Annotated in this window: 40 protein-coding genes; 2 read left to right on the forward strand and 38 right to left on the reverse strand. The window is 46.9% G+C overall.

All coding sequences use genetic code 11. The features are described 5' to 3' along the window. The 9 genes from AAV90_RS15745 to AAV90_RS11780 all read right to left on the reverse strand — a co-directional run. The coding region (locus tag AAV90_RS15745; protein WP_423229776.1) for a 3-hydroxyacyl-CoA dehydrogenase NAD-binding domain-containing protein at positions 1–191 on the reverse strand (191 nt) is incomplete at its 3' end. A 406-nt stretch (positions 192–597) separates the two neighbouring features. Continuing rightward, positions 598–1,944 carry an acetyl-CoA hydrolase/transferase family protein gene (locus AAV90_RS11745; RefSeq protein ID WP_046499353.1) on the reverse strand — a complete coding sequence of 449 codons (1,347 nt, stop codon included), beginning with the start codon at positions 1,942–1,944 and terminating at the stop codon, positions 598–600. A 157-nt stretch (positions 1,945–2,101) separates the two neighbouring features. Continuing rightward, positions 2,102–2,902 (reverse strand): enoyl-CoA hydratase/isomerase family protein, encoded by an 801-nt coding sequence (locus AAV90_RS11750; protein ID WP_046499356.1) that lies wholly within the window; start codon positions 2,900–2,902, stop codon positions 2,102–2,104. Between the two features lie 90 nt (positions 2,903–2,992). After that, complete coding sequence (locus tag AAV90_RS11755; RefSeq protein ID WP_046499358.1) at positions 2,993–4,324, reverse strand: acetyl-CoA hydrolase/transferase family protein; 1,332 nt, start codon at positions 4,322–4,324, stop codon at positions 2,993–2,995. 203 nt (positions 4,325–4,527) lie between these two features. Further along, positions 4,528–6,360: an acyl-CoA dehydrogenase family protein gene (locus AAV90_RS11760; RefSeq protein WP_046499360.1), complete on the reverse strand. Its 1,833-nt coding sequence runs from the start codon at positions 6,358–6,360 to the stop codon at positions 4,528–4,530. 1,187 nt (positions 6,361–7,547) lie between these two features. Continuing rightward, entirely contained in the window at positions 7,548–8,354 is an 807-nt protein-coding gene (locus AAV90_RS11765; RefSeq protein ID WP_242847558.1) for an enoyl-CoA hydratase/isomerase family protein, read from the reverse strand. 104 nt (positions 8,355–8,458) lie between these two features. Continuing rightward, positions 8,459–9,982 (reverse strand): methyl-accepting chemotaxis protein, encoded by a 1,524-nt coding sequence (locus tag AAV90_RS11770; RefSeq protein ID WP_046499364.1) that lies wholly within the window; start codon positions 9,980–9,982, stop codon positions 8,459–8,461. A 228-nt stretch (positions 9,983–10,210) separates the two neighbouring features. Then, positions 10,211–10,993 (reverse strand): enoyl-CoA hydratase/isomerase family protein, encoded by a 783-nt coding sequence (locus AAV90_RS11775; protein ID WP_046499375.1) that lies wholly within the window; start codon positions 10,991–10,993, stop codon positions 10,211–10,213. Between the two features lie 421 nt (positions 10,994–11,414). Next, positions 11,415–12,848: a 4-hydroxyphenylacetate 3-hydroxylase family protein gene (locus AAV90_RS11780; protein WP_046499383.1), complete on the reverse strand. Its 1,434-nt coding sequence runs from the start codon at positions 12,846–12,848 to the stop codon at positions 11,415–11,417. Between the two features lie 1,212 nt (positions 12,849–14,060). Here AAV90_RS11780 and AAV90_RS11785 point away from each other — a divergent pair. Next, on the forward strand, positions 14,061–15,992 hold the full coding sequence (locus AAV90_RS11785) for a sigma-54-dependent Fis family transcriptional regulator (RefSeq protein ID WP_046499390.1): 1,932 nt from the start codon (positions 14,061–14,063) through the stop codon (positions 15,990–15,992). An 88-nt stretch (positions 15,993–16,080) separates the two neighbouring features. On the opposite strand, the gene AAV90_RS11790 is transcribed toward AAV90_RS11785, so the two are convergent. From AAV90_RS11790 to prfB, 29 genes are all read right to left on the reverse strand, one after another. Beyond that, on the reverse strand, positions 16,081–18,516 hold the full coding sequence (locus AAV90_RS11790) for a sodium-translocating pyrophosphatase (protein ID WP_157609564.1): 2,436 nt from the start codon (positions 18,514–18,516) through the stop codon (positions 16,081–16,083). 131 nt (positions 18,517–18,647) lie between these two features. Continuing rightward, complete coding sequence (gene secG, locus AAV90_RS11795) at positions 18,648–18,878, reverse strand: preprotein translocase subunit SecG (protein ID WP_046499403.1); 231 nt, start codon at positions 18,876–18,878, stop codon at positions 18,648–18,650. An 82-nt stretch (positions 18,879–18,960) separates the two neighbouring features. Next, positions 18,961–20,241 (reverse strand): phosphopyruvate hydratase, encoded by a 1,281-nt coding sequence (gene eno, locus AAV90_RS11800; protein ID WP_046499489.1) that lies wholly within the window; start codon positions 20,239–20,241, stop codon positions 18,961–18,963. Positions 20,242–20,529: 288 nt separating this feature from the next. After that, entirely contained in the window at positions 20,530–22,068 is a 1,539-nt protein-coding gene (gene gpmI / locus AAV90_RS11805) for a 2,3-bisphosphoglycerate-independent phosphoglycerate mutase (protein ID WP_046499409.1), read from the reverse strand. Continuing rightward, a complete protein-coding gene (gene tpiA / locus AAV90_RS11810) occupies positions 22,061–22,819 on the reverse strand; it encodes a triose-phosphate isomerase (RefSeq protein ID WP_076982653.1) in 759 nt (252 codons plus the stop codon). The genes gpmI and tpiA overlap by 8 nt, the downstream gene beginning before the upstream one ends. Positions 22,820–22,837: 18 nt before the next feature. After that, the gene (locus tag AAV90_RS11815) at positions 22,838–24,013 is read right to left on the reverse strand and encodes a phosphoglycerate kinase (RefSeq protein ID WP_278279308.1); all 1,176 of its coding nucleotides are present in this window, start codon (positions 24,011–24,013) and stop codon (positions 22,838–22,840) included. 45 nt (positions 24,014–24,058) lie between these two features. Next, positions 24,059–25,066, reverse strand: coding sequence for a type I glyceraldehyde-3-phosphate dehydrogenase (gene gap, locus AAV90_RS11820; protein WP_046499414.1), 1,008 nt, complete (start codon positions 25,064–25,066; stop codon positions 24,059–24,061). A 2-nt stretch (positions 25,067–25,068) separates the two neighbouring features. Then, on the reverse strand, positions 25,069–26,100 hold the full coding sequence (locus AAV90_RS11825) for a sugar-binding transcriptional regulator (protein ID WP_046499417.1): 1,032 nt from the start codon (positions 26,098–26,100) through the stop codon (positions 25,069–25,071). Between the two features lie 454 nt (positions 26,101–26,554). Continuing rightward, a complete protein-coding gene (rpoN, locus tag AAV90_RS11830) occupies positions 26,555–27,946 on the reverse strand; it encodes an RNA polymerase factor sigma-54 (protein WP_046499420.1) in 1,392 nt (463 codons plus the stop codon). An 83-nt stretch (positions 27,947–28,029) separates the two neighbouring features. Further along, a complete protein-coding gene (gene whiA, locus AAV90_RS11835; RefSeq protein WP_046499423.1) occupies positions 28,030–28,974 on the reverse strand; it encodes a DNA-binding protein WhiA in 945 nt (314 codons plus the stop codon). Beyond that, positions 28,971–29,951: a gluconeogenesis factor YvcK family protein gene (locus tag AAV90_RS11840; protein WP_046499426.1), complete on the reverse strand. Its 981-nt coding sequence runs from the start codon at positions 29,949–29,951 to the stop codon at positions 28,971–28,973. The genes whiA and AAV90_RS11840 overlap by 4 nt, the downstream gene beginning before the upstream one ends. Further along, entirely contained in the window at positions 29,952–30,839 is an 888-nt protein-coding gene (gene rapZ, locus AAV90_RS11845) for an RNase adapter RapZ (RefSeq protein ID WP_046499428.1), read from the reverse strand. A 1-nt stretch (position 30,840) separates the two neighbouring features. Further along, entirely contained in the window at positions 30,841–31,593 is a 753-nt protein-coding gene (locus AAV90_RS11850; protein ID WP_046499430.1) for a PHP domain-containing protein, read from the reverse strand. Between the two features lie 317 nt (positions 31,594–31,910). Continuing rightward, complete coding sequence (locus tag AAV90_RS11855; RefSeq protein ID WP_242847559.1) at positions 31,911–32,918, reverse strand: bifunctional phosphoglucose/phosphomannose isomerase; 1,008 nt, start codon at positions 32,916–32,918, stop codon at positions 31,911–31,913. A gap of 735 nt (positions 32,919–33,653) precedes the next feature. Continuing rightward, a complete protein-coding gene (locus tag AAV90_RS11860; protein WP_052729764.1) occupies positions 33,654–34,628 on the reverse strand; it encodes an ROK family protein in 975 nt (324 codons plus the stop codon). Between the two features lie 428 nt (positions 34,629–35,056). Continuing rightward, positions 35,057–35,857: a Cof-type HAD-IIB family hydrolase gene (locus AAV90_RS11865; protein ID WP_046499434.1), complete on the reverse strand. Its 801-nt coding sequence runs from the start codon at positions 35,855–35,857 to the stop codon at positions 35,057–35,059. A 71-nt stretch (positions 35,858–35,928) separates the two neighbouring features. Continuing rightward, entirely contained in the window at positions 35,929–36,285 is a 357-nt protein-coding gene (locus AAV90_RS11870; protein WP_046499437.1) for a phage holin family protein, read from the reverse strand. A gap of 403 nt (positions 36,286–36,688) precedes the next feature. Beyond that, the gene (uvrC, locus tag AAV90_RS11875) at positions 36,689–38,482 is read right to left on the reverse strand and encodes an excinuclease ABC subunit UvrC (RefSeq protein ID WP_242847560.1); all 1,794 of its coding nucleotides are present in this window, start codon (positions 38,480–38,482) and stop codon (positions 36,689–36,691) included. Positions 38,483–39,088: 606 nt separating this feature from the next. Then, on the reverse strand, positions 39,089–41,917 hold the full coding sequence (uvrA, locus tag AAV90_RS11880) for an excinuclease ABC subunit UvrA (RefSeq protein WP_046499441.1): 2,829 nt from the start codon (positions 41,915–41,917) through the stop codon (positions 39,089–39,091). An 89-nt stretch (positions 41,918–42,006) separates the two neighbouring features. After that, positions 42,007–43,992 carry an excinuclease ABC subunit UvrB gene (gene uvrB, locus AAV90_RS11885; RefSeq protein WP_046499444.1) on the reverse strand — a complete coding sequence of 662 codons (1,986 nt, stop codon included), beginning with the start codon at positions 43,990–43,992 and terminating at the stop codon, positions 42,007–42,009. Between the two features lie 168 nt (positions 43,993–44,160). Beyond that, a complete protein-coding gene (locus tag AAV90_RS11890) occupies positions 44,161–45,234 on the reverse strand; it encodes a hypothetical protein (protein ID WP_046499450.1) in 1,074 nt (357 codons plus the stop codon). Between the two features lie 171 nt (positions 45,235–45,405). Beyond that, positions 45,406–46,650, reverse strand: a complete 1,245-nt coding sequence (locus AAV90_RS11895) for a PDZ domain-containing protein (protein ID WP_052729765.1) — start codon at positions 46,648–46,650, stop codon at positions 45,406–45,408. A gap of 44 nt (positions 46,651–46,694) precedes the next feature. Beyond that, positions 46,695–47,843 (reverse strand): S41 family peptidase, encoded by a 1,149-nt coding sequence (locus AAV90_RS11900; RefSeq protein ID WP_242847561.1) that lies wholly within the window; start codon positions 47,841–47,843, stop codon positions 46,695–46,697. 284 nt (positions 47,844–48,127) lie between these two features. After that, a complete protein-coding gene (locus AAV90_RS15630) occupies positions 48,128–49,264 on the reverse strand; it encodes a murein hydrolase activator EnvC family protein (protein ID WP_046499455.1) in 1,137 nt (378 codons plus the stop codon). 144 nt (positions 49,265–49,408) lie between these two features. After that, positions 49,409–50,299: a permease-like cell division protein FtsX gene (ftsX, locus tag AAV90_RS11910; protein ID WP_046499457.1), complete on the reverse strand. Its 891-nt coding sequence runs from the start codon at positions 50,297–50,299 to the stop codon at positions 49,409–49,411. After that, entirely contained in the window at positions 50,296–50,976 is a 681-nt protein-coding gene (gene ftsE, locus AAV90_RS11915; protein WP_046499504.1) for a cell division ATP-binding protein FtsE, read from the reverse strand. Before ftsE ends, ftsX begins: the two co-directional genes overlap by 4 nt. 138 nt (positions 50,977–51,114) lie before the next feature. Continuing rightward, the gene (locus tag AAV90_RS11920; RefSeq protein WP_046499460.1) at positions 51,115–52,050 is read right to left on the reverse strand and encodes a transketolase family protein; all 936 of its coding nucleotides are present in this window, start codon (positions 52,048–52,050) and stop codon (positions 51,115–51,117) included. A gap of 212 nt (positions 52,051–52,262) precedes the next feature. After that, complete coding sequence (locus tag AAV90_RS11925; protein WP_084691585.1) at positions 52,263–53,090, reverse strand: transketolase; 828 nt, start codon at positions 53,088–53,090, stop codon at positions 52,263–52,265. Positions 53,091–53,181: 91 nt separating this feature from the next. Further along, positions 53,182–54,295, reverse strand: a protein-coding gene (gene prfB / locus AAV90_RS11930; RefSeq protein ID WP_423229777.1) for a peptide chain release factor 2 whose coding sequence is annotated in 2 segments (ribosomal slippage) — positions 53,182–54,225 and positions 54,227–54,295 — 1,113 coding nt in all. Because the reading frame shifts where the segments join, the coding sequence is not laid out codon by codon here. Between the two features lie 208 nt (positions 54,296–54,503). Between prfB and AAV90_RS11935 the strand changes: the two genes are divergently transcribed. Then, positions 54,504–54,728: a hypothetical protein gene (locus tag AAV90_RS11935; protein ID WP_046499464.1), complete on the forward strand. Its 225-nt coding sequence runs from the start codon at positions 54,504–54,506 to the stop codon at positions 54,726–54,728. The last annotated feature ends 96 nt before the right edge of the window (positions 54,729–54,824 follow it).

Genomic DNA, 54,824 nt, shown 5'->3' on the forward strand with positions numbered 1-54,824 from the left:
TTTCTGAAAGCAGGGCTGTCTGTCGTTAAGCCCGCAGCTTTTTCTTTATCGGTAAGCTCTTTGGGAACGATATCAAGCAGGTAGCTGCGAATACCGGCTGCAGCCAAAAGCGCAGCGATTCCACCGCCCATGGTTCCTGAACCAATTATTGCGACTTTCCGAATTCTCTTTTTCAAAAATATTACCTCCAATCTTGCTATCCATTAATGGTTAGCCTGTTTAGCTAAAATAAGGGTAAGGTACTATGATCAACCACCCAATAATACAACATTCTCTCGTAAATCTACCTGGCTAGTTAACCCTCCTTTCCGTTTATGTATGGGTTGCCTGATCACTTACGGTTGCAATATCCATGCCAACTATGTGAATTAAATTACTAACTATCCAGTCCTGGGTATAAACGCCTTGTAATCCTGGTATAAGACGATTCGGTTGAAAACTGCAAACCAGATTACAAACTACCCCAAGATAGAAGTGTGCCGCCCATAGTTGTCAATTTGTGTCATAATGTACCACGTTGTAAATATTATTCAACCCTTAAATGGTGATTATACTTTTATGGTTGAAATTCCTGCTTGCGAATATTTAAATTATTTACTATTCAATCCGGTTGCTACGCACCCAGATCCTCATTTCCTGGGCTTCTTTTATTAATTCATCCTGAAACTGGGGATGAGCAATTTCTATCAATGCCTCCGCCCGTTTCCAGGTTGACTTGCCTTTAAGTAAAGCAATTCCGTTTTCAGTTACGATATATTGCACAACGGAGCGTGGGGTCGTTACTATTGATCCCCGGCTGAGAGCAGGCACAATGCGGGAATGCAATTTGCCATCTTTTCCTATGTAAGCAGAAGGCAAACATATCATACCTTTGCCGCCATGCGAACCGAAGGCTCCCATGGTGAAATCAAGCTGTCCGCCGGTTCCGGATATCTGCCGGATGCCGGATGATTCAGAGCTGACCTGACTGAATAAGTCAACTTCCACAGCGCCGTTAATGGATATAACTTTATCATTGAGTGCAATCATTTTGGGATCATTGGTGTAATGGCAAGGGTATGAAGCACAGACCGGGTTGTTGTCCAGGAAATTATATAATTTGTCGGTTCCCATGGCAAAGGTGTAGACCATTTTATAGCGGTCAATATTTTTGCGAGCCCCGGTTATGCGCCCGGTTTCATACATATCCACAAAAGAATCCACCAGCATCTCGGTATGGATGCCCAGATCTTTTAAGTCGCTTTCGGCTATTTTAGTACCGACAACGTTGGGAATGCCGCCGATACCTAATTGCAAGCAACAACCGTCTTCGATTTCAGGCATGATATGTTCGGCGATCTTACAATTAACAGGATCGGATTCGATAATCGGCAGCTGTATCAGAGGATTGTTATTGCCCTCTACGATATAGTCAACATTCGATATATGTATATTTTCGGAATTACCGCCCAGGCATTGAGGTACCGAGCTGTTCACTTCAACGATAATGGTAGAGGCTTTATGAAGATTAGCAGCGGTAAACGAATTGCTCGTTCCCAAGTTGAAAAATCCCTTGTTATCCATAGGGGCAACACAGATCATGGCGACATCATTTTCCACATACTTATGAACCGATCTTGAACCGTGGGAATAGCATAGGGGGACATAATAACACAGTCCCTGATCAGACAGCTTGCGTGATAGACCGCCAAAATGCCAATCATGCATGATGATATGTTCCTGTTTCGGATCAGCTTCTACAACTTTGGGCACATTGGTGAAAGACACGCTGTATAACTCCAAGTCATAAAGCTGGTCTATGCGCTTGGCGAGTGCCTCATCCAGGGCATGGGGGAACATGGCAAATTCGCTATAAAATATTTTGTCCCCGGATTTAACTACTTCCGCGGCTTTATCTGCACTAAGGAGTTTTTCTTCATATAATCTTTTGTTAGCATTTGTCATTTGCAAACTCTCCTATTATATATGTATTTTTTTATTTATAAAATATCGAACGGCTTATCCTTTAAAGCCCGCTATAATTATTTTTAATAAAAGTATATAGCGGGCTTTTAGTGCAGGGGTTGTTTTCGGCTCTCCTATTGCTTCGGCAAAATTAAGCTTATTTGCCTTTAAATACTGCTGGTCTGGATTCCAGGAATGCTCCCATGCCTTCCTTCTGATCTTCTGAGGCAAAGAGCATCGACCAGGCTATTTGCTCGGCTTTTAAGCCGGACTTGATATCCAGGTTCATGGAGTTGTTTATGCACATCTTTGCTTCGCGTAGGGCCAGGGCAGATTTTTTGGATATTTTCTTGGCGATTTTCTTGGCTGTAGCCATTACTTCAGCATTTGGCACGACCATATTAATCAAATCCATCTGCAGAGCCTGCTGGGCATTAAAGAAATCTCCGGTAAATATATAATACTTGGCAGTACATATGGAACCAGAGCGCAGCCATCTTTGGGTTCCCCCGCCGCCTGGCATAATACCCAGATTAATTTCCGGCATGCCGAAAGTAGCATCGTCACTGGCAATACGGATATCACTGGAGAGGGTAAATTCAAAGCCGCCGCCTAATGCGAGTCCTTGAACTGCAGCGATGGAAGGTTTATGGTTGTCTTCCAGAGCAGCCTGTACCCGGTGCACCCCATCCAGATAATTGCGGGCTTCAAAAGCAGTCATCTTGGCAACTTCCGCCAGGTCAGCCCCGGCACAAAATACCTTTTCATTACCACATATTATAATTACCCTTACTTCCGGGTCATAGCTGTAAGCGTTCAGAACATCGGTTGCTTCCTCCAAGATTTTTGGATTTACGGCGTTCATGGCTTTGGGACGGTTAAATTGAAGATAACCGATACCTTCTTCAACCCAAGCGTTAACAGTTTCATACTTTAATCCACGATAGCTCTCTGACATTTTTTATAATACCTCCTTAAATATTGTATGCAGCTTTTGGTTTTTTATTCCTTAACCTGCCGGGCAGGTTGGACAACGTTAAATTTGATTTTAGGGGATATATCTTAATCTTTTGGCCTCTGAACGCAGCCAATCCCTGAAGTCAGGATGGGCAATCCTGATTAGATCTTTAACCCGCGTTCTCATATCATTGCCTTTTATGTGAGCCACACCATATTCGGTAACAATGTTTTCAACGTCCTGACGGGTAGTGCTTACAAAAGCACCCGGGGTCAGCATCGGTTTAATGTTCGAGTGTCTTTCGCCGTTTTTATCGACATAGGTGGAATGTAGGGTTAGGAATGATTGTCCACCGCGAGAGCGCCAGGCTCCCTGGACAAAGTCAGATTGTCCGCCGGCTCCGGAATATTGAATCGGGCCGTGTGATTCTGAGGCTGCTTGTCCGGAAAGATCAACTTCGATCGTCCCGTTTACTGCGATCATGTTGTCGTGCTGCCCGATGATATAGGGATCGTTTACATATGAAGTGCAATGCATTTCTACCATGGGGTTGTTGTCAATAAATTTATACAGCTTTTGGGTACCAAAGGCGAAACAGCCGACCATTTTAAATCTGTTAATATTTTTTCTGGCACACGTTACCGCTCCGCATTCATAAAGATCCACCATGGAATCGGTCAGCATTTCTGAATGTATGCCCAGATCTTTTTTGTCCTTCAGACAATTGGCAATCGCATTGGGCATGCCGCCAATTCCAATCTGCAGACAGGCTCCATCCGGTATCAGTTCGGCCACATATTCGCCAATCATCTCGTCTTCCTTGGAAATAGGAACCGGAGGCATTTCCACCAGGGGCGCTGTATTCTCGCAAACAGCCGTTACCTCACTGATGTGGATATGATTGTTGCCAAAGGCGCGGGGCATGTTTTCATTTACTTCCAATAATAGTTCCCGGAAAACTCCCGCCTTGGCTGATCCCCAGCCTATATCGACATTGACTCCGGTACTGAAAAAACCGTGTTCGTCCATGGGCGAGACGACACAGACTACAGCGCCTTTGTTTAAATGGGCACGATGCTGAGTGACAACATCGATTACGTGCCCCAACCGGTTGGGGCTATAAGTATACAAGCCTTTTTGCACACCCAAGCGCACCGCCTCGGCCACAAATCCGCTATCAATCGTTATCCGATCCTGGAGTTCAGGGCTTAGGATATCCATCCATTTAACATCCAATCCCCCCACCCAGGTTACACCTTTTAAGTTGCCCTCGCGAATCCGTTTTCCGATGGCATTGCCAAGTGCTGCCGGGGCTCCGTTGCCCAGTGGGATCAGTATCCCGTCATCATCTTTAAGGTGTTTAACGCAGTCATCCGCACTGCCAAGTTTTTCTCTATACATTTCCTCCCATTTTTGATTCATTGTTTTCCCCCCCAATGATGCCACTTTTTCTAATCTTATTTAGGCATTTGTCTAAATATGGGCTGTGGCTGTTTGTTTCTCTGTTTAACAAGCTTGCGCCCGAGCTGATGATTTTCCTCATCAGCTCCAGCGCAATGAATAAACAAACTGTAATCTTTTCTATCTATGATGCTATGATGCTTTATTTTTTTAGTAGCCAGGATTTAATATTCAAATATCTCTACAGGTGCTTCCATACATGATGTATCGCCTATCTGGACTAATTCCAGGGTATGCCATACATTCGGAACGGCGTTATTTAAGTAGTAACGAGTGGAGAAGATTTTGCCCAGATAGAAGTTGTAGTCGTAGTGGTCAGATCCCAGTTCTTCCATACGGGCCAGGGCGATCTTGGCCTGATCCAAAAGCAGATAACCGCAATAAAGTTGGGCAGTAGCGGTCAGAATGCGGCGGGCATAGGTTGCCATTAAGCCAACTTTACCGCTTTGAACATATTTGCCAATCGCCATTTGGGTCTGGCGGTATGCTCCCAGAGCCTTTTCCAGGTGAGCCATTTCTTGTTCCAGTCCAGGTAATTTACCTTTATTCTCAGCCAGGAACTCATCGATTTCACCTAGTATACCTGCAAATAGGGTGCCTTTTTTCTGCATCCATTTACGGCCAATCAGATCCAGTGCCTGGATATAGTTGGTGCCTTCCCAAATAGACCAGATTTTACAGTCGCGGGCTGAATTAGCAGCGGGATAGTCTTCACAGTAACCATATCCGCCGTAGGATTGTAATGACTCAGCGATCAGACCCCAGGCTTCGTCACTGGGATAAGCTTTACACAGAGGGGTCAGCATGTCTAGTTTATCTTGGGCCCATTTTCTCTTTTCAGGGGTAGGGGCAAATTCACGCGCGTCTTCATAGTAGTAGCACTTAGCCAAAAGGGCTCTGCAAGCCTCGGTAGTAGCTTTATTTAAAAGATACATACGTTTTACGTCTTCATGCTGGTTTATCGAAACCTTGCCGGCTTTAGGATTGGACAAAAGGTTGCCTTGCACGCGATCCTTGCCGTAGTCCTTGGCATTCCAGTAAGCGTTGGCGGTAACCGCCAGAGCTAGACGGCCGGTATCCAGGCGGGCTTCATTCATCATATTGAACATCTGGACAATGCCCATGCCGACACCGTTTTCATCGGGAGCAGGCCCCATCAGCCAGCCGCGGCAGTTGTTTTCTTCACCAAATACCAGTTGGCAGGTTGCCGAGCCTTTTAAACCCAACTTGTGCTCGATACCAGCCGTTTGCACATCGTTAGGTGTTAAGGAGCCATCTTCGTTTACCCACAGTTTGGGGGTAATAAACAATGATAATCCCTTAGTTCCGGGAGCAGCACCTTCTACTCTGGCCAAAACGAGATGGACAACCTGATCAATATCATCGCGGTCGCCAACGGTTATAAATATTTTCTGACCTTTAATCTTATAAATTCTGGGATCATCGGTAGGAATAGCTTTGGTCAGGAGGCCGCCAACGTCTGAACCTACGCTGGGTTCAGTCAAGCACATGGAGCCGCCCCAGGTACCAGCATAGAGGTCAGGCAGAAACATCTCTTTCAAATAATCCTGCGCATAATGGTAAATAACATTAGCAACGGCGCCGCCGTTCGATACATATGACATCATCCCCGGGTTGGCAGCCGATAACATTTCCCATAGCAAGAAATAGATCGTTAAGGGAATTCCGCCCTCAGCTTCGAAATCAAAGGTGCTGGCACCCCAGCCTTGCTCCTGGAGGAATTTTATGGCTCCGTGGAATGAGGGAGGCAGATATACTTTGCCGTCTTCCCAGCGCGCCCCGATCTTGTCTGCGTCATCTGCGGTAGGCGCAACGATCTCTTCGGCAACTTTTCTAACCTGATCTACCAGAACATCGACATCATCTTTGGAATAATAGTCTTTGTAACGATCCCAGCTTAAAACATCATCAAGTGGTAACCATTCCTTAAGAATGAACTTAATATCCCTGGTGTTGTATGCATATTTGTATGACATTTCTCTACTCCCTTTCATGTTGCATTATTGTGTTATTAGAACCAAAGCCGCTGTTCGCAGAAGCCCAAACAGCCCCGTTCGGCAGTGGTAAAAACCAGCCTAATTCCTCAAAAATCAAATTTGGAAATTACAGAAAAATGGAGTCTTTAAATAGTTTATCCAAAGTCAATAAAACCTATAAAACTTCAGATTATCCCCCCTTTATTTTTTGGTAAGATACTTCTTAGTAAAATATATTTCTATAGTAGTATATTTAATTGCAATATTAATGCCAATTCTACAATTATTATATTTTTTCTACGGTATTTGCAAATCTGCGCAATTTCTCGGTAATTGAAATATTCCATCTGTGAGGTATGTAGTAGCATTTTACGTAATTTTAAGGCAAATTAGATCGCTAGGTCAAGGCAAACCTACCTGAGCCACTTCGCTTGCCATATTGTCCCGTAGTGTGCCAATATGGCAAGCGAAGTCTCTTCTATAGATCGATTCCGTGGTGTTAATAGGCGCGGATAGCGCAGATTTACACAGCTACCTTAACCGCAACCGTTAGGGGGCATCCTTAACCGCGACCTTCAGGAAACCCGTAGCGGAGGCTTTAGCCTCCGCGGGGAATACCAGGTAACTCCGCGTTGATTCTTCGATTAAATGGCGGGAATTGGGATCAGTTGTCCCCGCAGGGGGCGTCCTTAGCCGCAACCTTCAGGAAACCCGTAGCGGAGGCTTTAGCCTCCGCGGGGAATACCAGGTAACTCCGCGTTGATTCTTCGATTAAATGGCGGGAATTGGGATCAGTTGTCCCCGCAGGGGGCATCCTTAACCGCGACCTTCAGGGAGCATCAGTTGTCCCCGCAGGGGGCGCCCTTAACCGCAACCGTTAGGAAACCCGTAGCGGAGGCTTTAGCCTCCGCAGGGAATACCAGGTAATTCCGCATTGATTCTTCGATTAAATGGCGGGAATTGGGATCAGTTGTCCCCGCAGGGGGCATCCTTAGCCGCGACCTTCAGGGAGCATCAGTTGTCCCCGCAGGGGGCGCCCTTAACCGCAACCGTTAGGAAACCCGTAGCGGAGGCTTTAGCCTCCGCGGGGAATACCAGGTAATTCCGCATTGATTCTTCGATTAAATGGCGGGGATTTAGAAAGGAAATAATTCGACAGGGGATCATCCCCTGTCGAAGAGAAATTATCAGACGGTGGATTTCATTCCTGAAGCCAGCATCAGCATGGTCTGATTGCGATCCTCCATGCATATAGCCTGTTCCAGACCTCCGGCGTCCAGGTTCATGTTGATTGCTTCCTTGGTTAGATAGAGTCCCATGGGGTTCTTAGTCATCAGCTTGCGGGCATAGGCCAAACCGGTCTCATAAAGTTCCTCGCGCGGTACCATCTTGCTGACCAAACCCAGGTTCATGGCTTCTTCGGACGACATGAAATCTCCGGTATACATAAACTCATAGGCTCGGCCCGCACCGATTAAACGAGGCAGGAAATAACTGCAGGACATATCAGCCCCACCTAGCCCGATATTGATGTAGGCCGCACAAAAACGCGCATCTGGCGAGATCACCCGGATATCCGAAGCCAGTACAAAGCTGAATCCTTCTCCGGCCGCAGCGCCATGCACCATGGTGATAATCGGCTGGGGCGCTCGCCGCATGGCCAGGTTAAGACGAGCCAGGCGAGCCTGAAAACGGAAGTATTTGCGGACATCACCGGCATTTTCCTGGGCGCTTTTAATCGACCACTTCATGTCCAAACCAGAACAAAAACCCTTTTCCCCCGCTCCCTGAAGAAGAATGACAATCGTTTCTGAGTCGTCCATTCTTTTCGCCCAGAATTTCTCCAACTCGACCATCATTTCTCCATCGACAGCATTGTAATTCTGGGGTCGGTTCAAAGTCAACAAGCCTATACCGGGTTCAACCTTTTCCCACTTTAGTGTATTATACTGTTCCATCGCGTATTCCCCTTTCAGATATTCCTTAACAGACAACGTAACCACATACTACTGCTACTATATATAATACACCTTGTTAACTAAATAATCTGCCATGCCAAAACCCGAACGGGCGAAGGATTAAACCGCTTACGCATTTTTTATTTGGTATCGATTAAGCCATCTACCAAGTCCCGTAGCTGGTCAGCAGTTTGGGTCAATCTCTGGGTCATTTCCACAATCGTTCGCACTGATTGGGTCTGATTGATTGACAGGTTCTTCATACTCTCCATACTGATTGAAGATTTTTGGGTAGCGGCCGCTATGCTCTCCACCTGATGGACAACTTCATCTGTAATCGCCAGGTTTTCTTCATTTATAGCCGATAGCTCCTGCACCGCTGTATCAATATTAAGAGAACCCTGCACAATCTGCCCAAAAGTAGTCTCAGTTTTCTTGAGGGCAGCAGCCTGGCGTTGGTAAGCCTGATTCGATGAGGCAATCTCATTGACCGTTTGCTCCATGCCTCTTTTCATTTCCGCAATCAAGGCGGATATTTCCAGGGCGGCCTGACCTGATTCTTCAGCCAGCTGGCGCACCTCCTCTGCTACCACCGCAAATCCCCGGCCAGCCTCACCGGCCCGCGCGGCTTCAATCGCAGCATTCAAGGCTAATAGATTCGTCTGATCGGCAATTCCGGTAATTAGGGTTACGATATTTTGAATCTGCTGGGATTGATCATTTAAACCATTTACAGCCAGACTGACCGCCTGCTGAGCCCGTTCGCTATCCTGCATAGAATTTTCCTGTTCCCGCATGGCTTCGCGCCCTTCATCAACAACCGATCTAAAACGGGCCGATTGTTCGGTTACCAGTTGCACGTTGTGAACCGCAGCATTCAGGGCCTCGAGCATTTGCCGGGCAGATTCCACCGTCTGCCGGGCAAAATCCACCCCTTCTACGGACGCTTTAGAAAGAGCCTGCATACCGGTATTGACTTGCTCGGCAGCATTTCCGGTATCGGAAGCTGATGCTAGTACCTGTTGTGAGGCCGAGGAAATCATATTGGCTTTTTGTACCACTCCCTGAGACACTTCAATAAGGCTATCCGTTTTGCTGATCGCTTCTTCCTGCCCCTGCAGGGCTTTTCTGACCAACATACTGCCGGCATAGGCAGCTACGATAATAATTACTCCCACCAGTACAAAATCAGTATAGCGGGTCGTCAAGATCGAAACAGCGTTAGCGGTCGGCATCATACCCGGCTCAAAAAAAAGCAGCAGGGTATGAACAAGCAGGGTTAATATTGTGCCATAGACGGCCACCCACACATCAAAATAGAAAATACCCAGTGCTACGATAAAATAGAGATTTTGCCAAACTTCATCGGCATTGCTGACATAGCAGTTATATAAGAATAAAATTACGGCCACGGAAGTCATCGCCAGGTATTTACTAAATTTTTGACTGGGATATTTTCGGGTATAAAAATACACAACCACCATTATCAGTATTGAAATAAGCAACATAATGGTGGTACTGGTAAAGTTAATACTATGCGACTTTCCCGAAAAATAGATTCCGTATGTTACCAGGTAGCCTAATGCGAGTATAACGGCGGTAGCTCGAGAGATAAGCAGATGACTGTTACGCAAATGCTTAATAAGCAGCCGACTTTCCTTCATGGTTTATCCGCCCTTTCGATTGCTTGTTATTTAAACATTATTCTACTTAATAACCGGGAATCCTTCTATAACATGGAAAAAAAATGTTGCAACTTTATTTTTTGTCAAAAATATCATCTTTCGAAACTTCATTGTCCTGATTATATAAATTTTAAGAAAATTCCGCCTTCTTTATATCGTCAGGCAACCCTTATTGTTCATTAAAGGCACGCCGGTTCAAGGTATACGTTATTCCCCGCTAAAAACCGGCGGCCGCTTTTCGAAATATGCGGCCACACCTTCCAGGTGATCCTGCGTCTTCATTAGTTCTGTCTGCAGTTGATTGACCAGTTTAAGTCCTTTATCCATATCCATATGAGCACTTTGATATATTGCTTTTTTGGCCATTCCCATCGCCAGGGTAGGCCCCAGGGCGAAACTGCGGGCTAGTTTATACGTGCTTTCAACCAGTAAGCCTGCTACCACGACTGAATTAACAATCCCTAACTGATAAGCCTCCTCGGCACTGATTATCTTTCCTGTCCAGATAAGTTCAAGTGCCTTGCGCGGACCTACCAAACGCGGCAATAAATAACAATTGCCGATTAAACCGATATTAATGTATAATTGCCCGAAGCTGGCTTTGTTGGAGGCCAGGATATAATCACAGGCCATGGCAATCTCCCCGCCGGCTCCATGACAGGCACCGTTTACGCAGGCAATAACCGGTTTTGGCATAGTCATGAGTTTTTTCATTAACCTGGCACAGCCCTGTTCGGCAATCATCTCGGCTGCTTCGACCGGGGGCATCTCTCGGGCCATGTTCACTATTTCCAGATCATAACCATACGAAAATACCTCGTTCGCACCTGTCAGCACAACTACCCGGACTTGGGGACTGTTGGCACAGATTTCAATGGCTTGAACCATTTCCTCCAACATTGCAAAGTTAAGATTGTTTTCCTGGGATCTATCCATGGTTAGAGTAGCTATCCCCTGTTCTATGTCTAGTCTGATATACTTGAAATCCATGCAGGAACCTCCTTTATTATGTAGGATTTTTTCAGGATCTATATATGATAATATGAATGTTGCAATTCCCATGCCAAAATAATGTCTAAACCTGTTTTGTCGGCACAGTGCAAGGCAGTTCGTAATTGTTCCAGCTGGCAAACGTCATATTTTGCTTTTTTCTCCCCATTTCAGCAAAGATCCCGGGCTTAATCTGTGCCAGCCTGGTTATCAATATGTTTCATTATGTCGCATCTTAGGATAAGAGACCTGCACATTTTGAATGTCCAAAGTAAACTGCTAGAGTCCCGGCATCAGCGATTGAAATTAACAAATCTCTTTTAGGGGTAATCTGGCAGAAAAAGATTCGGGCAGCATCGCTGCCCGAATCCATCGTACGTCAATTTAGTTATAAAGACTTCATACTCTATTAAGATATAGCTTAATCTTCTTCTATGCCAGCCAAATATTTAGCCAATTTCTTCTTGCCTTTAATATCATAGCTGCCCATGATAGCGATATCTTCCATAATCGGAGAGCCGCCGCCGTGTACACCTGCTACCAGCAAGGCTGCGCCAACTTCGCCGGTGAGGATATCACTGGCCAGATGGTAGGCCCGATAATGATTTTCCTCGGAAATGCCGGTGCGCCGTTTGGTGTATTTGCGTACAAAGTCACCAATCTCGGGGTTGTTGTATTCGCTTGACAGGGGCAAGGTTGCCGGCAGTCCGCCTGCGATATCACACAGGGTTTCGTATTCACTATACATGTGATGGCCGGCATGACGTCTGCCAACGTTAGCATAGATAACGTTTGGAACCATAGTTCCGGAAGGTGCCTTGGTAGATTTAATACTAGCAGCAATACCAGCCGCAAATACCAATTCGGCCACACTGATCAGTTCAGCCAATTGGGCCCGGGTATGTCCGGTTTTTTCCACTCCATTATAATCAGCGAGCAGAGCCGTGGTTCCCAGGATTACATCGCCAATACCGGGCTTGCAGCCACAGTAGCTATGACGATGATACAGAGCAAAGAGCAGGGCTAGTTGTCCGCCGATATCTGTTTCTCCGTTAAGGAAGATCCTTTCATTCGGGACAAATACATTGTCAAATACCGTCATGCTCTCCAGATCACCCAGTTTGGTGTACGGGGCAGACAGGTTGTCAGCTCTTTCCAGTGAAAAAGCCTCCCGGACAATCAGGTGAACGCCTTCGGTATCAGCCGGAATAGCAAATGCGATGGCATAATCCTTTTCATCTTTGCCCAGTGCCCGGGTCGGGAATGCTAATATTTCATCGGCATACGGTGCCATGGTGTTGTGCAACTTGGCTCCTCTTACTACTACACCGTCTTCTCTTCTCTCTACTACATGCAGGTACATATCGGGATCATCTTGTTCACCCGGTCTCTTGCTGCGGTCGCCTTTGGCGTCAGTCTGGGCAGCTGCTCCCACCAGGTCATTTTCCTGGAAATACTCCAGATACTTCAGCCAACGTTCATGATAGTTGGTACCATATTTTAAATCAGCGTTTTTAGTAGCTACTGACAAACCATTCATGGAGTCAGCACCCATACAGCGCTGAATGCATCCACCGATGCGGTTACAGAGAACGCGGGTCATCTCCTGCTTCATGAGCAGATCCTCAGGAGTCTGGTGGATATGACAGAATCTGTTGATAGGTTTCCCGCTGATGTGGGAGGTAGTTTTTAGCCATTTTTCGTAATGAGGATCATTGGCCAGATCAAAGGTTAACTGAATAGCCTGGCTGGCGTGTAATACCTTGGGATGATCGCGTCCGACACATTTACCTTCAAGATAGACGTTGGGTCTCATACTGGCAAGTTTCTCTAAATATTCTTGGGATGTTCTCATTGTTTCGCCCTCCTTAAATATTTCTACCTAAATTCCAAGGCCCCTCGCAGTTAAAGTCTAACACAATTTGTGTCATTTTGCTATAGCATTTAATATAAACAATATTAATTAAAGCCAGTTCCAATCCAAAGGATGCTACGTGTTGCGCCTTGTAGCCGCGCCCTCAGGTCGTTTTGTGCTTCAATATTATTGGCATTAACTTCGCCAAATATCGGAGGTTACAGCGGTAAAGGGCACCACTCCTTATACATGCTAAGGCTCTAATAAAACAGGTATTATTTATATGATGCCAATTTGGCACATTATCTAGAACCCGGATGTGTCAGTATGTGCCACACTGCTGCTATGCCGGACAATGCTCCGTCTTAAACTATTTGGGTTTGACCGCCATCTGCCATCAGTATATAGCCGTTAACCAGTAATATAATCGGAAGCTGCCGTACAAAAACTATGACACCATAAAGATCAACGTAAATACCCCAACTAAAATAAGGCCCTCTTCTCACGATATTGTTTTTTTAAGTGTCCGCCATTCATGTGTGTTGAGAATGCCTGACGCCGCTCCATTTAAGATATTTTATAGCAAGCCCACTTGACGGTCCGATCCTTTATGCGGGTTAGCACTGTACCTTTATTGATGTTCAAGCAATGGGATTTGGGGTTGCAAGGGTGCCCCACCCAAGCCAGCTGCTGACGTAATATTTATGATCTTCCCCCACCCTGTACTCATTTCCTTGGATGCCATTACCGACAGTTGATAAATTCCGGTAAGGTTAGATCCATAATCTGCTGCTATCTTTTCAAGGGGTAGTCCACAGTATCAACGTCCAGGTATATCCGGCATTATTGCCGGAATAATCGGTGTGCCAAATGTAATTTAAATCAAGTTTTTACTTTACGCTCAAGGTTTTCCCTCGCCCCATCAATTATCAGCAATCAGGTAGCTTTACCGTTGTGGACTGTTTCTAAGGTATCACCTCCGATTATTACTACAGGCTGGCAATCAGCAATCAACTGCTCTCGATACGGTATAGCAAATTGCGTGCCAACCTATTTTAACTGCCATATCCCCGCAGTTACGGGTTTTTTTCCTTTCTGCCAGCTTTTAAATTAGCCCACTCAAGTAACATTCTGTGTCATATTGTGCCGAAGTGCATCAAATGTTATAGTATAGATAAGCTCAATATTTATTTTTTCGGAGGAGATGTTGGGATGACAAACTGGGAGCTTCGCCAAAAATGGAAGGAACTTCATCAAAATCCAGACCATAGAAACTCCTTGCGCCCGGAAATAGCTGATTCTTGGGAACGCAGCTATGACTACCAGATAAACCCCTACCTGCGTGAAAATCCCTATATCTGCACCCGGGCAGAGTTAGCCCAATACCAGGATAATTCTGCTTATCTAATTGCAACCAGTGACCGCATTATGAACAGCTTATTTGAATTCGTAGCCGGCACTGGTTTCGTTGTGACTCTGGCAGACCCTAATATGTGCATATTAAAGGTAGTCGGGGATCCTGAGTCGCTGGCCTGGGCTAATAATGCTTATCTGGTAGAAGGTTCTATGTGGTCTGAGGATCTGGTTGGCACAAATGCCGGTGCCCTTGCGTTAGCCTTAGCTAAACCGATTTCAGTCTATGGCTATGAACATTTTTGTTTATTTTCGCACGTTGCCGCCTGCTCATGTGCCCCCATAATTGATCAGGGCAAAATTATTGGCGCTCTGGGAATGGTGGCCCCCTATGACAAGGTCAGCAACCATACCCTGGGAATGGTAGTAGCCGCAACCAAGCATATCAAATCCAGGATTGCTATGGAAAAAGCCAAAAGATACCATGAGGTTATCATGGAATCAATGGCCGAAGGTTTATTTACACTGGACTTAAACGGCAACATTAATTACATGAATGAAAACTGCGCCCGCATTTTTAAATTTCAAAAGGATGCAGTGATTGGTCGTAATATCTTTGATTTACTAGGGCATAAAACGGAAAATCATTATTTTATAAATAAAATTACCCAGGGACGCACTATTACTGATGAAAATTTCACCTTGGCTATCGGTCGGGAAACGATTCACTGCAATGTGACCTGCAATCCCATGCGGGATTTGGATTCGGCAGACGGCGGCGCGGTTGTAATCGTTCGGGAAAGCCACCGTATTAATCGCCTTGTCAGAAACTACATAGGCGGGGGTGCCAAAGTTACTTTTGACGATATCATCGGCAAGGACCAGCGCTTTGCCCAAGTTATAAAAACTGCCCGGGCGGCAGCATCATCTTCGTCAAACGTTTTGCTGCTGGGAGAAAGCGGCACCGGTAAGGATATCATTGCCCAAGCTATGCACAACGCCGGTCCCCGCAAGAACAACTCTTACCTGGCTATTAACTGCGCGGCCCTACCCCGGGATTTAATCGCCAGTGAACTCTTCGGCTATGAAGACGGGGCATTTACCGGAGCGAGAAAAGGCGGCAACGTCGGCAAGTTTGAACTTGCCGACCAGGGCACAATATTCCTTGATGAAATCGGCGATATGCCTTTGGACTTGCAAGCTTCGCTCTTACGGGTGCTGGAAGAAAAGAAGGTTATGCGCCTGGGCGGGGTCAAACTGGTACCGGTTAATGTGCGGGTCATTGCGGCTACCAACAAAGATTTGGAGCAGGAAATTGAACGCAACCGCTTCAGACGCGATCTTTTCTATCGTCTGGGCGTTATTAAGATAACCATTCCCCCTCTGCGGGAGAGGCCGGATGATATCCTGCCCCTGGCTGAAGCCTTTATCGAGAGAACCTGTAAACGGTTTAACAAACCCCATATGACCCTGGCGCCTGATGTAGTAGACGCTTTTTTGTCCTACGAATGGCCCGGGAATGTACGGGAAATGCAAAATGTCATTGAAGGCTCCATACAACTGGCCCCGGATAATGTTATCTGCTATGAGCTGGTGAGTGAATACTTCGTGAACAAAAATGTTGCCAAGCCGGCTGACCAGGAGATTACTAATGTAGCGGCTATTGAAAAACAAATGATTATTGACTGCCTGGTGAAATACAAATATAACAAGACTGAGGCTGCCAAAGCTCTGGGCATGTCCCGCCGGACTTTGTACCGCCGCCTGGCGGAGTACAATATAATGGACTGACTTCGTCCTCCCGGATTCCTTTGCTACTCACAAAAAAAGCTCACAACCTTTGGGTTGTGAGCTTTTTGTTGTTGTGATTGGTTCGCTGTTATTCTGCGTCGGGTATTCTCATTTTGTAGAATGAACGCCATACGAAGTAAACGGCTATTGCCAGGAAGATGACTCCAAATACCGGAGCAACATCTCTGAAGGTTTCGGAAATAGCAATTTCCATAGCCAGCAAACCGAACAGGGTGGTAAATTTGATAATCGGGTTCAGGGCAACGGAAGAGGTGTCCTTGAAGGGGTCACCAACGGTATCACCAACAACGGAAGCTTCGTGCAGCGCAGTACCTTTTTCCTGCAGGTCGACTTCAACTACCTTCTTGGCGTTATCCCAGCATCCGCCGGCATTAGCCATAAAGACGGCTTGGAACAGACCGATTACCGCGATGGAAATCAGGTAAGCTACGAAGAAAGCTACCGGAGCAGTTGCGCCGCCGCTGGGAGCTGACAGGCATGCAAGTGCCAGAGCAAAGGAGAAGATACCGATAAATATGTTAAACATACCGGATTGTGCATATTGAGTACAGATTTTAACAACTTCCTTGGATTTTTCGGTATTAGCTTTTACGTCAGCATCTTCTTCCAGGTTAATATTGCGCTTGATATATTCTACCGCTCTATACGCACCGGTTGTAACCGCCTGGGTTGACGCGCCGGTAAACCAGTAGATAACCGCACCACCACAGAGGAAACCCAAAATGGTATAAGGATTTAACATAGTCAGGATCGTAGCGGGATCGACTTCCAGGACGTTCTGGATAACCAGGATCAAGGAGAATATCATGGTTGTCGCACCTACAACGGCCGTTCCAATCAGAACCGGTTTGGCAGTTGCCTTAAAGGTATTGCCAGCACCATCATTGGCTTCCAGGTAGTATTTACTCATTTCGAAATCAGGTTTGAAACCAAAGTTTTTCTCGATATCTTTTTCAATATTGGGAACAGCTTCGATCAGGGACAGTTCATAAATGGACTGAGCATTGTCGGTAACCGGGCCATAGCTATCAACGGCAATAGTAACCGGACCCATGCCCAACATTCCGAAAGCCACTAGACCAAAGGCAAATATGGAAGCATAGCTCATAATCGCAACGGGTATCGACATGCTGGCAACATAGGCGCCAAACATAATGCCTACAAACACCAAGCCAATCCAAAACGCGCTGAAATTACCTGCTACCATACCGGACAGAATGTTCAGTGAAGGTCCACCTTCGCGGGAAGCCTTAACAACTTCGGCAACGTGGGTGGAATTTGGGCTGGTAAATATCTTGGTAACTTCAGGAATAACAGCTGCTGCCAAAGTTCCCAGACTGATGATCAACGCCATAATAGCCCATAGATCTGTCAGCACTGTAACTTGTCCGGAGCCAGGTCCTAAAATGTAGTAAGAGGCAAGGAAAGTAACTGCAATAGAGATCAAAGAAGTCAACCAAACCAAGCTGGTAAGGGGTGCTTCAAAGTCAAACTTATCTGCGCTACCGAATCTAGACTGACTGACAGCGTGGTTGATGTAGAAAGAAACTATAGAGGTAATAACCATTAGAATACGGATAACAAAGATCCAGGTCAGCAATATGGTCTGTAATTCGGGAGCCACTGCCAGGACAATAAAGGTTACCAGGGCTACCCCGGTAACACCGTAGGTTTCAAATCCATCAGCGGTGGGCCCAATGCTGTCACCGGCATTGTCACCGGTACAGTCGGCTATAACACCTGGATTACGCGGGTCGTCTTCTTCGATGCCGAAGACGATTTTCATCAGGTCAGCACCAATGTCAGCGATTTTGGTAAATATACCACCGGCAATACGTAGGGCACTGGCACCTAAAGATTCACCAATGGCAAAGCCTATGAAGCTGGCACCGGCTAATTCACGGGGAACAAACAACAGAATTATAAGCATCATGACCAGCTCAACGCAGACCAGGAGCACCCCGATGCTCATTCCAGCGTCCAAGGCTGTATTTAATACTTTAAGCGGCTTTCTTTCCAGAGAGGAAAAGGCCACGCGGCTGTTTGCCAGAGTGTTCATGCGGATACCGTACCAGGCCACACTGTAGGAGCCTAAAATACCGATAACCGTCCACATCAGAATGAATAGCACTCCACCTATTGGCATATTCTGCAGGAAACCAAAGTAGAAAGCTATACATACACCTATAAAGGCAAACAGGATAATCAGCAGTTTCCCCTGTTGGATCAGATATGTCTTACAGGTCTCGTAAATAGTATTGGCTACATCCAACATTGTTTGATGTGCCTGAAGTTTTTGTACCTTTTTGAATTGATAGAAACCAAAGAGCATACCCAGGATACATACCCCTATGCCTATAAACAGGAGCGTATGCTGTGACTGACTCAGTTGGGGCAACACCAGATTTGCCTCGCCTGCATATGCAGTGGCTGGCGCAACCAGGAGTACAGCTAAGCCGAATATACTGCTTAAGATAGCACGAGCCACCTTGTTATCAAGCATTAGCTTCATTTTTTAGATCACTTCCTCAAATTAATTTAGTCCATTGTTGTATACTGAAAAGTAGGGTACAAACCAGTTCTCCAAATAATCTTCTCTGTGGCGATGAGCAGTTCTAAATTCTGCCCGGCGCTCTAGCCTTGTAAAATAGCCAGCATCAGAGTAAGAACCATAAAAATTGCGGCCAGATAAGCTGTTATCTTGGCAAACAGTTCATCCACGCCTTTTTTCTTGCCAAATATGGCTTCGCTACCACCCGCAATACTTCCAGATAGACCCGCACTCTTGCCGGACTGCAGCAAAACTGTCGCAATCAAACCCAGCGCGCAAATCGTCTGAAGTATAAGAATAATTATTTTAAGCACCTTTGAACCTCCTTTCACATATCTTCCCGAAAGCCGCAGTATATTTTACCACAACTTTCTCGTTTATTACAAGGCTGGTACCCTATTTACCTAAGTTGTAAAAAGCTCCCCGACCGCGGTACTGCGCGAAAATGTCCAGTTCCTCTTCAATACGCAGTAGCTGGTTGTATTTGGCAATTCGGTCGGTACGAGCCGGTGCTCCGGTTTTTATCTGACCGGCATTTACAGCTACGGCTACATCGGCCATGGTAGTATCCTCGGTTTCCCCGGAACGATGGGATATAACCGCCGTGTAACCATTACGCTTGGCCATTTCAATCGTATCTAAGGTCTCGGTCAGAGTGCCGATTTGATTAAGCTTTATCAGGATGCTGTTGCATACCCCCAGTTTTATCCCCTGAGCCAGTCTTTCCGTATTGGTTACAAACAGATCATCACCCACCAGTTGGATACGCTTGCCCAGCTGGTCGGTAAGTTTTTTCCAACCTTCCCAATCGTCTTCGGCCAAGCCATCTTCAATGGATATAATCGGATATTTCCGGGTCAAATCGTTATAGAATTCCACCATCTGATCGGTGGCAAACTGCTTTTGATTCAAGTGGTAGTAACCATCCTGGTATAGTTCAGTAGCCGCCACGTCCAGGGCCAGAACTATTTGCTGACCGGGTGCGTAACCGGCTTTTTCTATCGCTTCCAGGATTACCTCAATAGCCGCTTCATTTGAAGGCAGGTTGGGAGCAAAACCTCCCTCATCCCCCACGGACGTTACCAGGCCTTTGCCCGCTAAAACTTTTTTCAGGGTATGGTAGACCTCCACCCCCATCTGCAATCCTTCTCGGAAACTGCCTGCACCGACCGGTACAATCATAAATTCCTGAATGTCCACGTTATTGTCCGCATGTTTGCCGCCATTTAAGATATTCATCATCGGCACGGGAATCTCTTTGGCGTTTAACCCTCCTATGTACTGGTATAAAGGCAGGGCCAAGTATTCAGCCGCAGCCCGGGCACAGGCCAGAGACACTCCCAGTATGGCATTGGCTCCTAATTTGCTTTTATTGGGTGTGCCGTCCAGATCAATCATCACGGCATCAATATCAACCTGGTGGGTAACGTTCATTCCCAGGAGTTCAGGGGCAATAATGTCGTTTACATTGTTTACCGCCTGGAGCACTCCTTTGCCTTGATAGCGGTCATTATCCCCGTCACGCAGTTCCACTGCCTCGTGAGCGCCGGTAGAAGCGCCGGATGGAACGATAGCTCTTCCCATGGTTCCATCTTCTAAGATGACTTCTACTTCTACGGTAGGATTACCCCTGGAATCTAATACTTCCCGAGCAAATACATCCACGATTATACTCATCATGTTCATCCTTTCTGCACTCCATTTAAAAATAGTTTATATTGAGAATGTTCCCCTGTGGCCGAAGCCACAACCACCAGTTTAAATTCCGGTGTCCTGCGTCTGGGACATTCTAAGCGCGACGAAGTATGTAACGCCGTTTCAGGGGTATATCCTTCACCTCGTTTAGGACAACCCAGACGGGGAAAAATTATTTTCTAAAAAAACCTGCTGCTTTCCATAATTTTCAGCGCCCTTCTGCTTGCAAAAAACTGTGTAAATCCATTAAATCAGCGTTATCCGTATATGTTAATCGCTTAATAGGCTTTTTCCGGTCATTTCCGGCGGTATCTCCAAGCCCATCAATCCTAATAATGTAGGGGCCACATCCTGCAGCGAACCATCTTTCAACCGGCGGCCTTTATACCTGTCATCCACCAGAATAAAAGGAACCTTATTGGTGGTGTGGGCTGTAAAAGGACAGCCTTTTTCAGGATCCAACATCATTTCGCAGTTGCCGTGGTCAGCCGTTATCAAAACCGTTCCTGCTTTCTCCTGTACCTGGTTGACAATCTTTAGCAAACATTGGTCGACCGTCTCAACAGCTCGCACCGCAGCTTCCAAAACCCCGGTATGACCAACCATGTCAGGATTGGCATAGTTCATGATAATGACATCGTAGTAGTCGCGGTCAATTTCCTGAATCACCCGTTCGGTCACCTCAGCGGCACTCATCTCGGGCTTTAAATTATAGGTAGCTACTTTAGCAGAGGGAATTAAAATTCTATCCTCGCCGGGATTTGCTTCCTCCACCCCTCCGTTAAAGAAAAAGGTTACATGAGCATATTTTTCTGTTTCGGCAATGCGCAATTGTTTTAAGCCATGGGCGGCCAGGACTTGCCCCAGGGTATTATCAAGATTCTGAGCCGGGAAGGCTACCGGGGCCTGCAAATGGGCGTCATACTGAGTCATACATACGTAATAGGTAGCAGGCAGCACCTTACGTTTAAACCTGTCCAGATGCTGATCAACGAAGGCATGACTTATTTGCCGGGCTCGATCAGCCCTAAAATTAAAGAAAATCACACTGTCTCCGTCCTTAATTTTACCGATGGGCTGCCCTTGTTTATCCACAATGACGGTCGGCTCCATAAATTCATCGGTAATACGGGCTTCATAGCTGTTTTCTAAAGCGGCCTGGGCATTGGCAGCCTGAAGGCCTTCACCCAGAACCATGGCGTTATATGCTTTTTCGATCCGTTCCCAGCGGTTATCTCGATCCATGCCATAAAATCGTCCACCCAGACTGGCTATCCGGCCAACACCTATTTCCCGCATCCGTTTTTCCACGGCATTAACATAATCCATGCCGCTTTGCGGTGCCACATCCCGACCATCCATAAAAGCATGGACATATACCTCCGGGCAGTTATTGTTTTTACACAATTTAAGCAGGGCATATAGGTGGGTCAGCTCACTATGTACTCCGCCGTTGGAGAGCAATCCCAGCAAATGAACGGCTCCGTTATGATAACGGGTATTTTCCAGGGCTTTTAACAGTTCTTCATTGCGGAAGAAGGAACCATCCTCAATCGTCTGGCTGATACGGGTAATCTCCTGAAAAACGACCCGACCGGCCCCCATATTCAGGTGTCCCACCTCGGAATTTCCCATTTGCCCGCGGGGAAGTCCCACATCATTTCCACAACATTCTAATTCAGTATAAGGATAGACATCTTTTAACTTATTAAAATTGACCGGATTGGCCAGGGTGACAGCATTATCCGCACAGGCGGCCCTTAGACCCCAGCCATCCAAAATCATTAATACCAGGGGTTTTTTAGACATCTTTTCCCAACCTCACTATTCGGGCAAAATCATGCACATTTAGACTGGCACCACCCACCAGGGCTCCGTCAATGTCTTTTTTGTCCATAAAATCTGCAATGTTATCAGTTTTTACGCTTCCTCCGTAAAGGATGGAAATGGACTGCGCCAATTCCATATTGTATAAACCGGCCAGGGTCTCCCTTATAAAGGCAATCATTTCCTGAGCGTCATCTGGATTGGCGTTAATACCTGTGCCAATCGCCCAGACCGGTTCATAGGCAATGACTATCTTGCCTTCCGTCAGGCTGACTTCATCAAGGCCCCGGCTAAGCTGTTCCTTTATTACCTGGCGGGCCATATTATTCTGGCGTTCCGGCAGGGTTTCCCCTACACAAAAAATCGGTATCAGGGAATTATTCAAAGCGGCTTTTAATTTACGGTTGATGCTGGCATCAGACTCATTCATTAGATGACGACGTTCCGAGTGACCCACGATGACATATCTGCAGCCACAGTCAAGCAGCAGGGGAGCCGAAATCTCCCCTGTATAAGCCCCGCTGTTCTCCCAGAAGAGATTCTGGGCACCTATTTTTACCGGGCTTTTCTCCAGGGTCTTACTCAGTACCTGCAAACTGGTAAATGCCGGACATATGACCACCTCAGCGTCTAACGGAGAAGCTAGCAGAGTCATTAGTTTTTGCCCATACTCCTCAGTCTCGCTTAAGTTCTTATGCATTTTCCAGTTGGCCGCAATAACCGTTTTCCTCAAATACGTAACCTCCCTAGTTTACCATTCACAGGATTTAACTCCCGGCAGCTGGATACCTTCCAATAATTCCAGGGTGGCTCCACCGCCGGTAGAAATATGGGTAATCTTTTCATCAAGCCCCAGTTTGTGTACCGCCGCCGACGAATCTCCTCCGCCAACCACGCTTACGGCTGACGAGTCGGCAATAGCGCGTACCAGGGCTTCGGTTCCATGCACAAACTGATCGTTTTCGTAAACCCCAACCGGCCCATTCCAGATTATCGTACGGGCCTGGGAAATAGCTTCAGAAAAAAGCGCTACGGTCTTAGGACCTATATCTACAATCATCTTGTCGGCAGGTATATGGTCAATATCGGCTACAATTCCCGCAGAATTGCTGGTTAAATCGTCTGCCAGCACCACATCCACCGGCAACAGAATCTTTTTATTCTTCGCGTTCGCCAGCTCCAGCAGTTCCCGGGCTTCAGCCAACAGTTTTTCTTCACAGATGGATTTGCCTATGGATATTCCCTGTGCTTTCAAGAAGGTGTTAGCCATCCCGCCGCCTATTAAGAGTATATCCATTTTATCCAGTAGATTACGGATCAGACCCAGCTTATCTTTAATTTTGGCTCCGCCCAATATTGCCATACGAGGGCTTTCGGGATGCTCTATAACACTCCTGAGCATATCCACTTCATTTTCCAGCAGAAACCCGGCATAAGCAGGCAGATAATCAGCTACCCCGCACGTAGAAGCATGGGCGCGATGGGCAGTCCCAAAGGCATCGTTTACAAACACATCTCCCAGGTTGGCTAATGTTTGGGAAAAAGCCGGGTCATTCTTCTCTTCCTCAGCGTGGAAACGAACGTTTTCCAGTAATATAATCTCCCCGGGAGCCATTTTATCGACCTGCTCCTGAACGGTCGGGCCTACACAATCATCAGCCATATAAACCTTCCGGCCCAGCAACTGCTCTAAGTGTTTTCCCACCACCTGCAAGCTGTATTTTTCTTTTCTTTGCCCATCGGGGCGTCCCAGGTGGCTCATTAGGATTAAACGAGCTCCTTGCCCGGAAATATATTTAATCGTTGGTATAGCGGATACTATACGGGCATCGTCCAGAATATGACCGTTGTTGTCCATCGGTACGTTAAAATCTACCCGCATTAATACGCGCTTGTCTTTCATATCTATTTCTTTTACACTTCTCAATTGACTGCCTCCCTGCAGATTCTGCCAGATTTTATTCTATTATTCTTATATGCCTTGTTTGGCTATATAGGTTACCAAGTCTACTACCCGCAGTGAATAAGCCCATTCATTATCATACCAGGCAATGACCTTGGCCATGTTTCCACCCATGGTCATAGTCAGCGGTCCATCCACTACAGCCGAACAACTCTCTCCGTTATAATCCCTGGAAACCAGAGGTTCCTCAGTATATCTTAAAATACCTTTTAGATATGATTCGCTGGCTGTTTTGAAGGCAGCATTAATCTCCTCTGTAGAAGCTGCTTTACCAAGCTCCACGGTTAAATCCACCAGGGAAACGTTTGGGGTCGGTACCCTTACAGCCAGGCCGTCCAGTTTACCCTTTAGCTCAGGTATAACCAGGCCTACCGCACTGGCCGCTCCGGTAGTAGTAGGGATAATAGACAGGGAGGCGGCTCTGGCCCGGCGCATATCATTATGCTCCAGATCCAATACCCGCTGGTCATTGGTGTAGGAGTGAATCGTATTCATCATACCTCTTTCAATGCCAAATTCCTGTAGTAATACTTTGGCGACTGGAGCCAGGCAGTTGGTTGTACAGGAAGCATTGGATAAAATATGATGTTCGGCAGGTTTGTACATATCATTATTCACGCCCATAACAACGGTTAAATCAACGCCTTTGGCAGGTGCGCAGATAACAGCTTTTTTGGCTCCAGCCTGCAAATGACGGGAAACAGTCTCTTTGGTTTTGAAAACACCGGTGGCCTCTACTATAATGTCGGCCCCCAGCTCATTCCAGGGCAATTTTTCCGGATCCCGCTCGGAAAGATATTGAAAACTCTTGCTGCCAGCGATAATGCGGTTGCCATCCAATTTTACTTCCTGCGGGAATTGTCCATGAATGGAATCATACTTAAACAGCAAGACTCCGCCTTTAGGATCCCCCAGGTCATTAACGGCGACTAATTCCACGTCATCCCTTAACAAACTGGCTCGGGCTACCAAACGCCCGATTCTGCCAAAACCATTAATGGCAATTTTTACAGCCATACTCAATCATCCTTTCCATATATTATTTTTTGGGCAGCCCCCTCATCCGTTATAAGGACATTTTCCTGACCGGATCTTAATACGGCTTCAATAGCGGCAGCTTTACTACTTCCTCCTGCCACAGCTACTTTAGTTCCAATATGGGTAAAATCATCTATTTCTATACCAATTCCGGGGATTTCAAAAATTATTTTTCCGTCTTTATCAAAATAGTACCGTAAGGCTTCGCCGCGGGCATCATTTTTTTGCAAAAAATCAACTTCAGCAGGTGACAATCCTCGGCGGTAGGCCATCTCCTCAGCGGGGCCAATCCCATGAATCAGAATGTCTGCTGATCTGATGGTTTTAACAACTTCACTGATATGAATATCCTTCTTTAAGGCTTCGGCTGTGCTAGCCTCCAGGCTGTCAGGAATATGCAGGAGTCGATATTGCGCTCCGATCGCCCGCGCAATCTTGGCAGCTATATTACCCGCTTGAGTTTCAACTTCCTCGCCTAAGCCGCCGCGGGCCGGGACAACGAAAATATCTCGCGCATCTACGCCTTCCCGTATCATCTTGGCTACACCCGCTAGGGTAGTTCCCCCGGTCACGGCTACGATACAGCCCGGATATAAGATCTTGCGCAGATACTCGGCCCCGGCTCTACTCAAGTCCTCCTGGGCGAATAAATCCTGATCCGTATTCCCGGGAACGACTATTACATCACTCAAACCAAAACGCTCTTTTAGTTTTTCCCCTAATAGCTGGGTATTAAACAACCACGGAACCAACCCGGCGAAATCCCTAAGCATTTCTTCCCCATAAGCAGTCAGATATATACCGGCAGAGGTTGTTTGCAAGACCCCCCGGCTTTTTAGAATGTCTACCTCTGATCTGACTACCCTTTCGGTGCAGCCGATATTGCGGGTAAGTTGGCGTCTGCCTATAGGCTGATTATAAAAAACCTGCTTTAAAACCTGATAGCGGTTGTTCATAATCTCCAATGCCTCTGGGGCTAGACGCTCTATGAGGTTGAATATTTTTTCATCCATAATATCAAAACCAATTCTGCTCTTGGGACTAATTATACACTACAGGGACAGATTTGTCCCATTGACTTTAAAAAAATTCGATTAAACTTATGTTTTTAAATATTATAGCACAATTAAGTTAATGTGCTAGACATTATTTCTAAAATTTCTGCCGTCCACCCCGTCCAACTATGAAAATAGGGGCGTTATTTAGGGCTTAGGATATGATTTGAGTTTACAATTAAGACAGCCGTTTTATCCGTCCATTAACTCGGCGGAGTCGATTGAAAGATTAACCCCGCTCCGGCAAATACTTAAACAAGAAAAATCACCCTGCGGGTACTACTGATGCTCTTTAAACGATCGCTATGAAGCTGTGTAAATCTGTTAAATCTGTGTTATCTGTGTCTATTTAAACCGCGTCCCTTCGAAAAACTCCCCGAAGGATAAAGCCTCTGCTGCGAGGGTGTGTCCATTAATAACGTTTGCGCGTCACTGTGGAAGGTATGCCTAATTCCTGCCGGTATTTGGCGACCGTGCGGCGCGATATTCTGATCCCGTTTTCTTTCAACATCTCCACTAGCTGCTGATCACTCCAGGGATTAGAGTTGTCCTCTTTTTCAATTATCTCCTGGATCTGTTTTTTTATGCTTTTGGATGAGACCTTTTCATTGCTGTTGGCATAACTGCTAACACCACTGCTGAAAAAGAATTTTAATTCAAATAAGCCCTGGGGGGTTTGAATGTATTTATTGGAAGTCGCCCGGCTTACCGTTGACTCATGTACTTCTATAATGTCAGCCACCTGTTTTAGGTTAAGCGGTTTGATATATTTTATGCCATTATCCAGGAAATCCTTCTGTATATCCACAATGCAACGGGCAACTTTATACAGGGTCATACGCCTTTGTTCTATGCTTTTGATCAGCCAGACAGCCGAATTCATTTTGTCTTCCAGATATTTGCGGACTTCAGGCGACAGGGATTCCGGACGGCGCAACATATTTTCATACATCCGGCTAATAATCAAACGAGGATAGTTGCTGTCATTGACCAGCACGATATATTCTCCATCCACTTTTTCCACGATGATATCAGCCACGATGTATTTAATCTCATCGCCACTGCTATATTGCAGCCCGGGCTTGGGATCGAGGGTACGAATAAAATCGCAAACTTCCTGGGCCTCTTGCACGCTTATGTCCAAATCCTGCGCTATTTTATTTAGTCTGCCCCGGGCCAGATCCTGTAAATGTTCTTCAATGATGGCTATGGCAACCGGGTCTTCTTTGCCGTTGTGCTCCAGCTGAATCAGCAGGCATTCGGCCAGATCACGTGCCCCCACCCCATGGGGATGGAAAGCCTGAATCGTCTGCAATACAGCCTGAACCTGATCAATATCAGTACCAGTAGCGCCCGCCACTTCCTCCAGATCTACCGTCAAGTATCCGTTGGCATCGATGTTGCCAATAATATAGTTGCCTATTTCCAGATTTAGATCGCCGGTTACCAACATGCGCAGCTGGAATTGAAGGTGCTCATAGAGGCTGGGAGTCTTGCTGATATAATTATCAAAAGATTTATCTTCACGGTCAGATACACTCAGATCATTATCACGTTCATAGTAAGACTCCAACCAGTCTTCGGTCTTGTTTTCCTCAATCTCGTTGGTTTCCTTGGTCGTAGTTTCGCCTTCAAGGCTGCCTTCTTCCCTTTCTTCCAGAAAAGGATTCTCTTCTAACTCTTTTTGTATATACTCACCCAGCTCCAGAGTTGACATTTGCAGCATAGCAATGGCTTGACGTAACTCAGGAGTCATTAGTAGTTTTTGTTGTTGCTCCAAGTATATATCATGGGTAAGCTTCATAAAGTACCTCACTTGGTTTATTCGGGATAGTTTCTCTCCCGTTGGGTCATCGTTTTACAATCCTGCGAGTTAGATGTTAAAAATCATTCTGTCTCATACAGAGTTTCTTCAGCAAATTCCTCCAGCTTCCTCATGCGATAGGCAACCCCTGATTTCGTCAGGGGCGGGTTCATCATAAGCCCCAATTCCCTTAAGGTACTGTGCGGATGATCGATACGCAACATAGCCAACTCTTTTAACTGCGGGGGTATCATGGCGATACCCTGGCTGGCAAGCAGACTCTCAATCAGTTCCACCTGACGCACGGAGGCATCAATAGTTTTACCCAGATTGGCAGTTTCGCAGTTTACCTGGCGGTTCACCTGGTTGCGCATGGATTTTATGATACGCACATTCTCATAATTCAGTAAAGAATTACTGGCTTCTACTACCCGTAAAAAATCCCCGATCTTTTCACTGTCCTTGATATAGACAATCAGGTTGTTTTTACGTTCCCCGAGGCGCGCTTCAACATCTAGCCGGGCCAGCATTTTTTTTATATCCTGAGCCATGCGGGTATCATTTAACACGATTTCCAAATGATAATTGCCTTCCGGACGGTTGATAAAACCCTTGCACATAAAGACCCCCCGCAAATAGGATCTTTTGCAACAGTTTTTGCTCACCAGGCTCCAATCAACATCCCGCTTGATATCCCCGTTGTCGTTCAGCAAACCCAGGTTTTGCAAGGATTGCATTTCCCGTTCATTCAGCAGGGCTTCTGCTATGTAAAAGCGGGTTTGCCGAAAACGTTTGCGCTCCTTTATTGCCACCGCGGGCTGAAGGCGACAGCAATCTTTAAGCAGACGGTAAACCTTGCGAGCCGCACTTGCATTGTCGGCCTCCACCTGCAAAACCCGTTTGCCATTATCCTGGACAACAATATCTCCCCGCAGAGCCAGCAAAGCAGCCAATTCAGATATCTGACAACAGGATTTCTCAGGTATGATATGAGCCAATTCACTTCTGACCTCATTGGCAAAACTCATTTTAGCCCCTCCGGCTGATTGTCGTAAATAACCTGCATTATAATATTGGCCAGTTTGTCAGGATCATGCCAGGCGACTTCAGTATTGGAAACCAGATCCGCCGCCATTACCTTAATGCCCAGATCCGTTATCTGCTGGTAAGAATCAGCTACGGGCACGGCCTTTTCCTCCTGATATCTTTTCAACCTTAATTCATCAATGGAACCCGTATTAAGAATGATATAGTCAATAATCGGTTCGGCCACATAATCCATAATAACCCGCAGATGATCCAGGGCGGTAAAATCATCGGTTTCCCCTTGCTCGGTCATTATGTTGCTGATATATATCTTTACTGCTTTCGATCTGGCGATAGCCGAAGTGACACCTTCCACCAGGAGATTGGGAATAATGCTGGTATAAAGGCTTCCTGGCCCCATTATTATAGCATCCGCTTCCAAAAGCGCATTCAGAGTATCCGGAACCGGCCTGCAAGCCTCAGGAACCAGATAAATCTTCTCGATTTTATGATTATAATTTCGAATCGCGGTCTCCCCGGTAACTATAGCCCCATCTTTCATCCTGGCTTCCAGCACTACCTGATCCAAGGTAGCCGGGATAACTTTACCCCTAACGGCCAAGACCTCGCTGACTTCTTTTATGGCACTTACAAAATCACCGGTTATTTCCGTCATCGCCAGCAACAATAGATTACCCAGATTATGTCCGGCAATACCTGATCCCTGGGCAAAACGATGCTGAAAAACTTTATCCATTAGGGTCTCGGTTTCGGCCAAAGCCACCAGGCAGTTGCGAATATCCCCGGGAGGCAGTATCCCGAGTTCCGCCCTTAACCGGCCGGAACTGCCGCCATCATCACTTACAGTAACGACTGCGGTCAGTTGGGAAGTATGTTTTTTTAATCCTTTTAAAAGGACGGACAGTCCTGTTCCTCCGCCTATTACTACAATCTTCGGTTCGTCTGTATAAAAAGACATCTAAACCTCCTCTTTGTATCTGGCTATATCTCGATGTCTTACTATAACATTATACCCCATTTTTTTAAGCTGTCCGCCGCAGTAATCTGCCAAAACCACCGAACGATGCTGTCCGCCCGTGCAGCCTATGGATAGGACTAGATTGGTTTTACCCTCTTCAATATAGTAAGGCACCAGGAATTTTAACAGATTCAAAAAACGGCGGGTGAAAGATTTAGTTACGGGGTTTTCCAGGACATATCGTATAACATCGTCATCCTCACCGGTCATGGTTCTCATCAAAGGATCATAAAAGGGATTGGGCAGGAATCTGACATCCATCATAATATCACAGTCTAAAGGTATACCTGCTTTATAGCCGAATGATACAATATTGATGGTAAAATCACCCTTGTTACCCTCGCTGTAGTAACTAAGCAGTTTGTTCTTTAATTCCCGGGGCGTTAGGTTGGAAGTGTCGATGATAATATTGGCTCGGCCCCTAAGCTCTTCCAGGATGTTTCGCTCCATACGGATTGCCTCTAGCAGCCGACTGCTGATGGCCAGAGGATGCCGACGTCTTGATTCTTTAAAACGGCGCACCAGAACTTCCTCAGATGCCTCTAAAAATAGTATCTCAAAGGCAATCTGGTTTTCTTCCAGTTCATTTAGAGATTGGGAAAGATCATGGAAAAACTCCCCTCCCCGGACATCAATGACCAGGGCCACTTTTTCAATTCTGGCTTCAGATTGCATGCTTAACTCAATGAATTTGATCATAAGGGCAGGGGGCAGATTATCAACACAATAATAGCCTAGGTCTTCAAGGCAGTTCATGGTTTGTGTTTTGCCAGCCCCGGATAAACCGGTGATGATTAAAACGTTGGGTTGGTTGTTCGGTTCCATCATCCTAGCACTCCCCTTCATCCCAAGAGTTGGCTACACGCTGCGGATCTAAATGCAGTCTTTTAATAATGTATTCACCATAGGATAGTTGGCCGACACTGGCAGGATAATGCGCATCGCTGTTTACAATAAAATCAACTCCAGTTTGTTCTGCTTCTATTATATCAGAAATCAGCGGGTATTTATGAGCACAATTTATTTCAAACCAGACATCATTTTTAACGCAAGCGTGAGCCACTTCCTTAATATCTACCGCAAAAACAAGTCCGGGATGGGACAGGATATTAATCTCCGGGTTATTATAGAGAGCTTCACAACTGGCCTTGGTATTGGCGTTTTTCGCCTTTTCTTTTTGCCTTTTGCCCATATGACGCAGGCTGTTCTGTACCCAGATTTTTAATCCATCATCCAGAGAAGCAGGCCGGGTATAAGGATGCAATCCGGCAATTAAGATATCCATCTGTCGGGCAATATTGTCAGGAATATCAAGCGTGCCCTTAAGGTCTAAAATGTTGGCCTCCGCGCCCAGCAAGACCTTAACACCATACTGCCCGGAATCATTTAGCACCTTAAGCTCCTCCTTCAGCTTTAGGTATCGGTCTGCGTTTTTGATCCCAATTAACAGCATATCCGGTCCGTGATCAGTCACAGCCACTTCCTTGAGTCCGCGCCGTTGAGCAGCCCGGACGATATCTTCCACCGACTGAAGTCCGTCACTGTAACGCGAATGAGTGTGATAATCCCCGAAAAAATTCATGACCATCTTCCCTCTCGAAGAGTTAATAGACGCGGATTAATTAGGCACATATTTACACTGTTTTTTAATAAAGGGTTTTGCATAACAAGCTCTTTTGCTGCGGGGATCACGGATTCACTTTGTTCTCCTCACCCCTAACGCCTCACCCCTGACAAACATTTTAAAAGGATAATCTGTGTAAATCCGTCTGATCTGTGTTATCTGTGTCTATTAAAGCACCCTATCGGGTACTACTGGTGCTCCCTAACGGTCGCAATTAAGGTTGCCGCGTAAATCCGCGTCATCCGCGTCTATTTACTTGCGGTGCTTGGCTGGTCTTATTTATTTAGTTCGGCTTTGAGGTAGTCGATTACTTCTACCGGGGTGGGGTTGATGCCATACTCCAAGGCTAGATAGTAACTGGTATAATCACCTATATACACCAGGGAATAGAAGCGGGCCAGGAAAGAATTGCCGCGGGCCTCTACTTCCATTACTTTAGCCACCCGGCTTTCAATTACTTGTCGGCTTATGTCGATGCGCTTTTTGACCCTTTCGTGATCACCTGGATCACGCAGGATAACGATTAGTATTTGCGATATTAAATCACCCGGAGCCTCAAAACCCACCAGCTCATTGTGGTTTAATTCAGGAAATACATTGTAGTAAGCCGGAGATTTGGCATTCTCATTAATCTGGGCTTTCCACCGCCAAGCCGCCACCTCGGAATGGGCTGAACTTCCCCAGATCACCGGGATACGGCCTTTCATTTCACCGGCTAGCTGTCGGGCAATATTTTGGTCGTAATCAACCGCCGGGTTGATTTCCTCCTTTAAGTCCGCCAAAACCCGGCTGGTTTCGGCGAGGTCTTTACTTACTCCCGACAGCAGACCTAATTCTTCCAGAATTAATGCTAACGGACAGAAAAGGTAGCCGGTAGCTGCCCGCGGAGATAGTCCTGCAGGTATCTCCACCACCATGTTGCCATCTTCCCGGGCCAGGGAGGATAGTTTTCCTCCGCCGCTGACCACAATAATATTGGCCCCGGCTCTCTCGGCCTGCCGATATGCACTGAGGGTTTCTTCGGTATTTCCGGAATAGCTAACGGCCAGCACCAGACTCTGAGGCCCCACGAAAGCTGGGATATCATAGTCCCGATTGACTATAACCGGGATAGCAGCCTGAGAGAATGCATAACTGCGTAGTATATCGCCCCCAATCGCCGAACCGCCCAAACCGCTCACCAGAATATTTTGATATTCTTTTTTGTATCGGCTGGGCAGATTAAGCTTCATCTGCAACATCTCATTAAACTGCTCCGGCAATCCCTGGAGATAATCTCTCATTTTTTCAGCCGTCATAGATCACATTCCCTTCCTGTTTTATAGATGCGGATAACGTAGATTTGCACGTATTTCCGCGACCGCTAGAGCCCGTAGCGGAGGCTTTAGCCTCCGCAGGAACACGTGGTTCTTCGATGCCCCCGTAGCGGAGGCTTTAGCCTCCGCGGGAACACGTGGTTCTTCGATGCCTTCGTAGCGGAGGCTTCAGCCTCCGCCCGGAATTCGAGGTTTTTCTAACAGACGTGGTTTTAATAGACACAGATAACACAGATCAAACAGATTTACACAGCAACCTTAATTATGAACGAAGTTCATATCAGTAGTACCCGTAGGGTGCAACCTTAATTGCAACCGCAAGGGTGCATCAGTGGTACCGCAGGGTAATTATTCTTATTATAGTATTTGCCAGATTGGGGTTATTCTTATATATAGACCGATTCCGCAGGGCTAATAGTCGCGGTTAGCGCGGTTTTTACAACCAGCAGCCAAGGCTTTCACCGCTAGATTTCCAACACCCTCGCCCCCCTCGTAGCGGAGGCTTCAGGCTCCGCAGGAAAACGTAGTTCTTCGATGCCCCCGTAGCGGAGGCTTTAGCCTCCGCAGGAACACGTGGTTCTTTGATGCCTTCGTAGCGGAGGCTTCAGCCTCCGCAGGATACGTGGTTCTTCGATGCCCCCGTAGCGGAGGCTTCAGCCTCCGCCCGGAATACAGGGTTTTTCTAATCCTCTTTATTCTAGTTTACTTCCTAAACATTTGTTTATTCTCTAAAACCATCGTAGCGCACCCCAGCAGGACAATATCTTCCCCTAGCTGGGTGGCAGCGATTTCCAGATCCTGACGATGCAGCCGAAAAACATGGTTAAAAACGTATTCTTTAATACGGGGGAGCAGCAAATCCTGCAGCCCTAAACCCATTCCACCGCCTATTACTACCCGTTCCGGGTTTAACAAATTGACCAAATTAGTTATGGCAATGCCCAAAAAGTCAGCGGCCCGGCTGATTAAATCATGCGCTTCCTTATTTCCCTGACGGGCAGCCCAGCCTAATTCACGTGCCGTAAGCGGTTTCCCATCTCCGATTAAAGCCTGAATACTTTGGGCCTGTCCGTGAGCTATCATTTCGCGGGCTTCCTGCTCCAGAGCTGTACCTGAGGCCAAGGCTTCCAGGCAGCCTTGACGGCCGCAGCCACAACTCCTGCCGCCAGGCTCAATCAACATATGTCCCAATTCCCCTGCACCGCCCTTGTGACCATGCAACAGATTGCCGTCAGCTATTATACCTGCGCCTATACCGGTGCTAACCGTTATATAGATAAGATTCCGTATTTTTTTACTTGAACCATAGTAAAATTCGCCCAGAGCGGCGGCATTGGTATCTTTTTCCAGCAAAAGTTTAGAGCCTAATCTTTTGTTTAGCTCACTGCCAGCTGGATACTCCGGCCAGCGCAGATTGGGCGATTCCAAAACAACACCCCGATAATAATCCAAAGGGCCCGGTACCCCTGCCCCGATTCCCAAGATATCCTGAGCACCTATCCCCAACTCATCCTTCATCAGCTCGATCATCCCCGCGACTTGATCCATGACTTCCCCTGGCTGCCCTTGGGAACAGGTAGTTTCCTTTTTGCGCGTCAAAACCCGCCCGGTCTTATCCAGAATACCGGTTAATACCTTACTCCCACCAATATCAATCCCAATAATAAAGTCTCCCAAGATCCAACCTCCAGAATACTAGAGTTAATAGACGCGGAAAACGCTGCAAAGTCGCTATTAAGGAAGCCCCCTGCGGGGACTACCGATGCTCTCTAACGGTCGCTATTAAGGAAGCTGTTTAAATCTGTTAAATCTGTGTTGTCTGGGTCTGTTTAAACCGCGTCCCTTCGAAAACCACGTTTTCCCGCGGAGGCTGAAGCCTCCGCTACGGGAGGTGTTAATAATATCGGGAGGCTGAAGCCTCCGCTACGGGGGTTGCGGGGGGGTTAATAATATCGGCTGAATCCTCCCCTAGGGGCTATTAAAGGCGCGCTATACGCGTCTACTAACCCGGCTGAATCTGTCTATATAAAAGATTAACCCCATTCTGACAAACGCTTTCAGAAAATGATCTGTGTTATCTATGTCTATTTCTGTATTACTTGTTCCTATAGCACGAAACGGCGGATGGCCTCGGCTACTCCTTCTTCTTCATTGGAAGAAGTCACAAAATCGGCGGCATCTTTTACCGGCCCCAGGGCGTTGGCCATGGCTACACCCAGCCCGGCCCATTCGATCATTTCAATGTCATTATAACTATCCCCTACTGCCATAACCTCTTTGCGGTTAATCCCATAATGGTCGGCCACTACCTGTAAAGCCCTGGCTTTGTTGGCCTCCCGGCTCATTACCTCCAGAAAATAGGGCTTGGATCTCGTAATATGCAATTCCCTGCCCAAGCAGGATTTGAGTTCTTCTTCCATTTCCAGAAGTACTTTTTCATTGTCCGTTATTGCCATTATCTTCATAGCATCATTATTTTCCAGCTCAGCAATCAAATCCGCTACCAGATGGGTTTTTACTCCAGCCAGTCGGGAATAATACAGCCCTTCCTCCGACATTGTTTCCATGCACAGTTCATCATTATAATAGCTATGATAATGTACGCCTAATCTTCTAAAATATGTCATAACCTGGCGGGCCAAATCACCAGGAACCGGTTTGTAATATAATTCTTCTCCGGTAAGCGTATTTTTTACCCAGGCTCCCTGATAAGTAACGAGCGGCACATCAATTTCCAACTGCCGGGCATACGGCAGAGCCGACTGGTACATCCTGCCGGTTGACAAAGTAATCATGGTTCCCTGTCGGCGGGCCTCCTTTATCACTGCAATACATTCAGCAGAAATTTTAAGTCCCGTATCCAGCAAGGTATCATCCAAATCTAGAGCCACCAATTTTATTTCCATATGCCCATATGCCCCCTTATCAAGAAGAAGCCGAGCATTTGCCCGGCTAATCTCTATGTAGTCACTTGATTTTATCTAAGGTAAAACACTTTGTCTTTGATAAAATAACTGATGATAAAACTCACAATACTAAGCAGTATAGCGCTCAAAACCGCCCACCAAAATCCATGGATAGTGAAACCCTTAATCGTTGCGGAAGTAAGATAAAGCATAAATCCGTTAATTATAAAGGTAAACAAACCCAAAGATAAAATATTTAACGGCAGGGTTAACAGGATAATAACTGGTCTGATTACGGCATTGCATACCCCCAAAAATACTGAACCCACAATAGCTCCCCAGATCGTTAAGTCAAAACCAGGTATTATGGCTGCAGTAATGATAATCGCCAAAATATTTAACAACCACCGCAAAACCCAACCATGCATCAAAATTCCTCCTTTCTTCTTAACTAATAAAATATCGAATCTATATGCTAATTATACCTGTAACAATATCATACGCAATATGCTTAAAATTCTAACATTCCGGTTGTATTCGATTTATTTCCCGGGAAATATTTATTTACTATCAGCAAAGACCATAAACTCCAATCTTTCTGAATATAATTTTAGTAAATAGAGGTATATTAATACATCTAAACATATTATGTTTATTGTAGTAATTTTATGCAAGCAGAGCATTTATTATACTATTTCATATAAGCAAAGAGCAGGGGGTGTGAATGATCCACTCAGACCAACCTCGAGCCGGGTTAGTCGTAAATTGCCCTCGCTTAATTTCGGTTTGCATTTAAGTTTGCCGCGTTGTCCACGTCTGTTAAAAATCCGTCTAGCGGAAAAAATCATACACGTTTTTCGATACAGCCGCATTCATACCGGGCACAGCTTTAATTTCCTCCAGGCTGGCGGATTTTATTCCGGCTACTGAGCCAAAATGTTGGAGCAAAGCCTTTTTGCGAGCTGGTCCCACCCCGGGTATATCGTCCAGAACCGAACGCCTGATTTTTTTGCCCCGGCGCTGGCGGTTATAACTGATTGCAAAACGATGGGCTTCGTCTCTTAACCTCTGCAGCAACATCAGCCCCTCATCGCGGCGGGACAGACGCAAAGGCTCTCCCCGACCCGGCAGGAATATTTCCTCATTTTTTTTTGCCAGGCCCAGAACATGGATATCTACCCCCATTTGATCCAGGATCCTTTTTACGGCATTTACCTGTCCCAGTCCGCCGTCAATCAGTATTAGATCCGGCTCGGGCAAAAACGCCTGGTTCCCCCTGCGGGCCTCCTTAAAGCGGCGTTCAAGGGTTTCGCTCAAAGAAGCAAAATCATTATTTTGTTCATTTTTTATTTTAAAATGCCGGTAGGCCTTTTTATCTGCCGCTCCATTGGTGAATACCGCCATGGAAGCAACCGTTTCCTCACCTCCCAGATGGGAAATATCAAAGCCTTCAATACGTTCAGGCACGACTTCCATTTCCAGCGTCCGGGCCAAATGCTCCAGTATCTTGCGGGCTTTCAAGTCTTCCCGCATCTTCTCTTCCCAGAGCAACAGGGCATTGTCCCGCACCATATCCAGGATAATTTTCTTTTCTCCCCGGGCGGGGGTTTTAATTCTTACCGGCCATCGGCTGCTTTCCCGCAGCCAGGTTTCCAGCAGTTCCAGTTCCCCGGGAGTTTCATTAATTAAGATTTCGGCCGGTATGTCCAGGTTTTCACTGTAATAACGTTTGATAAAAAAATCCAATAACTCTTCTTTACTTTCATCAATCGCCCGTTTCAACCAGAAAGTATCCTTGGCGATAATCTGTCCGCTGCGGATTTTAAATACCAGAACCAAGCTTTCCCGTTCCCGCTCTGTGCTGATAAGTACGATTGCATCCAGGTTATACGGATTTTCAAACATCACCTGCTGTTTGGCCTGCAGGACATGAATTGCCTGAATCTGGTCGCGCAGTCGGGCTGCTTTCTCGAACTCCAAATTAGCAGCCGCCTTTCGCATTTCTTCTTCCTTACGGGGTATCAGATCGTGGGATTTGCCTTCCAAAAAATCTATCAAACCATCCACCATAACCTGATATTCGTCTTGGCTTATCAAGCCTTTGCAAGGAGCCAGGCATTTGCCCATATCGTAATTCAAGCAGGGACGGGATTGCTCACGCAGGTTTTTGCAGGTGCGCAGCGGAAATACCCCGGTTAAAAGCTTCAAAGTTTCCCTGACACTGCCTACCTCGGTATATGGCCCGAAGTAACGGGAGACCTTGTCCTTGGGTTCACGTACAATCGCAATACGGGGGAATTTTTCCTGGCTGATCTTTAAATACGGATATGTCTTGTCATCCCGCAACAATATATTGTAACGAGGCTGGTAGGCCTTAATCAAATTGTTTTCCAGAATAAGAGCCTCCACCTCGCTGCCGGTAACAATATAGTCAAAATCAGCCACCTTGGCCATCATGGATTTCACCTTAGGCAACATGCTGTCAGGAGACTGAAAATAGGAGCGCATCCGGTTGCGCAGCAGCTTGGCCTTGCCCACATAAATGACCTGGCCTTCCTGATCCTTAAATATATATACCCCCGGCTTAAGCGGCACGTTTTTAAGCCGCTCCCGCATCTCTTCCATGTCCCCACCTCCAAACCTAAAAATTAAGGGGAAAGGTCTCTGGTTTAAATCCCTTGTCTTTCAGAGGGATCATTCTGGCATTTGCTATGTCTGTTAAAACCGCTTCTTTAGAAAACAACGTTGTTCCGCGGAGGCTGAAGCCTCCGCTACGGGAGGTGTTAATGATATCGGCTGAAGTCTCCGCAACGGGGCTGTTGATAATATCCGGAGGTTGAAGCCTGCGCTACGGGGGGTGTTAATATTATCGGCTGAAGCCTCCGTTATGTCTATTAAAGCGTGATATCCGCGGCTTTTAAACCTGCGAAATCGGCCTATATACATAATTAACCCCAATCCGGCGGTCGCTGTTTAGTTAGCTGTGTAAATCTTTCTGATCTGTTTTATCTGTGTACATTACAACCGCTTCTTTAGAAAACAACGTTTTTCCGCGGAGGCTGAAGCCTCCGCTACGAGGAGTGTTAATATTATCTCCTTTAGAAAACAACGTTGTCCCGCGGAGGCTGAAGCCTCCGCTACGGGGGGTGTTAATATTATCGGCTGAAGCCTCCGTTATGTCTATTAAAGCGTGCTATCTGCGGCTTTTAATAGCCGTCCTTTCCGGTTCGTCTAGGTCTGCAGGATGTCCTTTAGGTAGCGGCCGGTGTAGGATTGGGGATGGCGAGCCACCTCTTCCGGGGTACCCTGACAAATGATTTCGCCGCCTTTATCCCCGCCTTCCGGGCCCAAGTCGATAATATAGTCAGCCGACTTGATAACATCCAGATTGTGTTCAATGATCAGGACAGTATTGCCGGCATCCACCAATCTATTTAAGACCCCCAGCAGGTGTTTTACGTCCTCCTTATGCAGGCCGGTGGTAGGCTCGTCCAGGATATAGAGATTCCTGCCCAGGGAACGTTTGGAAAGCTCCGTAGCCAGCTTCACGCGTTGGGCTTCTCCACCTGACAGGGTAGGAGCCGGCTGCCCCAATTGGATATACCCCAGGCCTACATCCTGCAGTACTTTAAGTTTACGATGGATTTTGGGAATATTCTCAAAAAGCTCCACCGCTTCGGCCACGGTCATAGCCAGGATGTCGGCAATGTTTTTGCCTTTATATTTTACTTCCAGGGTTTCACGATTATAGCGTTTGCCTTTGCAAACTTCGCAGGGGATATAAACATCCGGCAGAAAATGCATTTCGATTTTAATAATGCCGTCCCCGGAACAGGCTTCACAGCGCCCACCGCGCACGTTGAAACTAAAACGTCCCGGTTTGTAGCCGCGCACCCGTGATTCAGTGGTATTGGCCAGCAGTTCCCGGATACCGTCAAAAGCACCGGTGTAAGTAGCCGGATTGGAACGGGGCGTTCTGCCGATTGGAGACTGATCGATATTAATAACTTTATCCAGGTGTTCCATACCTTCCAGGCTTTGATGGGCACCCGGCCGATGCCGGCCACCATGAAAATTTTTCATCAAAGCCGGATAGAGGATATCTTCAACCAAGGTACTCTTGCCTGAACCCGAAACACCGGTTATCACCACCATTTTCCCCAAAGGGATGGCTACATCCAAATCTTTGAGATTATGCTGCCGGGCACCGCGGATGATTAGATTGTTTCCATTACCTTCCCTACGCTGCATCGGCAATTCTATCTTGAGTTGTCCGGAAAGATACTGTCCGGTCAGTGATCCTTCGGTTGCCAGGATTTCTTCCAGAGTTCCGGCGGCCACGACTTCTCCTCCGTGAATTCCTGCCCCCGGGCCAATATCCACAATATAATCAGCATTAAACATGGTTTCCTCATCATGTTCCACTACGATAACAGTGTTACCCAAATCCCTGAGTCGTTTCAAGGTAGCCAGCAGACGGTCATTGTCGCGAGGGTGCAGACCGATGCTGGGTTCATCCAGCACATACAATACGCCCACCAGGGAGGAACCGACCTGGGTTGCCAGCCTGATACGCTGGGCTTCGCCCCCCGACAGGCTGCCGGCGCCCCGATCCAGAGTCAGGTAATCCAGGCCCACATCTATCAAAAACCCCAGCCGCGCTTTAATCTCTTTTATTACCTGCCGGGCTATAAAACTATCCCTTTCCTCCAATTGCAGTTCCTCAAAAAATCGGGAGCACTCCCGTACCGAATAGGAGGTAAGCTCGTTTATGGATTTGCCCCCCAGCAGTACCCAGAGGATTTCTTCCCGTAGCCTTTTTCCTTGACAGGCCGGGCATATAGCCGAAATCATGTATTTTTCCAATTCCTCCCGGGAGCTGTCGGATTTGGTTTCCTGGTAACGCCGCTCCAGGTTGTTTATAACCCCCTCATAGGTGGAATAAAAATCTCGCTCCTCGCCGTAGGAATTTGTGTATTCTATCTTGAAACGTTCGCCGCCATTGCCGAAAAGAATAGTATTTAATTGCTTTTCGGTCAGGGATTTTAAGGGCAAATCCATAGGTATATCGTTATTACTCGCCATTCCGGCAATCAATTGGCGGTAGAAATTATGGAAACTTCCTGACCAGGGAATAATAGCCCCATCTTTAAGGCTTTTTTCCATATCCAAAACCAGAGTCGGATCAATCTTTTTCATTTCACCCAGGCCATCACAATCCGGACAGGCCCCGAAAGGACTATTAAAGGAAAACATCCGGGGCGTGAGTTCCGGCAGGCTAAATCCACATTCCGGGCAGGCAAAATCCCGGCTGAAAAGCATTTCCTCACCGTTCCCATCATCCTTGATCCGCTGCACCGTAACGACCCCATCACTGAGTTCAAAAGCTAGTTCCAGTGATTCGGCCAAGCGGCTGCGGATATCATCCTTGATTACCAGGCGATCCACCACGGCACTGATATCGTGTTTCTTATTCTTCTCCAGTTTGATTTCTTCATCAGACGTATATTCAAACCCATCCACAATAACCCGCACAAAACCATCTTTAAAAAGATTCTGCAGAGTTTTGCGGTGCTCACCCTTCTGCCCTTTGACGATAGGGGAGAGGATCTTAATTTTACTGCCCACCGGCAGATTTAAAACGGTATCCACCACCTGATCCACCGTTTGTCTTTGAATCGGGCGGTGGCACTGGGGGCAGTGGGGTTTGCCCACCCGGGCAAAGAGCAGCCGCAGATAGTCGTAAATCTCCGTAACTGTTCCCACCGTGGAACGGGGGTTATTGGAGGTGGTTTTCTGGTCAATGGAGATAGAGGGCGATAACCCCTCGATATAATCGACATCCGGTTTATCCATCTGCCCTAAAAACTGCCGGGCATAGGTGGAAAGTGATTCCACGTAACGACGCTGACCCTCGCTATAAATAGTATCAAATGCCAGGCTGGACTTCCCCGATCCCGAAACCCCGGTAAACACTACCAGCTTGTCCCGGGGAATGGCAATATCAATATTTTTTAAATTGTGCTCCCGCGCACCCTTAACAATAATATAATCTTTCACTTCAATCCTCCGAAATTATCCTGGTTGCTAACCCCGCATATACGGTATCTGTTCAAATAATAATCTTTTTTAAATCCTACTAATCTGTTTTATCTGGATCTTTTCCTCTTTGGTTTTTGCAGTTCCTTAATCGTGTCCCTAAGTTGGGCGGCTCGTTCAAAATCCAGGGCTTCGGCGGCATGGCGCATATCTGCCTCCATTTCCCGAATCAGCCGATCCCTTTCTTCCGGACGCAGAGACTTAAAATTGGTAATATCGTATTGCCCCGGTTCTTCGGCTACGGTTGCTTCCAGGGCTGCGTATACGGCCTTTTTGATTGTTTCCGGGGTTATGCCGTGTTCCTGGTTGTAAGCCGTCTGGATCCCGCGGCGCCGTTCGGTTTCATCAATGGCTTGACGCATGGAGGGAGTGATCCGGTCAGCATACATAATCACTTTCCCCTCAGCATTTCGAGCCGCCCGGCCGATGGTCTGGATAAGGGAACGCCCGGAGCGCAGGAACCCTTCCTTGTCTGCGTCCAGAATGGCTACCAGAGCGACCTCCGGCAAATCCAGACCTTCCCGCAGGAGGTTGATTCCCACCAGCACATCAAAAACACCGCTGCGCAGTTCTCGTAATATCTCCATTCTTTCCAGGGCATCAATATCGGAATGCATATAGCGTACTTTTATCCCCGCATCACTCAGATAATCACTAAGATCCTCCGCCATTCGTTTGGTCAGGGTGGTCACCAGTACCCGGTTGCCCTTCTTAAGAACCGCCTGGATTTCTTCCATCAAATCATCGATCTGGTTCAAGGTAGGTTTCACCTTAATTTCGGGATCAACCAGGCCGGTGGGGCGGATTACCTGTTCAACCACCTGGGAACTTCTCTCCAATTCAAAGTCTCCCGGAGTGGCACTGATAAAAACAACCTGCTTGATCCTGGCATAGAATTCATCAAAGTGCAGCGGACGATTGTCCAGCGCGCAGGGCAGACGAAAACCGTATTCAACCAGATTCTCCTTGCGGGCGCGATCCCCGGCATACATACCCCGCACCTGGGGTACGCCGATGTGAGATTCATCCATGAAAAGCAGCATATCCTCCGGGAAAAAATCAATTAAGGTATAAGGAGGCTCACCCGGTGCCCTCCCGGTTATATAACGCGAGTAATTTTCTATCCCCTTGCAATAACCTATCTCTTTTATCATCTCCAGGTCATAGCGGGTTCTTTGCTCAATCCGCTGAGCCTCCAATAATTTCCCTTCCTGTTGAAAGCGCTTTACCTGCCCGACTAGTTCCTGTTCGATTTCATCAGCCACCGCCAGCATCCTTTCCCGGGTAGTAACAAAGTGAGAAGCCGGAAATATCATGGCATGCATCTGTTTGCCGAAAATCTCCCCGGTCAAGGGATTAAATTCTACTATACGGTCAATTTCATCTCCAAAGAACTCAACCCGCAAAGCCCTGTCCCCGGAAGAGGCCGGGAATATTTCGATAACATCCCCACGAACCCGAAAATTGCCACGTTCAAAACTGGTTTCATTACGTTCATATTGAGTCTCCACCAGTTTCCTTAAAACCGTGTCCCGGGCGATCTCCATGCCGGGACGAAGCGATACCGCCATCTCATAATAATCCTGCGGTGCACCCAGCCCGTATATACAGGAGACACTGGCTACAATAATCACATCGCGCCGCTCCAGCAGTGAGGCCGTAGCGGAATGTCTAAACTTGTCTATCTCATCATTAATAGACGAGTCCTTTTCAATATACGTATCCGTTTGTGGCACATAGGCCTCCGGTTGATAATAATCGTAATAACTGATAAAATATTCGACTGCATTTTGCGGGAAAAATTCCTTTAATTCCGCATAAAGCTGACCGGCCAGGGTTTTATTGGGGGCCATAATCAAAGTGGGTCTTTGTACGGCTTCAATCACCTGGGCCATCGTATAAGTCTTGCCCGAACCGGTCACCCCTAAAAGGGTCTGTTCCCGGAAACCTTGCTGCAAACCCTCCACCAATTCCAAAATTGCCTGGGGCTGATCCCCGGCAGGCGTATAGGAGGAACTAATCTTAAATTCTGTCACTTAAGCCACCTCTTCACTGCAAACCTAAATGGATAAAATCGAACAGATGATCTTTTACATTATACTACAAATAATAACTGTCCTGACAAGCAGGACAGCAAGAAAATCTTGGGTAAGGAGCAAGGTTATTAAGCGCCGTTGTTCTTAACCTCCTTGGCATTTTACTTTTTAGGTTTCTTTATTCTGAATTTCTTCCAATAGCTTCGTTCTTAATTGATCCAGACCGGCAAAGTCCATGGCAGATGAGTAGATCTTTTTTAGATCTTTGTTCATCTGGTTGGCTTTTTCCAGTTCGTGCTGCGCCTTGAGCATGAGACTTTCAAAATTTCTATAATATATGCTGGTGCCTTCATTCAACTTGCTGTTATTGTCAGCATCCAGGCAGCTGCTCAAGTCCACCACCACATCCCAGGGTTTTAAAGGTATTTCCACCCCATCGGCTTCAATCAGGGCAATTTGCAGATTACGAATAATGACCATGACCAGGTTTTCCGCTTCCAAACCGGAATGATAGTATTCCAGAAAATAGCCGGCGGTTCGCGCCTGACGGGCCAGTTCGTTAATAGCTGTACTCTTTCCGCTGCCGGACGGACCTTGAAAGATATAGCGCTTCTGACAGGCACTGCTTAATTCATTAACGTAATCAACCAGCCCATCGGCAGTAACAGCACCGGAGAAATAATGTTTTTCTCCGGGCCGATTCTCCAGTATTTCCGTTCCTAACTGCTGAATCAAAATTTCCAGCTTCCCAATATTTAACTGTCGAGAATTTAAACGGCGAATCTCTGCTTTCACCTGACCGGCTTCTTTCAGCAGGTTATAGACCTCCTGCCGGGAAGTGTTCATCCCATCTATCAGCTTAATAATCTCCGCCCGGTGAGGCATTACTATGTCTCGATCCAGGTATTCTCCCATATTTATCAACTGGTCGCGCACACCCGGGTAGCGAGGCTCAATGCTTTCCGGCAGGCTGCCGTTGATTACGGCCAGATCCAGCTGGGGAATATACACACCGTCAGGCGTTATCGCATCCAGGGCCGAGATCCAAAATTCCACTTCAAAACCCCTTTCCGACATAATCTCTCCCGCCAGGCGAATAAAAGTAGATTTACCAGAACCAGGCGCCCCTTTTAAAATATAGACACTCCCTATTCCCTGTATCAGTTCAGGAATAAAGGTATGAAAACCTTGACTGGTATGACTGTTGACAAATACATAGCGGATTAAACCTTGCTTGTTCACCTCTTCCCCTTCCCCTCTCTACTTACTTCGCTATTAGTCTATTCATAATGACTACAAACGGTGAACATCTCTGTTATCCCCCGCGGGCCAAAACTTTATAATTACCGGTATAAAACGCAGTGCCCCGGGTATCACCACATTATGAAAACAGCTGCGTGATAATAGGGGAAGCTAAAACTTTCCCTCAAGCATGCGCCGCCAGAGCCTGCGGGCCAGGGAGAAAATATAATCGTCCTCAACCACCAGGAATTTGCCCGCGCTTTCATCCGGGACGGGGATAATTCCCGGATGGCTGTTCCCGGAAACCTTGATAAGCGCATCCACCATCCGCCCATTCCGCTGCATTTTTAAAAGCAGCTCCGAACGACCGGCCTTTAAATGTTCCTGCCAGGCAGCAAAACCATCCAGTGGTTGGCCGTTAATGTTTAAAATAATATCCCGGGATTTCAGCCCGGCCCGCTCAGCCGGACTGCCGGGCAATACATCCAGTACCATAATTCCGAACGATGGCTGTACATAAAGACCGCGCCGGTTTTCATTACGCATACCCAACCAGATCACCAGTTCATGTCCCAAAGGGCTGAATATCGCAGCCAGCGGCAGGAAATAAGCGGAACGGGCTGATAGAATGGCTAGCAACAAGAGAACCAGGGAGAATTGAAACAGAAGCAGGGCTGATTTGCGGCTGGCCTGTCGGGCAGATTGCGTGGTGGTAATCTCTCCATACCCCAGAATCGCAAGAACCGGCAACATGGCAAAGGCCTTGCTGTCGGAAAAACCGCTGTAATCTTGCAGTAGCGGCCACCAGACAGGCATTTCCAAGCCCGCATACCCGGGATCGGCCAGCCCCAGGCTCATCAGGGCCACCAGCGGTATAGGCCAGAATAACTGGATATTAAAGCCCCCGCGTAGTCGGCCGGACTTTTTTATATATACTGGCAACGGATTTATGGGGCCGTTAAGCAGTATTAAAAAGCTTTCCACCATATGCAGAATAGCTACCAGGCCCATCAACTGCGGTATGCTTATGGAGGGAAATCCCCACAGCAGATTGCTGATCGCCAGAACCCCGGCAGCATAAGCAAAACACAGAAAACGCGGCTGAATAAACATCAATGCCAGAGCCGTTATCCATAAATAGGTTATACCGATATCGGACAGATCCGTCCCTACCAAAACCAGCAGCAAACTGCCCAATATCCCCCCCAGCACCCCCAGCAAGGTTGAGATAACGGCAGATTTTAAATAATCACCACGGGGCTTAAGCAACAGGCTTTCGGAAACGTTTTGCAGGCGGCGATACTGCCACGCCACCAGCAGAAAAAGCAAAAGATAAAGGAGAAGCAAATGGGGCGCAGTGAAGATATTAAGCAGCACTCGCCCCATCATTAACAGCAACGTTCCCAAAAGTTCCAATCATACACCCCCTCCGGGAAATACGGGGAAATTAATCTTTAGTTTTACATAATTTTCTCTTTTAAGACCTCTATAGCCCGCTGCAGCTGCAAATCAACGTCCTGACCTTCCGGATTTTTGACTACAAAGTCAGGATTGATGCCAATTTCATTGATATCCGTACCCTTCGGGGTAAAATATTTCTGAGTGGTCAGTTTTAAAGCCCCGCCGTCGCGCAGCGGAAAAACAGTCTGCACCAGGCCTTTGCCATAGGTTTTTTCTCCGACTAAAACCGCGCGTTTATTATCCTGCAAAGCCCCGGACAGTATTTCGGCTGCACTGGCACTGTTCCCATTCACCAACACCACCATGGGCAGTTTAAAACTGCCCGGTTCGGATCGGTGGTGCTTTTCCTTGCCGCGGGCATCCTTGGCACTGACGATTTCCTTGTCTTCCAGGAAAATATCGGCAATGGCTATAGAAGCATCGAAATCTCCGCCCCCATTATCCCTTAAATCAAGGATCAGTCCCTTGATATCCTTTTTATTTAAGCGGTTTAAACTATTGGCTATCTCCTGGACTGAATGAGCATGGAACTGGTTTAATTTAATATACCCAATCGGTACGCCGTCACCGATCACCTTATCATCAACGGACGGGACGTTGATAATCTCCCGTACTATTTTAAAATCATGTTCTTGCCCATCGGAAGGGCGAAAAATACTGAGGTTTAGCTGTGTGCCCGGCTCGCCCCGCATCCGGTTAACGGCATCATCCTGGCTCATATTAACCGCACTCTCACCATTGATCCGCACAATAATGTCCCCGTTTTTCAAGCCCTGGCGATATGCCGGGGTTCCTTTGATAGGAGAAACAATGCCTAATTGACCGTCCAGTTCCAATACATAAACACCGATACCGCCAAACTCAGCATTAAGCTGCAGTTTTAATTCCTCCCACTGGGATTTGTTAAGGTATTTTGAATAGGGATCTTTTAGGGAAGATACGATTCCGGAAGTTGCCCCCTGGATCATTTTGCCGGTTTGAGGCTCATATAAGGACTGTGTTTTAAGCAGGCCCACCACCGCGAACAGACTGCTAATAGAACTGCTGTTGGTAATAAAAACAAAAGCCAGTGATAAAAATACCAGCAGGCCTAAAAATGCGAAAAATTTATAAAAGCCCCGGACGATTTTATTATCTTTCAAAATCACACCTACCATACTCTATTTTATTTATATTCTATCCTTATTATGTTACCGCAATCATAAAACGAAAACAAATAAATCCTGGCAAGAAAAAGGCTGGGATTAAATGGACGCGGCTTTTTTTTTTTGACACTTAAACAGAAATTAGGCTTTTATATAAGCAAAAGTGTCATCCTTAGGCAAATACGGCAGCAGATGATATACGACATCGTTGCTGCGGCTTTGCTTCAGGATGACACTCCTAAAAAACTTGCTGCTTGGGAAGCAAACTAATTATACAAAAATCTAAATTATATATAGGATCTTGGGTTTACCGGGGTTCCGTTTACGCGTACTTCAAAATGCAGATGGGCGCCGGTGCTCCAACCGGTACTGCCAACCTTGCCTATCACCTGACCCTTGCTGACAGCCGCCCCATTGCTGACCAGTATGGTAGACTGATGGGCATAAAGTGTCGACATACCAGCTCCATGGTCGATGACTACAACCTGGCCATACCCGCCCATCCAACCGGAGTAAATAACATTTCCCCCATCGGCTGCAACTATGGATGCGCCGGCAGGCGCCCCGATATCGATGCCGGTGTGCAGTTTACGAACCTTTAAGATGGGATGATAACGCATTCCGTAATCCGAAGTAATCGAGGTATAACCCGGGGTAGGCCATCCGTAAACGCCGGTTCCAATACTTTCTTTGCTGCCTTTATTCTGCAGGTTGCGTATCATGGCCTCCAACTGTTTGGAGGTTTGTTCCAGCTCATTTAATGCCCGCTGATATGCCTGTTTTTCTTTTTGGACATCACCTAATATCTGTTTCTTGTCGTCAATCTGCTGATCCAGCAGGGTCTGTTTTTCTATTTGATTGGCTTTAGCAATCTCCAAATCTTTTTTCTGTACCTCCAGGCTGGCCTTTTTTACGTCCAAATCTTTCTTTTGTCGATGTACTGATTCAATCAGGGTGCGATCCTGGTTCAGGATTCTATTTAACATATCATAGCGGGTCAGGAAATCTTTAATATCTTCAGCGGACAATAATACCTCCAGGTAAGAAATATCCCCTTCCTGATAAATAAAGACCAGCCGTTCACTCAATATTTCAGTCTGTTTTTCCAGCTCAGCTTCCAAGACCGCTATCTCTTTTTCAGTAACGCCGATACTCGTTTTTAAAAATTCCATCTTCTCGGATAGACTCTGGATCTGGTCTTCGGTACTTTTCATGTCCTTCTCCAGATTCAAAACCTGACCTACAATCGATTTTTCTTTTTGCTTGGCATTGTTGAGCATTTTGTTTTGTTCATTTTTCTGGCGGGTAATTTCCTGCAGCTGTCTTTGCCTGTCTGATATTTCATCGGCATAAACCGGCATAATAAACCCCATAAAAAGGGCCATCACCACAAATACCGCTATCCCCCGCTGTCTTACACGCATAATTCTCCTCCTCATTCTCAATTTCCGCTCCGCCAATCAAGCTGTAATACGCAGCGGAAACTGCATCTTTAACCTTTTTTAAAATATATTTTGAAATCTGGGGTTCCCAGCCAAAATAAAAGCATCTGCCTTAGCTGTTTCCAACTACACATCTAAAAAGCGATTTAAAGAAATATACGTACCCAAAACACCCAATAATGCTCCGCTGGCAAATAAAGCCACGTAAATCTTGGTTAGCAAACCGGGATTCGTAACCATAGGAATAAAAAACATAGCTGTCTGGATATTATTCAGCAAGGAGCTATACCCCAGAGCCAAAAACAGTATCGCTATCAGCGAACCCAACGAACCCAGTATTATCCCTTCGATAAAGAAAGGCCAGCGGATAAACCAATCGGTCGCTCCAATCAGTTTCATCAGGTAAATCTCCTTGCGCCTGGAGAAAATCGCCAGTCTAATAGTGGTAGCAATGAGGAAAACCGCCCCCAGGGCTAAAAAGACAATTAAGGTTACCGAAATAATCCTGACCCACTGAGTCACCTTAAGGAGGCGCTCAATGATTCCCTGACCGTAGTTTACCTTTTCAACCCCGTTCATTTTCTGAATTTTAGCGGCGATGGCTGTCACATTTTGCGGGTTTTCCGCCTTCACCTCAAAGCTGTCGGGCAAGGGATTTTTACCCACGGTATTTTTTAAGTTATATTCCTGACCGGCAAATTTATCCTGCAGCCTTTTTAAGGCTTGCTCCTTGCTGATAAACGTCACCGACTTGACCCCGTCCAGATCCTTTATCTCTCGTTCCAAGTCAGATATTTGCGAACGATTAAGTGAATTATCAACAAATACCATCATTTCTATATCTGATTCCAAGCGGTTAATAAAATGTCCGGCATTAATAGTCATCAATACGGCCACACCCAGAATCAGGATACAGATAGACACGGTGGTAACAGTAGCAATGCTTAATAAACGGTTGCGCCTTAGGGACTTGAAGGTTTCACCGAAAAAGTAGCCGAAATTTTTGAAACTGCTCATGAAAAAACCTCTCCGTTGCTATTATCGGAGCTGATTTTTCCTGAATCCAGATAAATAATCCGTTTATGGGCATTTCTAACCAGCTCGCGGGCATGGGTAGCCATGATAACCGTTGTCCCTTTGCGATTTATATCATACAGCAAGTCCATGATTTCCAGCGAAGTATCCAAATCCAGGTTACCGGTAGGCTCATCGGCAATCAGCAACAGCGGCCGGTTGGCAATCGCTCGGGCAATGCCTACCCGCTGCTGCTCTCCCCCGGACAACTGACCAGGGAAGGAATCTTCGCGGCCCTTTAAGCCCACCATTTGAATAACCTCCGGCACCCGGGTTCTTATTTCGGCCGCGTCTGCCCCCACCACCTTCATGGCAAAGGCTACATTTTCAGCCACGGTTTTATTCTCCAGAAGTTTAAAATCTTGAAATACAATGCCAATATTTCTGCGCAGCGTGGGTACCTCATTGCGTTTCATCCGTACCACACTGCGGGAAGCCACAAATATCTGCCCGCGGGTGGGCAGTTCTTCGCGGATCATCAGCTTTACCAGAGTTGATTTGCCGGCTCCGCTGGAACCCATTAAAAAAATAAATTCACCCCGGTTCACCTTTAGAGAAATATCATTAAGGGCCTTGACGCCATTATTATAAACTTTGGAGACGTTGTAGAACTGAACCAGCATTTATCTCCCTCACCTTCAACGTCGGAAATGTTGCAAATTCCCTGTTATTGTTACGTACTTTTTTTCCCTTAGCTTACAGAAAAAAACCACCTGCATGAGGTGGTTCTACAATTAGCCTTTAAAACCCTTTAAAAATTATTTATTTTTTAGCAATCGGTGTACATTTTCAATTATTTTGGCAGTGGTCAGCCCATAGTGTTCCATTAATTCCTCCGGGCTGCCGGATTGACCGAAAACATCCTCAATGCCCATTCTATAAACCGGCACCGGACAATTGGCACAAACGACTTCACAGACGGCACTCCCCAGTCCGCCTAGTACACTATGTTCCTCTGCGGTCAGGATGGCCCCGGTTTGGCGCGCCTGCCTGACAATCATGTCCTCATCCAGAGGTTTTATGGTGTGCATATCGACTACGGCTACTTCAATACCTTCCCGACTGAGCAGTTGAGCCGCTTCCAGACATCGGGCAACCATTATCCCACAGGCTATCAAGCTGGCATCCTTACCGGTTCTTAGTTCCTGGGCCCGGCCAATAACAAGTTCCATATCAGGAGGATATATATTAGGAACCGCCGGTCGCCCCAGCCGCAGATAAACCGGCCCTTCCTGGGAGTAAAGGGCTTGTACTGCCCGGCGGGTTGAAGGCCCATCGGCGGGAACCACTACAGACATCCCGGGTATGCTGCGCATAATAGCTATGTCTTCCACCGCTTGATGTGAACCGCCATCCTCACCAACGGTTATTCCGGCGTGGGTCGCACAGACTTTTACGTTTAGATGGGCGTAAGCCAGGGAATTGCGCACCTGTTCAAAAGCTCGTCCGGCGGCAAATATAGCAAAAGAACTGGCATAAACCACCTTGCCGCAAGCAGCCAGCCCGGCGGCCATACCGATCATATTTTGTTCGGCAATGCCGGCATTTATAAATCTGTCTGGAAAGACTTTGGCGAAATCAGCTGTTTTGGTGGATTTGGACAGATCAGCATCAAGCACCACCACATTTTCATATTTCTCCCCCAGTTCCACCAGGGCCTTGCCATAAGCTTCCCTTGTAGCTTGCTTCTCCAATCCATTTCCTCCTTAATCTTTCGATGTTTCTGCCCTGCCCGCAGGTTATAAGTGACTAAATGATAGTTGCACGTTTTTCGGACAGGAGATATTTATTTGCCAACCCCGGCAGCGCAAACTTCTTTTTGCGCCGGTTTCCACCAGGAAAGTAAGGCTTTTCGGCGTTAGTTTGATTTTGCCTCCTCGGGATAGCAACGATGTTTGCGCCTCTGCTATCTCAGTTCGCTGAGGGCTTCCTCCACCTGTTCCCGGTTCGGGGCTACCCCGTGCCATTCGGCGCGATTTTCCATGAATGAGCAGCCCCTGCCTTTAATCGTCCTGGCTACAATAGCCGTAGGCCGGCCTTTGGTTTGCCGGGCGCTGCTCAAAGCCTGCATAATCTCCCGGTAATCATGACCATTTATCTCCAGTGTCTGCCAATTAAAGGCTCTGAATTTATCGGCAATCGGCTCCGGTGACAGAACTTCACCCAGCGGGCCGTCAATCTGCAAACCATTATAATCCACTATAGCCACCAGTTGATCGAGTCTTTGGTGGCCGGCCGCCATAACTGCTTCCCATACCAGGCCTTCCTCCAGTTCTCCATCCCCCAGGAGGGTGTATACCCTATAATCCCTGCTATCTATCCGCGCGGCCAATGCCATGCCGGTTGCCCAGGAAATGCCCTGTCCCAATGATCCGGTAGAGGCTTCTACACCTGATACTTTACGCATATCTGGATGCCCCTGTAAGGGGCTGCCGATTTTCCTGAGCCTGGCAAGTTCCGCTTTGGGGAAAAAACCCTTCTCAGCCAGGGCGGCATACAGTACCGGAGCCGCATGCCCCTTACTGAGTACAAACCGATCCCGTTCTTCCCACTGCGGTCGAGCCGGGTCAATATGCATCTCCCAAAAATACAGACAGGCTACTATATCCGCTGCCGAAAGGGAGCCTCCCGTATGACCAGAACCGGCCTCTCCCAGCATTTTTATAATATCCTGTCTAATTACCTGTGCTTTTTCGGCAACTAATTGTATGGCCTGTTCATTAATCTCTCTCACCTTGTCCTCCTGTCTTCCCGCCGCCAGCTAAAGCACCCGCTGCGGTAGTTTAAATACCTAATTAAACCGCGTATATCCGCGGGAATCCGCGTTATCCGCGTCTATTCCCGGTCTCCCTTAAATGCAGATAAGCCGTTATAAAATCATCTATATCCCCGTCCAGCACCGCCTGTATATTACCGGCTTCCAGGTTGGTGCGGTGGTCTTTGACCAGCGAAAAAGGGTTCATGGTATAGGTTCTAATCTGGCTGCCCCAGGCTATCTCCTTATATTCTCCCTTCAGCTTCTGCATATTATCCTCCATTTCTCTCTGCTTCAATTCATAGAGTTTGGCGGTAAGGATTTTCATGGCCGCCAGGCGATTTGAATGCTGGGAGCGCTCATTTTGACACTGAACCACAATACCGGTGGGCAGATGGGTAATCCGTACAGCCGAATCCGTTTTGTTGATATGCTGTCCGCCCGCACCGCTGGAGCGATACGTGTCTATGCGCAAGTCGTCCGGGTTAATGTTAATTTCGACCTCAGTACTGACCTCCGGCAAGACCCCTAAAGATGCAAAAGAAGTATGCCGCCGTCCGGATGAATCAAAAGGAGATATCCGGATAAGGCGATGCACACCCTCCTCACATTTCAACTTGCCATAGGCGTTCTTGCCTTTGACCAGGAAAGTAACACTCTTAACCCCAGCCTCGTCCCCGGCCAGATAATCCAGGATTTCCGCCTCATACCCGGAATCTTCCGCCCAACGCGTATACATGCGCAAAAGTATCTGCACCCAGTCCTGGGCTTCGGTGCCCCCTGCCCCGGCATGCAGTGATACGATGGCGTCAGCCTGGTCGTGTTCTCCGGAAAAAAGGATCAGCAGTTCATAATCTCTGAACATTTTAAGCAAGCCCTTTAAATCTCGCACTGTCTCAGCAAACATCTGCTCATCCTTTTCGTCTTCAGCTAAGACCAGGACATCCCTTATATAGTTTGCTTCCTTCCACAGGCTTTCCCATTGGCTTACGCTGTCCTCCAAATCGCTTATCTGTTTGGTGACTTGCTGCGCTTTTTGTTTGTCATCCCAAAAATTATCCGCCAGCATCGCTTGCTGTAATAATTCTATCTGTTTTTTCTGGTTATCAATGTCAAAGAGAAGCCCTCATTTCACTCAAAGTGCTGAGGATCTCCTCTATCGTTCCCTGCGGGTCCTCAATCAAAATATTCAACCTCCCTAAATTGGATATGGCTCCTTCCTAAATTAACAGATTTCATCCCCTCCTGGCAAGTAGGGGAGGCCCTGGCTATTTCCCCCGGTAGGGGAGGCTTTAGCCTCCCTGGACAATCTTCTGTCCAACGCAAATTACACCACCGCGGAAGCTAAAGCATCCGCTACCAGACTAATTTTTACCCTGGGTATTTTCCCCGGTGGGGGAGGCTTTAGTTTCCCTGGACAATCTTCTGTCCAGCGTAAATTATACCACCGCGGAAGCTAAAGCATCCGCTACCAGACTAATTTTTACCCTGGCTATTTCCCCCGTAGGGGAGGCTTTAGCCTCCCTGGACAATCTGCTGTCCAGCGTAAATTATACCACCGCGGAAGCTAAAGCATCCGCTACCAGACTAATTTTACCCTGGCTATTTCCCCCGTAGGGGAGGCTTTAGCCTCCCTGGACAATCTTCTGTCCAACGCAAATTACACCACCGCGGAAGCTAAAGCATCCGCTACCAGACTAATTTTTACCCTGG

Source organism: Syntrophomonas zehnderi OL-4 (assembly GCF_000983115.1).
Classification (GTDB): Bacteria; Bacillota; Syntrophomonadia; order Syntrophomonadales; family Syntrophomonadaceae; genus Syntrophomonas_B; species Syntrophomonas_B zehnderi.

Coding starts and splice junctions, on each gene's coding strand:
- AAV90_RS11745 (WP_046499353.1), bottom strand. CDS start 1,944: ATGACAAATGCTAACAAAAGATTATATGAAGAAAAACTCCTTAGTGCA.
- AAV90_RS11865 (WP_046499434.1), bottom strand. CDS start 35,857: ATGGAAATAAAATTGGTGGCTCTAGATTTGGATGATACCTTGCTGGAT.
- AAV90_RS11755 (WP_046499358.1), bottom strand. CDS start 4,324: ATGAATCAAAAATGGGAGGAAATGTATAGAGAAAAACTTGGCAGTGCG.
- AAV90_RS11790 (WP_157609564.1), bottom strand. CDS start 18,516: ATGCTTGATAACAAGGTGGCTCGTGCTATCTTAAGCAGTATATTCGGC.
- AAV90_RS11850 (WP_046499430.1), bottom strand. CDS start 31,593: ATGAATTTTTTCGGGGATTATCACACTCATTCGCGTTACAGTGACGGA.
- AAV90_RS11770 (WP_046499364.1), bottom strand. CDS start 9,982: ATGAAGGAAAGTCGGCTGCTTATTAAGCATTTGCGTAACAGTCATCTG.
- uvrC (WP_242847560.1), bottom strand. CDS start 38,482: ATGGAAGAGATGCGGGAGCGGCTTAAAAACGTGCCGCTTAAGCCGGGG.
- whiA (WP_046499423.1), bottom strand. CDS start 28,974: ATGAGTTTTGCCAATGAGGTCAGAAGTGAATTGGCTCATATCATACCT.
- AAV90_RS11775 (WP_046499375.1), bottom strand. CDS start 10,993: ATGGATTTCAAGTATATCAGACTAGACATAGAACAGGGGATAGCTACT.
- AAV90_RS11855 (WP_242847559.1), bottom strand. CDS start 32,918: ATGAGAGATTATCTCCAGGGATTGCCGGAGCAGTTTAATGAGATGTTG.
- AAV90_RS11840 (WP_046499426.1), bottom strand. CDS start 29,951: ATGTCTTTTTATACAGACGAACCGAAGATTGTAGTAATAGGCGGAGGA.
- AAV90_RS11825 (WP_046499417.1), bottom strand. CDS start 26,100: ATGGATGAAAAAATATTCAACCTCATAGAGCGTCTAGCCCCAGAGGCA.
- AAV90_RS11785 (WP_046499390.1), top strand. CDS start 14,061: ATGACAAACTGGGAGCTTCGCCAAAAATGGAAGGAACTTCATCAAAAT.
- AAV90_RS11750 (WP_046499356.1), bottom strand. CDS start 2,902: ATGTCAGAGAGCTATCGTGGATTAAAGTATGAAACTGTTAACGCTTGG.
- rpoN (WP_046499420.1), bottom strand. CDS start 27,946: ATGAAGCTTACCCATGATATATACTTGGAGCAACAACAAAAACTACTA.
- AAV90_RS11760 (WP_046499360.1), bottom strand. CDS start 6,360: ATGTCATACAAATATGCATACAACACCAGGGATATTAAGTTCATTCTT.
- gpmI (WP_046499409.1), bottom strand. CDS start 22,068: ATGTCTAAAAAACCCCTGGTATTAATGATTTTGGATGGCTGGGGTCTA.
- AAV90_RS15630 (WP_046499455.1), bottom strand. CDS start 49,264: ATGCGTGTAAGACAGCGGGGGATAGCGGTATTTGTGGTGATGGCCCTT.
- gap (WP_046499414.1), bottom strand. CDS start 25,066: ATGGCTGTAAAAATTGCCATTAATGGTTTTGGCAGAATCGGGCGTTTG.
- eno (WP_046499489.1), bottom strand. CDS start 20,241: ATGAGTATAATCGTGGATGTATTTGCTCGGGAAGTATTAGATTCCAGG.
- rapZ (WP_046499428.1), bottom strand. CDS start 30,839: ATGATGGAACCGAACAACCAACCCAACGTTTTAATCATCACCGGTTTA.
- AAV90_RS11870 (WP_046499437.1), bottom strand. CDS start 36,285: ATGCATGGTTGGGTTTTGCGGTGGTTGTTAAATATTTTGGCGATTATC.
- AAV90_RS11780 (WP_046499383.1), bottom strand. CDS start 12,848: ATGAGAACATCCCAAGAATATTTAGAGAAACTTGCCAGTATGAGACCC.
- ftsX (WP_046499457.1), bottom strand. CDS start 50,299: ATGAGCAGTTTCAAAAATTTCGGCTACTTTTTCGGTGAAACCTTCAAG.